This window comes from Methylobacterium sp. J-048 (assembly GCF_022829515.1).
Classification (GTDB): Bacteria; Pseudomonadota; Alphaproteobacteria; order Rhizobiales; family Beijerinckiaceae; genus Methylobacterium.
The window spans coordinates 1-42,221 of record NZ_JAKSYL010000254.1 but is presented as its reverse complement, the minus strand read 5'-3'; the positions used below and the strand labels follow the sequence as shown (position 1 = coordinate 42,221).

The 42,221-nt window shown below is 70.4% G+C and carries 44 protein-coding genes, 1 pseudogene and 1 riboswitch; of the genes and pseudogenes, 16 read left to right on the top strand and 29 right to left on the bottom strand.

Annotation, left to right across the window (positions count from 1 at the left end; translation table 11 throughout):
* Positions 1-434 precede the first annotated feature (434 nt).
* Complete coding sequence (locus MKL09_RS25935) at positions 435-1,712, bottom strand: polyhydroxyalkanoate depolymerase (protein ID WP_279606130.1); 1,278 nt, start codon at positions 1,710-1,712, stop codon at positions 435-437.
* Positions 1,713-1,979: 267 nt separating this feature from the next.
* On the opposite strand from MKL09_RS25935, the gene MKL09_RS25930 reads away from it, so the two are divergent.
* From MKL09_RS25930 to purQ, 5 genes are all read left to right on the top strand, one after another.
* On the top strand, positions 1,980-3,365 hold the full coding sequence (locus MKL09_RS25930; RefSeq protein ID WP_244024892.1) for an ActS/PrrB/RegB family redox-sensitive histidine kinase: 1,386 nt from the start codon (positions 1,980-1,982) through the stop codon (positions 3,363-3,365).
* Positions 3,366-3,423: 58 nt separating this feature from the next.
* Complete coding sequence (locus MKL09_RS25925; RefSeq protein ID WP_244024891.1) at positions 3,424-4,023, top strand: ActR/PrrA/RegA family redox response regulator transcription factor; 600 nt, start codon at positions 3,424-3,426, stop codon at positions 4,021-4,023.
* A 119-nt stretch (positions 4,024-4,142) separates the two neighbouring features.
* Positions 4,143-4,376: a hypothetical protein gene (locus MKL09_RS25920; protein ID WP_244024890.1), complete on the top strand. Its 234-nt coding sequence runs from the start codon at positions 4,143-4,145 to the stop codon at positions 4,374-4,376.
* Between the two features lie 127 nt (positions 4,377-4,503).
* Complete coding sequence (purS, locus tag MKL09_RS25915; protein ID WP_092040087.1) at positions 4,504-4,743, top strand: phosphoribosylformylglycinamidine synthase subunit PurS; 240 nt, start codon at positions 4,504-4,506, stop codon at positions 4,741-4,743.
* Complete coding sequence (purQ, locus tag MKL09_RS25910) at positions 4,743-5,423, top strand: phosphoribosylformylglycinamidine synthase subunit PurQ (protein WP_244024889.1); 681 nt, start codon at positions 4,743-4,745, stop codon at positions 5,421-5,423. Before purS ends, purQ begins: the two co-directional genes overlap by 1 nt.
* Before the next feature lie 333 nt (positions 5,424-5,756).
* Here the strand turns inward: purQ and MKL09_RS25905 are convergent, their stop codons facing one another.
* From MKL09_RS25905 to MKL09_RS25875, 7 genes are all read right to left on the bottom strand, one after another.
* Positions 5,757-8,183 carry a penicillin-binding protein 1A gene (locus MKL09_RS25905; protein WP_244024888.1) on the bottom strand — a complete coding sequence of 809 codons (2,427 nt, stop codon included), beginning with the start codon at positions 8,181-8,183 and terminating at the stop codon, positions 5,757-5,759.
* Positions 8,184-8,352: 169 nt separating this feature from the next.
* Complete coding sequence (locus MKL09_RS25900; RefSeq protein WP_244024887.1) at positions 8,353-9,621, bottom strand: N-acetylmuramoyl-L-alanine amidase; 1,269 nt, start codon at positions 9,619-9,621, stop codon at positions 8,353-8,355.
* A 176-nt stretch (positions 9,622-9,797) separates the two neighbouring features.
* On the bottom strand, positions 9,798-10,289 hold the full coding sequence (locus tag MKL09_RS25895) for a PIN domain-containing protein (RefSeq protein ID WP_244024886.1): 492 nt from the start codon (positions 10,287-10,289) through the stop codon (positions 9,798-9,800).
* A 19-nt stretch (positions 10,290-10,308) separates the two neighbouring features.
* Positions 10,309-10,548 (bottom strand): type II toxin-antitoxin system Phd/YefM family antitoxin, encoded by a 240-nt coding sequence (locus MKL09_RS25890; protein ID WP_244024885.1) that lies wholly within the window; start codon positions 10,546-10,548, stop codon positions 10,309-10,311.
* Positions 10,549-10,641: 93 nt separating this feature from the next.
* A complete protein-coding gene (locus MKL09_RS25885) occupies positions 10,642-11,163 on the bottom strand; it encodes a phasin family protein (RefSeq protein WP_244024884.1) in 522 nt (173 codons plus the stop codon).
* Positions 11,164-11,312: 149 nt separating this feature from the next.
* The gene (locus MKL09_RS25880; RefSeq protein WP_244024894.1) at positions 11,313-11,669 is read right to left on the bottom strand and encodes a phasin; all 357 of its coding nucleotides are present in this window, start codon (positions 11,667-11,669) and stop codon (positions 11,313-11,315) included.
* A gap of 316 nt (positions 11,670-11,985) precedes the next feature.
* Positions 11,986-13,260 (bottom strand): glycosyltransferase, encoded by a 1,275-nt coding sequence (locus tag MKL09_RS25875; RefSeq protein WP_244024883.1) that lies wholly within the window; start codon positions 13,258-13,260, stop codon positions 11,986-11,988.
* A gap of 112 nt (positions 13,261-13,372) precedes the next feature.
* Between MKL09_RS25875 and MKL09_RS25870 the strand changes: the two genes are divergently transcribed.
* Together MKL09_RS25870 and MKL09_RS25865 are read left to right on the top strand one after the other, a co-directional pair.
* Positions 13,373-14,641 carry a glycosyltransferase family 4 protein gene (locus tag MKL09_RS25870; RefSeq protein WP_244024882.1) on the top strand — a complete coding sequence of 423 codons (1,269 nt, stop codon included), beginning with the start codon at positions 13,373-13,375 and terminating at the stop codon, positions 14,639-14,641.
* Between the two features lie 100 nt (positions 14,642-14,741).
* Positions 14,742-14,921: a hypothetical protein gene (locus tag MKL09_RS25865; RefSeq protein ID WP_244024881.1), complete on the top strand. Its 180-nt coding sequence runs from the start codon at positions 14,742-14,744 to the stop codon at positions 14,919-14,921.
* Between the two features lie 73 nt (positions 14,922-14,994).
* Here MKL09_RS25865 and MKL09_RS25860 read toward each other — a convergent pair whose 3' ends face one another.
* The 3 genes from MKL09_RS25860 to MKL09_RS25850 all read right to left on the bottom strand — a co-directional run bounded on the left by MKL09_RS25860 (position 14,995) and on the right by MKL09_RS25850 (position 18,056).
* The gene (locus MKL09_RS25860) at positions 14,995-16,677 is read right to left on the bottom strand and encodes an acyl-CoA dehydrogenase family protein (protein ID WP_244024880.1); all 1,683 of its coding nucleotides are present in this window, start codon (positions 16,675-16,677) and stop codon (positions 14,995-14,997) included.
* 168 nt (positions 16,678-16,845) lie between these two features.
* Positions 16,846-17,052, bottom strand: coding sequence for a hypothetical protein (locus MKL09_RS25855; protein WP_244024879.1), 207 nt, complete (start codon positions 17,050-17,052; stop codon positions 16,846-16,848).
* Between the two features lie 113 nt (positions 17,053-17,165).
* The gene (locus tag MKL09_RS25850; protein WP_244024878.1) at positions 17,166-18,056 is read right to left on the bottom strand and encodes a DMT family transporter; all 891 of its coding nucleotides are present in this window, start codon (positions 18,054-18,056) and stop codon (positions 17,166-17,168) included.
* A gap of 183 nt (positions 18,057-18,239) precedes the next feature.
* Here MKL09_RS25850 and MKL09_RS25845 point away from each other — a divergent pair, with 183 nt between their 5' ends.
* Positions 18,240-19,142 carry a YihY/virulence factor BrkB family protein gene (locus tag MKL09_RS25845; RefSeq protein WP_244024877.1) on the top strand — a complete coding sequence of 301 codons (903 nt, stop codon included), beginning with the start codon at positions 18,240-18,242 and terminating at the stop codon, positions 19,140-19,142.
* Positions 19,121-19,993, top strand: a complete 873-nt coding sequence (locus tag MKL09_RS25840) for an alpha/beta fold hydrolase (RefSeq protein ID WP_244024876.1) — start codon at positions 19,121-19,123, stop codon at positions 19,991-19,993. The genes MKL09_RS25845 and MKL09_RS25840 overlap by 22 nt, the downstream gene beginning before the upstream one ends.
* Positions 19,994-20,001: 8 nt before the next feature.
* Here MKL09_RS25840 and MKL09_RS25835 read toward each other — a convergent pair whose 3' ends face one another.
* The 6 genes from MKL09_RS25835 to rho all read right to left on the bottom strand — a co-directional run bounded on the left by MKL09_RS25835 (position 20,002) and on the right by rho (position 25,121).
* Positions 20,002-20,232 carry a hypothetical protein gene (locus MKL09_RS25835; RefSeq protein ID WP_244024875.1) on the bottom strand — a complete coding sequence of 77 codons (231 nt, stop codon included), beginning with the start codon at positions 20,230-20,232 and terminating at the stop codon, positions 20,002-20,004.
* 57 nt (positions 20,233-20,289) lie between these two features.
* On the bottom strand, positions 20,290-20,931 hold the full coding sequence (gene coaE / locus MKL09_RS25830; RefSeq protein WP_244024874.1) for a dephospho-CoA kinase: 642 nt from the start codon (positions 20,929-20,931) through the stop codon (positions 20,290-20,292).
* On the bottom strand, positions 20,928-21,779 hold the full coding sequence (locus MKL09_RS25825; protein WP_244024873.1) for a shikimate dehydrogenase: 852 nt from the start codon (positions 21,777-21,779) through the stop codon (positions 20,928-20,930). Before MKL09_RS25825 ends, coaE begins: the two co-directional genes overlap by 4 nt.
* Positions 21,776-22,744, bottom strand: coding sequence for a cation diffusion facilitator family transporter (locus MKL09_RS25820; RefSeq protein WP_244024872.1), 969 nt, complete (start codon positions 22,742-22,744; stop codon positions 21,776-21,778). Before MKL09_RS25820 ends, MKL09_RS25825 begins: the two co-directional genes overlap by 4 nt.
* 128 nt (positions 22,745-22,872) lie before the next feature.
* A complete protein-coding gene (locus MKL09_RS25815; RefSeq protein WP_244024871.1) occupies positions 22,873-23,484 on the bottom strand; it encodes a Maf family protein in 612 nt (203 codons plus the stop codon).
* A gap of 248 nt (positions 23,485-23,732) precedes the next feature.
* Positions 23,733-25,121: a transcription termination factor Rho gene (gene rho / locus MKL09_RS25810; RefSeq protein WP_244024870.1), complete on the bottom strand. Its 1,389-nt coding sequence runs from the start codon at positions 25,119-25,121 to the stop codon at positions 23,733-23,735.
* A gap of 558 nt (positions 25,122-25,679) precedes the next feature.
* On the opposite strand from rho, the gene MKL09_RS25805 reads away from it, so the two are divergent.
* The 6 genes from MKL09_RS25805 to MKL09_RS25780 all read left to right on the top strand — a co-directional run bounded on the left by MKL09_RS25805 (position 25,680) and on the right by MKL09_RS25780 (position 31,305).
* On the top strand, positions 25,680-26,183 hold the full coding sequence (locus MKL09_RS25805) for a DUF3429 domain-containing protein (protein ID WP_244024869.1): 504 nt from the start codon (positions 25,680-25,682) through the stop codon (positions 26,181-26,183).
* 423 nt (positions 26,184-26,606) lie between these two features.
* Entirely contained in the window at positions 26,607-28,157 is a 1,551-nt protein-coding gene (hisS, locus tag MKL09_RS25800) for a histidine--tRNA ligase (RefSeq protein ID WP_244024868.1), read from the top strand.
* Positions 28,158-28,329: 172 nt separating this feature from the next.
* Positions 28,330-29,472 (top strand): ATP phosphoribosyltransferase regulatory subunit, encoded by a 1,143-nt coding sequence (locus tag MKL09_RS25795; protein WP_244024867.1) that lies wholly within the window; start codon positions 28,330-28,332, stop codon positions 29,470-29,472.
* Entirely contained in the window at positions 29,469-30,452 is a 984-nt protein-coding gene (hisG, locus tag MKL09_RS25790) for an ATP phosphoribosyltransferase (protein ID WP_244024866.1), read from the top strand. The genes MKL09_RS25795 and hisG overlap by 4 nt, the downstream gene beginning before the upstream one ends.
* A 153-nt stretch (positions 30,453-30,605) precedes the next feature.
* Positions 30,606-30,893 (top strand): type II toxin-antitoxin system HigB family toxin, encoded by a 288-nt coding sequence (locus tag MKL09_RS25785; RefSeq protein WP_244024865.1) that lies wholly within the window; start codon positions 30,606-30,608, stop codon positions 30,891-30,893.
* A gap of 4 nt (positions 30,894-30,897) precedes the next feature.
* Positions 30,898-31,305 carry a type II toxin-antitoxin system HigA family antitoxin gene (locus MKL09_RS25780; RefSeq protein ID WP_244024864.1) on the top strand — a complete coding sequence of 136 codons (408 nt, stop codon included), beginning with the start codon at positions 30,898-30,900 and terminating at the stop codon, positions 31,303-31,305.
* A 19-nt stretch (positions 31,306-31,324) separates the two neighbouring features.
* Here the strand turns inward: MKL09_RS25780 and MKL09_RS25775 are convergent, their stop codons facing one another.
* From MKL09_RS25775 to MKL09_RS25765, 3 genes are all read right to left on the bottom strand, one after another.
* Positions 31,325-31,669, bottom strand: coding sequence for a lysozyme inhibitor LprI family protein (locus MKL09_RS25775; RefSeq protein WP_244024863.1), 345 nt, complete (start codon positions 31,667-31,669; stop codon positions 31,325-31,327).
* Positions 31,670-31,752: 83 nt separating this feature from the next.
* Positions 31,753-32,184, bottom strand: a complete 432-nt coding sequence (gene hemJ, locus MKL09_RS25770) for a protoporphyrinogen oxidase HemJ (RefSeq protein ID WP_244024862.1) — start codon at positions 32,182-32,184, stop codon at positions 31,753-31,755.
* A 3-nt stretch (positions 32,185-32,187) separates the two neighbouring features.
* Entirely contained in the window at positions 32,188-33,333 is a 1,146-nt protein-coding gene (locus MKL09_RS25765) for a uroporphyrinogen decarboxylase (protein WP_244024861.1), read from the bottom strand.
* Between the two features lie 454 nt (positions 33,334-33,787).
* Between MKL09_RS25765 and MKL09_RS25760 the strand changes: the two genes are divergently transcribed.
* Positions 33,788-34,618: a pyruvate, water dikinase regulatory protein gene (locus MKL09_RS25760; protein ID WP_244024860.1), complete on the top strand. Its 831-nt coding sequence runs from the start codon at positions 33,788-33,790 to the stop codon at positions 34,616-34,618.
* 122 nt (positions 34,619-34,740) lie between these two features.
* Here the strand turns inward: MKL09_RS25760 and crcB are convergent, their stop codons facing one another.
* The 9 genes and pseudogenes from crcB to MKL09_RS25715 form a co-directional block, all read right to left on the bottom strand.
* Positions 34,741-35,115: a fluoride efflux transporter CrcB gene (gene crcB, locus MKL09_RS25755; RefSeq protein ID WP_244024859.1), complete on the bottom strand. Its 375-nt coding sequence runs from the start codon at positions 35,113-35,115 to the stop codon at positions 34,741-34,743.
* A gap of 78 nt (positions 35,116-35,193) precedes the next feature.
* A riboswitch (Fluoride riboswitch) is annotated at positions 35,194-35,265 on the bottom strand.
* Positions 35,266-35,329: 64 nt separating this feature from the next.
* Positions 35,330-35,839 (bottom strand): hypothetical protein, encoded by a 510-nt coding sequence (locus MKL09_RS25750; protein WP_244024858.1) that lies wholly within the window; start codon positions 35,837-35,839, stop codon positions 35,330-35,332.
* Positions 35,840-36,185: 346 nt separating this feature from the next.
* Positions 36,186-36,626 carry an EF-hand domain-containing protein gene (locus MKL09_RS25745; protein ID WP_244024857.1) on the bottom strand — a complete coding sequence of 147 codons (441 nt, stop codon included), beginning with the start codon at positions 36,624-36,626 and terminating at the stop codon, positions 36,186-36,188.
* 194 nt (positions 36,627-36,820) lie between these two features.
* Entirely contained in the window at positions 36,821-38,101 is a 1,281-nt protein-coding gene (locus MKL09_RS25740) for a hypothetical protein (protein WP_409566989.1), read from the bottom strand.
* A 302-nt stretch (positions 38,102-38,403) separates the two neighbouring features.
* The gene (locus MKL09_RS25735; RefSeq protein WP_244024856.1) at positions 38,404-39,324 is read right to left on the bottom strand and encodes a tetratricopeptide repeat protein; all 921 of its coding nucleotides are present in this window, start codon (positions 39,322-39,324) and stop codon (positions 38,404-38,406) included.
* Entirely contained in the window at positions 39,324-40,253 is a 930-nt protein-coding gene (locus tag MKL09_RS25730) for a VWA domain-containing protein (RefSeq protein ID WP_244024855.1), read from the bottom strand. Before MKL09_RS25730 ends, MKL09_RS25735 begins: the two co-directional genes overlap by 1 nt.
* A gap of 166 nt (positions 40,254-40,419) precedes the next feature.
* Positions 40,420-41,448 (bottom strand): VWA domain-containing protein, encoded by a 1,029-nt coding sequence (locus MKL09_RS25725; RefSeq protein ID WP_244024854.1) that lies wholly within the window; start codon positions 41,446-41,448, stop codon positions 40,420-40,422.
* Entirely contained in the window at positions 41,445-41,909 is a 465-nt protein-coding gene (locus tag MKL09_RS25720; RefSeq protein ID WP_244024853.1) for a DUF4381 family protein, read from the bottom strand. Before MKL09_RS25720 ends, MKL09_RS25725 begins: the two co-directional genes overlap by 4 nt.
* Positions 41,910-41,945: 36 nt before the next feature.
* Positions 41,946-42,221: pseudogene (locus MKL09_RS25715) on the bottom strand (DUF58 domain-containing protein); the annotation flags it as partial.

The following is a 42,221-nucleotide window of genomic DNA, read 5'->3' as shown; positions in this document are numbered from 1 at the left end:
GCGGCGGCAGCCCAGAGTCCGAAGGCGCACTGCGCCTTTCGCTCGACGAGCTGCGGTTTCATAAATCGCATTCCGGATCAGGGCACAGCCGGCCACGGGCGTCTCTCCCTCCCCCCCCTCTGCGGGCTATGCGCTATACAGGTTTCGGTCAGAGCCGTGGTCCTGCCGCTGGCGGCGGAGGGGCAGGTCCCCTCTCCCGTGCGGGAGCGAGACAGGCTGAGGGTTGCGACATCTCCCGAAAGTCTTGGCCCCTCACCCAACCCTCTCCCGCACGGGAGAGGGGGCGCGTCGCGGCCTGCAACAGCGCCGGTGCCTCAAAACTGTGTAGGCCGTAGCTCTACGGAGGAGGGAAACGCGCTTGGGGTTAGCCTTGGCTCACATCCGGCAGCGATGTGTGAACGTCGTAGCCCGCACGGGAGAGGGCGTCTCCGGCTTCAGCCCACCTGCCGCAGATGCGAGCCGCGCGCTCCGGCTTCCGCCTGCTGGGCGCGGATGAAGGCGGCGATCCGGGGGGCGATGACCGTGCGGTAGCGGGAGCCGTTGAACACGCCGTAATGCCCGACGCCCGCCTGGAGATGGTAGGCCTTACGGGATTCGGGCAGGTTCGGCGTCAGGTCGAGGGCCGCCTTGGTCTGGCCGACGCCGGAGATGTCGTCGTTCTCGCCCTCCACCGCCAGGATGGCGCAGCGACGGATCGACCCCAGATCGACCGGGGTTCCGCGGTGGCGCATCCGGCCCTTGGGCAGGTCGTGATCGACGAACACCGTCTGCACGGTCTGGAGGTAGTACTCCGCGGTCAGGTCCATCACCGCCAGGTACTCGTCGTAGAACTCCCGATGCTTTTCGGCCGAGTCGCCGTCGCCCTTCACCAGATGGTCGAACATGTCCGAATGGGCGGTGACGTGGCGGTCGAGGTTCATCGCCATGAAGCCAGAGAGCTGCATGAAACCCGGATAGACCCGCCGCCAGGCCCCCGGGAACACGGGAGGCACCAGGCTGATCGTGTTGCGCTCGAACCAGGTCTGCCCGCGCTCCTGGGCGAGGCAGTTCACCGCTGTTGGCGAGCGGCGCGTGTCGATCGGGCCGCCCATCAGGGTCATCGAGGCCGGCACCACGGGGGCGCCCTTGGCTTCCAGGAGCGCCACCGCCGCCAGCACCGGCACCGCCGGCTGGCACACGGCCATGATGTGCAGGTCCGGCCCGAGGATTGCGAAGATTTCCTGAAGATAGTCGATATAGCTGTCGAGGTCGAAGCGCCCCTCCGCCAGGGGCACCATCCGGGCATCGGTCCAGTCGGTGACGTAGACCCGGTGGTTCGGCAGCATCGCCTCCACCGTGCCGCGCAGGAGCGTGGCGTAGTGCCCCGACATCGGAGCCACGATCAGCAGCTTCGGCTCCGGCTCGGCCGGCGGCGTGAGGAAGGCGCGCTCGAACGCGACCAGGCGGCAGAACGGCCGCTCCCAAACGACGCGCTCGCTCACCGGGACCGCTGTCCCGTCGACGATCGTCTCGGTGAACCCGAAGGCGGGCTTGCCGTAGCGGCGGGTGGCGCGCTCGAACATCTCGCAGCCGGCGCTGATCGCCCGGGCGTAGGGCCCGTAGGCCAGGGGGTTGCCGGGCATCTGGAGGGCGTGGCGGGTCAGGTCGGCGGCGACCCGGGCCGGCGCCATCAGGGCACGGGCGCTCTCGTACATCGCGTAAGCCAGGAGCATCGCAACCTCGCGGTCTCGGGGGCTGCCGGCACCGGCCCGACAGGCTCGAAACCTGCGGCAACCCGAGGGGCCAGCATAAGGTTCCCCCCTGAACGATCGCGGAACATCCCCGGCTGCCGGTGACTTGCTCTGGCGACCTGCCGTGGCAAATCCCGTGACGACGTGCCGTGACGACGTGCCCGTGATCACGGCGCCGGGTCCGCTGCCACGGCATCCGCCAAGAAATTCGCGCCGGCGAGGCTCCTCCGGCGCCGCACCGATGCACGCATGCCCGACAGCGATCTCAACGGCCTCGTCCGCAACGCCCGCCACCTCCGGCTCGACACCTTCGTCCGCCTGCGCTGGCTGGCCATCACCGGCCAGAGCGCCGCCGTGGTCGGGGCGCAGTTCGGCCTCGGCCTGGCGCTGCCGTTCGGCTGGTGCTTCCTGGTGATCGCCACCTCATCCTGGCTGAACCTGGCTCTGCGGATCCGCTTCCCCGCGAGCTACCGGCTGAGCGACGATTCCGCGGCCTTGCTGCTCGCCTTCGACATCGTGCAGCTCGCGGCGCTCCTGTTCCTCACCGGCGGCCTGCAGAACCCGTTCTCGCTGCTGTTCCTCGCCCCCGTGCTGATCTCGGCGACCGCACTGCCGCCCGAGCGGACCCTGGCGCTCGGCCTGCTGGCCGTGGGGCTCGCGACCCTGCTCGCCCTGGTGCACCGGCCGCTGCCGTGGTTCTCGGACGGGCGGATCGAACTGCCGTTCCTGTATGTCTCAGGCGTCTGGACCGCGATCCTGCTCGGGACCGCCTTCACCGGCGTCTACGCCTGGCGGGTCGCCGAGGAGACCCGGCTCCTCGCCCAGGCGCTGGCGGCCACGGAACTGGTGCTCGCCCGGGAGCAGCACCTGTCGCAGCTCGACGGTCTCGCGGCGGCGGCGGCCCACGAATTGGGCACGCCGCTGGGCACCATCATGCTGGTGACCAAGGAGCTGATCCGCCAGCTCGGGCCGACCGCCTCGCCGGCGGTGGCCGACGACCTGAACCTGCTGCGCGAGCAGGTCGACCGCTGCCGGGGCATCCTGGGCAAGCTCACGTCGCTCGACGGCGACGGGGTCGGCTTCCTGGAAACGGTCACGTTCAGCCATCTGGTGGAGGAGCTGGTGGCCCCCCAGCGTGCCCTCGGCGCGGTCCTGGACATCTCCAGCCAGGGCGACGGCCCGGAGCCCGCCTGCCGCCGCAACCCCGGGGTGATGTTCGGGCTGGCCAATATCCTCGACAACGCCGTCGACTTCGCCGAGTCCCGCGTCACCGTGGAAGCGCGCTGGACCCAGGAGCGGGTCTGGCTGGAGATCCGCGACGACGGCCCGGGCTTCGCCGGCGAGGTCCTGCTGCGGGCGGGCGAGCCCTACGTAACCACCCGCAGCGCCGACCGGCCGCAAACCGGCGGGACCGTAGGGGCCGGCCTCGGCCTGGGTCTGTTCATCGCCAAGACCCTGATCGAGCGCTCGGGCGCCCAGATCGCGCTGATGAACGTCTCCGCGCCGGAAGCCCACGGGGCGATCGTGCGCGTCTCCTGGGCCCGCCACATCTTCGAACGAGGTGCAGCCCCGCGTCATTCGCCGGAACTCAATATCCGCGCGCCCCTGCCCCCGGGCGATGTCGTCCCTATATGAGGATCAGACCAAGAACTGACTTAGTAATTCCCTTACAAAAACTCGAAAGGAGTGCCGGATGCTGACGCAGCCCGGGACCACGGCAACGATCGATCCCGCCGTGATCAATGAAGCCGATCCGCTCGCCGCCTTCACCGACCGCAGCCTGCTGATCGTGGACGACGACAAGCCCTTCTCGACCCGGCTCGCCCGCGCCATGGAAAGCCGCGGCTACCATGTCCAGGTCGCCGACAGCGTCGCCGAGGGCGTCTCCGCGGTCGAGGCCCGGCCGCCCGCTTTCGCCGTGATCGACATGCGGCTCGGCGATGGCAACGGCCTCGACGTGATCGCCCGCCTGAAGGAGCGCCGCCCCGAGGCACGGGGCGTGATCCTGACCGGCTACGGCAACATCGCCACCGCCGTCACCGCAGTGAAGCTCGGCGCGTTCGACTATCTCGCCAAGCCCGCCGACGCCGACGAGATCCACGGCACGTTGATGGCGCAGCCCGGCGAGCGGGCCGACCCGCCGGAAAACCCGATGTCGGCGGACCGGGTCCGCTGGGAGCATATCCAGCGGGTCTACGAGCTGTGCAGCCGCAATGTCAGCGAGACCGCCCGGCGCCTGAACATGCACCGGCGGACGCTGCAGCGGATCCTGGCCAAGCGCGCGCCGCGCTGAAGGCGGGACACCACCGATCCCGGGTCCCGCGGTTGCATCCCCCCTCCCCGGTGGGCTAGCTGCGCGGGTCCCGGGCGGGTTTCGTCCGGGGCCTCGCAATCGACCGGGGGACGAGTCTCGTGAACGGGCGCAACGCCATCACCATCGTGAGCATGATGGTCCTCGTCGGCACCGAGGTGTTCGCCGTCGCCATCGCGGCCGGTTGGGCCCTGGCCGGCCTGTTCGATCTGGGCGACCGGGTCGGCCACGTCCTGATGGGCGTCTCCAGCCTGTTCGCGGCCTGGATCATGCTGCAGCTCTGGCGCCGGGCGACCAGCATCGAGCCGATCCGGGCGCGGACCGCGTCCCGGTAGCCGTCCCCCGTCCGACACGGCGTTCGACAGGCCGGCGGCCTTCCTGCTAGGAACGCGCGACGGCCGCCCGCGTAACGACGCCGCGGGTCGCGCCCTGGTTCCGGCTGCGCGTGAGACCTGAAGATCCATGAAAGCCCGTATCATCGTTACCCTGAAGACCGGTGTACTGGACCCGCAGGGCAAGGCGATCGAGGCCGCGCTCCGGTCGCTGGGCATCGAGGGCATCGACAGCGTCCGCCAGGGCAAGGTGTTCGACCTCGAAGTCTCGGCCGGTGACGGCCCGGCCGCCGAGGCCACCCTGCGCACGGCCTGCGAGAAGCTCTTGGCCAACACCGTCGTCGAGAATTACGCGATCGAGATCCTCTGATGCACGCTGCGGTCGTCGTCTTTCCGGGCTCGAATCGCGAGAGCGACGTCGCCCGGGCCCTGCGCCGGTCGGGGGCGCGGGTCAGCATGGTCTGGCACGCCGATCACGACCTGCCGGCCGGGACCGACCTCGCCGTCCTGCCGGGTGGCTTCTCCTACGGCGATTACCTGCGCTGCGGCGCCATCGCCGGGCGGGCGGCCGCCATGGATGCGGTGCGGGCGCATGCGGCCCGAGGCGGCCTGGTGCTCGGCATCTGCAACGGCTTCCAGATCCTGTGCGAATCGGGTCTCCTGCCGGGCGTCCTGATGCGCAACGTCAACCGGCGCTTCATCTGCCACCGGCAGACGCTCCGGGTCGAGCGCACCGACACCCGCTTCACCAGCGCCTACCAGAAGGGGCAGGTCATCGACGTCTGCGTCGCGCACGGCGAGGGCAATTACTTCGCCGATCCCGAGATGCTGGCACGGATCGAGGGCGAAGGCCGCGTGGCGTTCCGGTACTGCGACGCCGCCGGGACGATCACGGTCGAGGCCAACCGCAACGGCTCCCTCAACGCGATCGCGGGGGTCTACTCGGAGGGCGGCAACGTCCTCGGGATGATGCCGCACCCCGAAAATTTCGTCGAAGGCCTGATCGGCGGCACCGACGGGCGCGGATTGTTCGACAGTCTCGCCGCGTGAGTTTTTGTCCGAAGACTTGTTTTTAATCGACCCTTAACGATCGTATCGTACGAAGAGGGCGTCCAGAACGTTCTGGATATCGAGTGGGACCTTCTCGTCCGGCTCTGTTTGATGCCTCCCTTGACTCATCCAAGCCGCCCCCAATCGGGCGGCTTTTTTCTGTCTGTGGGCGTTTCGCAACCACCCCATCACCCGCCTCGTCATCCCGGGGCCGGGAAGCGGAACCCGGGATCCATACCGACAGGTCAAGACCTCGCACCGTCGGCGGTTATGGGTTCCGGGCTCGCCTGCGGCGCCCCGGAATGACAGGGTGGTTCATCCCGCGGCCGTTCCTCAATACAGCCCGCCCGCCTGTGCCGCGCGATCCGGGTCCACCGGCACCGCCGCGGGGGCGGCACTCTGGCCGGAGGAGGCCGGGGCGGAGTAGGAATCGGGCGGTGCGGTGCCGGGCTTGAACGCCTCCAGGATCGTGCCGGCGCCCTCGCCGGAACCGGCGCGGGTGCCGGAGGCGAGGTTCACGCGGATCAGCTTGATCCCGGGCGGCACCCGGAACGGGGTCGGCGGCTTGTCCTTGAGGGCGACCTTCAGGAACTCGAGGGCGATGGGGGCCGCGAGGCCGCCGCCGGTGGCCCGGTCGCCGAGCGAGCGCGGCTTGTCGAAGCCGATATAGATCCCGACGGCCAGATCCGGCGAGAAGCCCACGAACCACGCGTCCTTGGCGTCGTTGGTGGTGCCGGTCTTGCCGGCCAGCGGCTTGCCGATCTGCTTGAGCAGGGTCGCGGTGCCGCGCTGGACGACGCCCTCCATGATCGAGACCATCTGGTAGGCGGTGAGCGGGTCGAGCACCTGCTCGGAATCGTCGACCAGCTTCGGCTCGTCCTGGCCGGACCACTTCTCGGCGTCGCAGCCGATGCACTTGCGGTTGTCGTGCCGGTAGATCGTCTCGCCGATCCGATCCTGGATCCGGTCGATCAGGGTCGGCCGGATGCGGCGCCCGCCATTGGCGAGCATCGAGTAGGCCGTGACCATGCGCATGACCGTGGTCTCGCCGGCGCCCAGCGACATCGGCAGCACCGGCAGCAGGTCGTCGTACACCCCGAAGCGGCGGGCGTACTCGGCGATCAGCGGCATGCCGACATCCTTGGCGAGCCGGACCGTCATCAGGTTCTTCGAGTGCTCGATCCCGTACCGCAGGGTGTGCGGGCCGCCGGACTTGCCGTCGTAGTTCGAGGGCGTCCACGCCTCCTGGCCGGGACCGGCCTCGATGGTGATCGGCGTGTCCTGCACGATCGAGGCCGGGGTGTAGCCGTTGTCCAGCGCCGCCGAGTAGACGATCGGCTTGAACGACGAGCCGGGCTGGCGCATCGCCTGGGTGGCGCGGTTGAACTCGGATTCGTCGTACGAGAAGCCGCCGACCATCGCGTGGACGCGGCCGGTATTCGGATCCATCGCCACGATGGCGCCGGAGACCTCGGGCTTCTGGCGCAGGCGGAACTGGCCGCGGCCGCCCTCCATCGCCTCGACATAGACCATGTCGCCGGGCTGGAGGTTCGGCCGGCCGGCCCAGCGCATGCCGTCCGGGGTGATCACGCCGGTCTCGCGGTCCTTGGCGACCTGGCCCGACGCCTCGCGCTTGGGCTGGAGGCCGACCTGCACGCCGCCGCCGCCATTGCCCAGCACCACGGCCAGCCGCCAGGGCGCCACGTCGCCCAGCGCCGGGACCTCGGCGGCGGCCATGCCCCAGTCGCGCCCGGTCAGGTCGACCTTGGTGACGGCGCCGCGCCAGCCATGGGCCTGGTCGTAGCGCACGAGGCCATCGACCAGGGCCTTGCGCGCCCAGCCCTGCATCTTCGGATCGAGGGTGGCGCGCACCGAGAGGCCGCCCTCGTAAAGCTTCTTCTCGCCGTAGCGCTCGGAAATCTCGCGCCGGACTTCCTCGGTGAAGTAGTTGGCGTTGGCGGCGTTCGGGAAGGCGACCCGCGGGTTGACCCCGAGCGGCATCTTCTTGGCGGACTCCGCCTCTTCCTTGGTGATGTAGCTGTTCTCCGCCATCAGGCGGATGATCTCGTTGCGGCGGTCCAGCGCCGCCTGGGTCTTGCGGTAGGGGTGGTAGTTGTTCGGCCCCTTCGGCAGCGCGGCGAGATACGCGGCCTCGTTGATGGTCAGTTCGTGGACCGATTTTCCGAAATAATCGAGCGCGGCGGCCGCGACCCCGTGCAGGTTGCGGCCGGGAACGATCGTCCCCAAAAAGATCTCGTTGAGGTAGAGTTCGAGAATCTTGTCCTTGGAGTAGGCCGCCTCGATCCGCAGGGCCAGCAGCGCCTCCCGGATTTTGCGGTCATAGGTCTGCTCGGAGGACAGCAAGAAGTTCTTGGCGACCTGCTGGGTGATGGTCGAGGCGCCCTGGCGCTTGCCCGACTTGGCGTTGGTCAGGAAGGCGCGGACGATCCCCTCGGGGTCGATGCCGCCGTGCTTGTAGAAGTTCTTGTCCTCGGCCGACAGGAAGGCCGCGACCACGATCTTCGGCATCGCCTGGATCGGCAGGTACAGGCGGCGCTCGCGGGCATACTCGGCGAGCAGCGAGCCGTCCGACGCGTGGATGCGGGTCATCACCGGCGGCTCGTAATTGGCGAGCGCGGCGTGGTCGGGCAGGTCCTGGCTGTACTTCCAGTAGAAGTACCCGCCGGCCGCGGCGCCGACCACGAACAGCACCGCGGCGGCGCTGAACAGGATCCCGAAGAAACGAAGGATCAGACGCATCCGGTGTTCCGCTCGTCGCTGGCCCGGCCGCCTGCCGGGTTCGGCTCGTCCGGCACGGGCGTCCATTCTCGACGCGGTCGGCTCCCGGACGCTCCCGTGAAGCCCCCTCGGATTGCCGGTTCAGCGGCGGTGCGACGGGGCGTTCGGACGTCCCGTATCGACACTTACTCTATGGTAAAACTGGGGCGACGGCGGCCGACCGCCGTGTGATCGTCGCGGGCCTGAGTGTCGCGCGATTGCCGAAGAACTGGTCGATCGCCTTGGCCATGGAGCCGGTGACGCCCGCGCGCCACTCCGGCGATTGCAGCATCTCCAGATCGCGCTTGCTCGAGAGATAGCCGAGTTCCACCAGCACGCTCGGCACGTCCGGGGAGCGCAGCACCATGAAGCGCGCCTCCCGGTGGGGCTTGGCACTCATCTCCATCACCGGGGCGAGCTGGCCCATCAGGGTGCGGGCGAAGCCCGACGAGAAGCCGCGGGTCTCGCGCAGGGTCAGTTCCTGCAGGATGTCGACGATGTCCGGGGGCGCCTCGGCGGCGTCGGCGCCGGCGGCGGCGTCGGCCTTGTTCTCGCGCTCGGCGAGCCGGGCGGATTCGATGTCGGTGGCCTTCTCGGCGTTGGTGTAGATCGTGGCGCCGCGGACCTGGGGCGCCGCCGAGATCGAATCCGCGTGGATCGACACGAACAGGTCGGCCCTGGCTTCGCGGGCGAGGCGGACGCGGTCGGCCAGCGGCACGAACACGTCCCGGTCGCGGGTCATCCGGACCCGGTAGCGGCCGCTCGCTTCCAGCTTCTCGACCAGCGCCTGCGCGTAGCCGAACACGATGTCCTTCTCGAACACCCCGCCCACCGCGATCGCTCCGGGATCGGTCCCGCCATGCCCGGCATCGACCATGATCAGCGGGCGCTGGTCGGCGGGCTCGGGCGGGGCGCTGCGGGCCTGGGCGGGGGTCGGATCACTGGCGGCGGCCGCCTTGCGGAAGACCTCGCGCTCGACCCGCTGAAGCGGGATCGTGAGCAGCACCGCCCCGTCCCTGGGACGGGTCACGGTCTCGATCCGCCCGATCGTGGCCGGCGCGGCGAGGTCGATCACCACCCGGGAGCGGCCGGGGGCGAACAGGCCGTAGCGGAAGGATTGCACCACCCCTTCGCGGCGGCGCCCGGCCCCGGAATCGAGCTGGAAGTTGACTTCGGGCAGGTCGATCACCGCCCGGTCGGGCCGCTCCATCACGAAGCCGCGGGCATCGACGGCCCGGGACAGGGTCAGGGTGAGCCGCGTGGTGCCGGCCTGGCTCGCGAGATCCGCCCCGATGGCGATCGCGGGGGCCGGGCTGGCCGGCTTGTCGCCGTTCTGCGCGACGACCGGGGCTCCCGCCAGCGTCAGGGCGAGGCAGAGGCCGTGAACGGCAGAACGGATCAGGTGCGCGCGGCTCGGCATCGGTCCGGATTCATCTCCCGCGCCCATCGATCAGGCATAGGAGGACCATGGTTAATCGTTGGTTGCCCGGTGCGGTTCGATGCGGCCGTGCGTGTCGTGCCTATGCGACAGCCTGAACATGGCGATCATGCGTCGGAGCGAGCCACGTGTGGTGAGGTTTTCTGACGTCCAGCCGATCAACCGCTCCCGGGGCGCGCCACCGCTTCGGAATCGGCGCCCCACCATGTCGCCGGGTCGAAGGGATTCACGAGCGGCACTGGCGAGGCCTTGAAATCCGACAGGTTTCGCGTCGCAATCCCATACCGATGCACGAGCGCCGTGGCGAGGATGGCCTTGTCGCCATCGCGCAGGGAGGGAAACCGGACCGAGACGTCGGCCCAACGCTCGGCGACGTCGGCGTCGATCGCGACGATGCGGTCGGCGAAGCGGGATCTCAGCTGTCCGTACCAAGCCGTCTTGATAGCGAGCACGGCCTGATCGCGCCGTCTGGCGCGCGCGTCTTTCAGGCGCTCGATCCGCACAGTCTCCAAGGCGAGCCCGCGGCGAACCTCCGCGATGGTCACGGCGCTGATCCGGATCAGGTGGGCGTTGCGCCGAATCCAGCGTGACGCCGGTGGATCCGGATCATCCTTCGTCGCCTGCCGCCGTGAGATCACGTTCGTGTCCACGATCCAGGCCGCAGGCGGCTCAGCCACCGGACAGGCTCATGCCGACATCCCTGTCGAAATCCGTCTCATCCAGCGGCGAGGCAAGAAGAAAATTCGCGAACTCGGCATCGGCTTGAGCCTTGAGTCGCTCGTAATGCTCCATCGACAGCACGACACCCACCGGCTCGGCATGCCTGAGCAGCATCTGCGGCCCCTCTCGAGCCGCATCGACCAGCCGGCCGAAATTCTGCTTGGCGTCGGCGGCCTGCCAGGATCGCATGGCGTCGTTCCAGATGAGACAGGTTGGACATTATGTCTGGACTGTCTGCTTCGCAATCCGGGCGGAGCCAGGGCTCAAGCACGTATCCGCAGGTTAACGGAACGCGATGATGCGGCTCGCCTTGCGGATGACGTCGCTCCAGCAGGTCAGCGAGGCGTCGGCCGCGCGCTGGACCTCGCCCATCTGCAGGCGCATCAGCTCGGTTGGCGAGCCGGCTTCCGACAGGGCGCGCAGATGCGCCAGGGCCGCTTCACCCTCGCCGCGCATGTAGTGGGTGATCGTCGAACCGATGCCGACGACGTCGAGGCGATCCGGCATGAAGTCGGATCCGCCGCTGTTGCTGACGGCGGCGGGCGCGGCGGACGAAGCGATGACGGGCGGGATCGTCACGGGCGGGACGAGGGCGGCCACCGGCAGCGAGTCCTCAACCGGATCCGGCTCGGCGGCGTCCGGCCTCGAACCTGCGCCGGCCGCCATGGCCTTGGACACGGCGGCGTCCGGGATGGCCGTGTCGGTGGGTGGCGGGACGGCGCGGAGCGCGGCGCGATCCACACCCGGGGCCGGCTTCGGATTCCAGTGGGGACGGGGCCCCTTCGGTCGATGCAGCTTGCTCATGGCGCGATCCCCTCCTTGTCCGCGTCGGGCTCCCTGACGGAGCGGCGGCCGGAGGGAAGACCGTCTTCGGTTTGCTATGTCTGACGGCGCCCGGCCGCGTCGGGCCGGGCGCCGCCCGATCGATCCGCCGGTGGCGGACAGGTCGGTCTTCAGCGGGCGATGTTCTGCTGCGCGAGGGCGCCGAAATCCTTGGCCTGGGCCTGGAGCGCGGCGAACTGGCTGCGGACGAACTCGGACTGCACCTCGAAGGCCTCGCGCAGGTCCTTGGTGCGCGCCAGCTTCTGGGCGAAGTCGAAGGTCGCGTTGGCGTTGTTCTGGGCGTGCTCGAAACCCTTCGAGACCGCCGCCGTCAGGGTCGACTGGAAGGTCTGGCCCGAAACCTGGGCCTGCTCGGCGGCCTTCATGGCGTTCGCCATCATGGTGCCGACGGCGTTGCGTGCTTGGTCGACGCTCTTCTCGGCGAAGTCGCGCATCTCGGTCGGGATCTCGAAATTCGGGGTCTGCATCGGGGTCTCCAGCACGCTGTCTCGGGTGGGACGCCAATCTGCGTCCGCGGTGACGCGCCTCTATATGTTGCACTGCAACAAGAAGTCAAGTTCCTATTCGGGGGTGGGCACGGGGGTGAAAATCCCGATAAAATGCAGATCGCCGGTATCCAGACAGTCTTCGCACCGCCTTGCGGAGACCGCGTCCGGTCCGGATAAACCTAGGCCGTTTCGCTTGGCATCATGGCGCGTCTCGGCCGCCTCGACGCCTCTCTATATAAATCTTACTCGCTGTCTATAGCCAACACGCTTGGGGCCGAGACTTGCCGATTCGGTGTCAGGCCGACCGCGCGCTCGACTGCTCCGCCCGGGCCGCCAGCCCGGTATGGTGCAGCGCACCAGCGCGGCTCTCCACGAGTCCCGCATAGAGCGAGCGGAGCGCGGCAGCGTGGGTGGCGAGCGTCATCGGCGCGGCCTGGAACCGGATCCGGGCATTCGCCCCGAGGGTTGCCGCACAGGTATCGTCCCGCAGGGCCGAGAACGCCGCCGCCAGGGCCTCGATCTCAGGGGCGACCACGAAGCCGGTCTGCCCGTCCCAGACTTTTTCGGCAGCCCCGGACCGCTCGGAAGCGACCACCGGGATGCCGGCCGCCAGGGCCTCGTAGACCGTGAGCGGCCCGGTCTCGTACCAGCGCGACGGGGCCGCGAGCGCCCGGGCCCGGCGACGCAGCAGGGTCCAGACGGCGTCCGGCGCCTGCCAGCCGATCACCTCGACCCCGGGCCGGGCGCGCAGCTCCGCCTCCAGGGGGCCGGCGCCGATGAACAGGGCCGGGAGCCCGGCGGCGCGGGCGGCGTCCGCAACGAGGTCGGCGCCCTTCTCCCGGGTCAGGCGCCCGACATACGCGATGGCGTCGCCGCGGGCGGGATCGGCCGGCGGCCCATCCGCGACCCGGACGGGGTTGTCGACGCGGTGATGGGTGAGGGCGTAGCCGCCGAGCAGGTCACCGAGCCGCCGCCGGCTGGCATCGCTGACATGGACGACGTGGAGCGGACGCCCGTGCAACGCCTGCCGGAGCGCCCCCGCGCGGGCGACGCGCACGAGCTTGTGAACCCGGCTGCGGGGATCGCAGGGCGCGGCGAGACAGGCCGGCGAGAGCGGCGCCAGCCCGCAGGGCTCGGCCCGGTCGAACCGGTAATAGACCCCGTTCGGACAGGCCAGGGCGTAATCGTGCAGGGTGACGACCACCGGCACGCCGAGCCGGGACAGGACCGGGAAGATCGCCGGCGACAGGGTGCGGGTCCATTGGTGCAGGTGGAGGCAGTCCGGTGCCGCCGGCAGCTGTCGGAGCGCCGCCTCGAGGGCGCGGGCCGCGGCGGCGTGCCAGATCCCGGTGGCCGCCGCCTGGATGCCGCCCAGGGTCCAGATGTCGGGCAGGCCGAGTTCGATCCGCCGGATGTTGCGGTGGTCCAGCAGGGGATCGACCGGGCCCGGGATCGCCTGGATGTAGGTCACCGCCAGGCCGGCCTCGGCGAGCCCGCGGGCCGATTCCAGGGCGACCTTCTCCGCCCCGCCGCTGGCGGTCGCGAACTCGGCGAGGATCACGACGTGCATGGACAATCCCGGCAGAAACCGCCGCGACGATACGTGCAAGCGGGTTTACGGAGGATCAACCGCCGGCTGGTACAGGTTTCTGTCCCAGATCTGAGCGACGGAACTTTTTGACGTGCACGTCGTCCTCGTCGCCGATCACGCCGCGATCAACGGCGGCCAAGCCAAGGTGGCGATCGAATCCGCCCTTGGGCTCGCCGCGCGGGGGTTTCGCGTCAGCCTGTTCGCGGCCGTGGGTCCGGTCGACCCGCGGCTGGAGCCCGCCGGCATCCGGGTGGTCTGCCTCGATCAGGACGACGTCACGACGGCGCGGAGCAAGTTAGCCTTCGCGGCCCAGGCGATCTGGAACGGGAAAGCGGCCCGTGCCCTGGCGGCCGAGCTCGCCGCCTGCGATCCGCGCGACACCCTGGTCCATGTCCACGCCTTCGCCAAGGCGCTGTCGCCGGCCATCGGCCCGGCCCTGCGGGCCTCCGGCCTGCCGTGCCTGTACACGATGCACGAGTTCTTCCTGGTCTGCCCGACCGGGGGGTTCTACGCCTATCCCGAGCAGAAGATCTGTCACCGCACGCCGATGTCGGCCTCCTGCATCCTGGCGAATTGCGACGCGCGCAGCTATCCGCGCAAGGTCGCCCGGATGATCCGCCATGCCGGGCTCGCGCATGTCGCCCGGCTGCCGGAGCTGTTCGCCCACGTCGTCACGATCAGCGACCTGCAGGAGAGCGTGGTCCGGCCGCTGATGCCCTCCGGCACGATGTTCCACCGGGTCGACAACCCGATCGCGGTGGAACAGGCACCGGTCCATGAAGGGCCGCCGGGCGACTTCCTGTTCGTCGGCCGGATCTCCACCGAGAAGGGCGCGCCGATCTTCGCGGAAGCCGCCCGGCGGGCCGGGGTCCGGGCTGTGTTCGTCGGCGACGGCTCGGAGCGGGCCGACCTCGCCGCCCGCTATCCCGAGGCGGTGATGCTCGGCTGGCGCGATCCCGCCGCCGTGCAGGCGCTGATGCGGCAGGCCCGGGCGCTGGTCTTCCCGAGCGTCTGGTACGAGGGCCAGCCGCTCACCGTCTACGAGGCTCTGGCCTGCGGCACGCCGGTGATCGTCAGCGATGCCTGCGCGGGCCGGGAGGCGGTGGTCGATGGCGAGACCGGCTTCTGGTTCCGCTCGGGCGATCCCGACGCGCTCGCCGCCCATCTGCGCCGCCTGTCCGATGACGGCCTCGCCGCCCGGATGGGCCGGGCCGCGCATGCCCGCTACTGGACTGCGCCGCTGACGCCGGCGGTTCATCTCGACCGGCTGACCGGACTCTACGAGATGGTGATGCGCGAAGCCTCTGCGCGCGGCCGGGCGGCGCGGCACGCGGCCGGCGGCGCGGTGGCGACGGCCTGATTGATACGCCTCGCGATCGAAAAAACCGGAAACACCCGGGCTCCGTCGCGTTGACGCGCACAGGCACCGAGCGTGCACCCGTCACGGACGAGCGACAGACATGGCCGACGACCACAAGCCTCAGGACGAGACCAAGCCCGGCTTCCAGCAGGGCAGCGCCAAGCCGGACGACAAGGCCAACCCCGCCAACAAGCAGGAGAAGATGGACGAGCGCCTCGACGACGCCCTCGAGGAGACGTTCCCGTCGAGCGACCCGGTCTCGGTGAAGATCACCAAGTAGCGGGTTCCCAAAGGGCTCAGCCCTTTGGCGGGGTTCGGGGGCAGAGCCCCCGAGCCTTTCAGTTCCCGATCCGTCAGGCGGCTTCGAGCAGCCGCCGGGCGATGACCTGGGCCTGGATCTCGGCGGCGCCTTCGAAGATCGACAGGATGCGGGCGTCGCACAGGATCCGGCTGACCGGGTATTCCAGCGCGAAGCCGTTGCCGCCGTGGATCTGCAGAGCGTTGTCGGCGGCGGCCCAGGCGACCCGGGCACCGAGCAGCTTGGCCATCCCGGCCTCCAGGTCGCAGCGCTTGCCGGCATCCTTCTCGCGGGCCGAGAAGTAGGTGAGCTGGCGGGCGATGTTGATCTCCACCGCCATCATGGCGAGCTTGTCGGCGACCCGCGGGAAGCTGACCAGCGCCTTGCCGAACTGGACCCGCTCCTCGGCGTAGCGCAGGGCCACGTCGAGGGCCGACTGGGCGACGCCGATGGCCCGGGCCGCGGTCTGGATCCGGGCGGACTCGAAGGTCTGCATCAGCTGGGCAAAACCTTTGCCCTCGACCTCGCCGAGCAGGTTGCCGCCGGGCACCTCGAACCCCTCGAAGGCCAGCTCGTATTCCTTCATGCCCCGGTAGCCGAGCACCTCGATCTCGCCGCCCGACAGGCCCTGGACCGGGAACGGCTCTTCGTCCGTGCCCCGGGGCTTCTCGGCGATCAGCATCGAGAGGCCGCGATGGCCCTTCTCCTCGGGCTTGGTCCGCACCAGCACGGTCATGATGTCGGCCCGGACCGGATGGGTGATCCAGGTCTTGTTGCCGGTGATTTTCCAGGTGTCGCCGTCCTTCACCGCCTTTGTGCGGAGCGAGGCGAGATCCGAACCGGTGTTCGGCTCGGTGAACACCGCGGTCGGCAGGATGTCGCCCGAGGCGATCTTGGGCAGGAAGCGGTGCTTCTGCTCCTCGGTACCGCCGCACAGGATCAGCTCGGCGGCGATCTCCGAGCGGGTGCCGAGCGAGCCGACGCCGATATAGGCCCGGGACAGCTCCTCCGAGACCACGCACATCGCGGTCTTGGGCAGGCCCATGCCGCCGTACTCTTCCGGGATGGTGAGGCCGAACACGCCCAGCTCGGCCATCTTGGTGACGACCTCCATGGGGATGTATTCGTTCTTCAGGTGCCACTCATGCGCCTGCTCGACCACCTCGGCCTTGCCGAAGCGGCGCATCTCGGAGCGGATCGCCTCCATGTCCTCGTCGAGGCCCGAGGCGCCGACGGTGGCCGAGCCGCCGCCCTCGCGCATCAGCGCCACCAGGGCGGCGCGGTGCTCCGGGGTGTTGCCCTCGGCGATCAGGGTCTCGACCGCGTCGGTGCGGTACTGCGCGACCTCCTTGGCCGAGAGACCGAGCGAGCCGGTCGGCCGGACCATCTCGCCCTGGCTCATCGGGATGCCGGAGAACAGCTGGTCGAGATACTCGCCGGCGCCGATCCGCACGAGCAGCATCTCGGTCTCGCCGAACCGGCCCTCGGCCTGGAGGCGCTCGGCATAGCCACCGAGCTCGGCCACCGCCTCCGCGTAGGTCGCGAGCCAGGCTAGCCCGTGGGCGGCGTGCTGCTGCGCCTCGAGCTTGCCGGCATCGATCCGCCCGTCCGTGCCGAGGATACGTGTCCGCACGCGCCGGATGGCCTCCGCCACGAGGGCCTTCGCGCTCTCACCGGCGGCCTTGGTGAGGCTGACGACGTCCTGTGGTTCGGTCTGGATGGCGGGGGATGCGGACATGATTTTTGCTCGCGTGGCGTTTTATTGGATCATCTCTTCTAACCCGTCCGACGCCGAGGCCGAAGCAGATTTCATTTGCCGCGTCTTGAACTCAAGTTGAAGGCCGTGGGCTTTCGACGCGCGCGGTGACGCCGAACCGACCTCCCCTTCGGCGCCCGGCGCTCCGGTTCAGTGCTTCTGCTCGCAGCGCGTCTTCACGTAGGCGCCGTTCTCGCCGGTGAAACCGGTATTGGCCGCGAGCACCGGTCCCTGGATCAGGCATTCCTGCAGCGTGTGGGCCGGCCCGGTGATCACGTCGAGGGCGGTCTCCCGCGAGCAGTCCGGAGCCTGGACGTTGGCGGCACAGATGAGCGCGACGACGAGGATCTGGTTCATGGGGCCTCCCGGGGATCTGGTCGATCCGGCCCGGCTCTTCGGCGGCTGGGCGGTATCAAGCGAAAGACCGGGCCTTTCCGGCGGTTCCGGGACTGCGGCGCCAAGACCTCCGGTCAGGCCCGGCTCGCCACCGCGACGCCGAGTGCCGCCACCGCCATCCCGGCGACCTGCACCAGGGTCAGCACCTCGCCGAACAGCAGGTAGCCCAGCACGGCCGCCACCGGCGGCACCAGGAAGAACAGGGCGGCGACGCCCGCCACAGCGCCGCGCCGGATCAGCGCAAGCAGCAGCAGGATCCCGGCCACCGAGTTCACCAGGATCGCCCAGGCGAGCCCGAGCCACAGGGGTGCCACCGGGTCGATCTCGGCATGTCCGAAGGCCAGCGCCAGCGGGATCGCACAGGCCATCCCGCCCACGAATTGCAGCGTCGCGTTGGCCAGGAGGTCGCCGCCGCCGCCGGTGCGCTTCTGCCAGAGGGTGCCCAGCGTCAGGGCCAGGACCGCCACGAGGCTGACAGCCAGGGCCACCGGCGGGATCCCGGACGGGTCGGCGGCGCCGAGCTTGGGGGCGAGCACCAGGCCGGCCCCGGCGAAGCCGAGCAGGATCCCGAGCGCCCGGCGGCCGCTGACGCGCTCGCCGAGCAGCGGTCCCGCCAGGAGCGCCGTCAGCAGCGGCTGGAGGCTGCCGACCAGGGCGGCGATCCCGGCCGGGAGCCCCCGGCTCACCGCCCAGAACACCCCCGACAGGTAGATCCCCTGCATCAGGAAGCCCGCCACGATGGGATCGCGCCAGCCCGCCTGGGTCCCGGGCCAGCGCACCCGGGACGCCGCCGCGATCAGCGCCAACAGCAGGGCGACGCCGGTAAACCGGACCGCCGTGAAGCCCAGCGGGTCGGCGTGCGGGATCACGGCCCGGGCGGAGATGAAGCCGGTCGCCCAGATCGGGACGAACAGGACCGGCAGGGCACTGGCGGCAAGCGATGGACGTGGTGCAGGCGTAAGCATGGCCGTATCTAGAGCGTGTCGGCCCGGCGAGTCGCAACAGGGATCTGGTCGGCGCGGGGGTCCAGTCGGCGTGGCCGCGGCGCTTCACCGGCCAGCGAACGGGACCGGACCGGCTCGGCGGCGTTGACGGGCCGGCCCGGGCGCCCTTCATCGGCGGGCCGGCACGAGGATCGTTGGACACCCGTGAAATCTCTCCGCAACGGATTCCAGGTCGCGGGCCTCGCGGCGCAGCGCTTCGTCGCCCATGACGGCTGGGCGATCGCCAGCCACATCGCGCTCTCGACCCTGACCTCCCTGTTCCCGTTCCTGATCCTGCTGGCGGCTCTGGCCGGCCTGTTCGGCACGCAGTCGCTCGCCGACGAGGCCGGGGTGCTGATCTTCGACGCCTGGCCCCGGGAGATCGCCAAGCCGATCGTCGGCGAGGTCCACCGGGTGCTCACCGAGCAGCGCAGCGGCGTGCTGACGCTGGGCGCCCTGTTCGCCCTGTATTTCTCGTCCTCCGGCGTCGAGAGCCTGCGGGTCGGCCTGAACCGGGCCTACGGGCTGCGGGAGGGCCGACCGTGGTGGCTGACCCGGCTCGAATCGATCGGCTACGTGATCTGCGGCGCCTTCGCGATGTTGGCCTTCGCGCTGCTCGTGGTGCTGGGCCCGCTGATCTGGCGCAACGTCGTGCTGGTCGCGCCGGGGCTGGAGCCCCTGAGCCTCACGGTGGCGATCGGGCGGATCGGCGTCACCGCCCTGCTGCTGGCGGTGGTGCTGATCATCGCCCACAAGTTCGTCGCCGCCGGCCGGCGCTCGATCCTGTCGGTGCTGCCGGGGATCGGGGTGACGCTGGTCCTGTGGTTCTTCGCCGGCCTCGGCTTCGGCTATTATCTCGACCGATTCTCGAACGCCTACGCGTCCACCTACGGGGGCTTGGCCACCGCGATGGTGTTCCTGGTGTTCCTGTACTGGCTGGCCGCCATGTTCCTGTTCGGCGGCGAGATCAACGGCACGGTGATCGCCGCCCGCCGCAGCCGGCTGCAGGCGAAGATGCTGGCCCGGCGGGCCGAGATGGAGGGACGATGGACGGCATCGAGCACCTGACGGTCCGCGTGAACGGCGCGGATCTGCACGTCGCCCGCTGCGGCTCGGGTACGCCGCTGCTGCTGCTCCACGGCTGGCCGGAATTCTGGCTGACCTGGGAGCCGGTGATGGCGCGGCTTTCCGCCCGCCACACCCTGATCGCCCCGGACCTGCGCGGCTTCGGCGACAGCGACAAGCCCGCGGGCGCCTTCGGACCGCCCGAGCAGGCGGCCGACATGGCGGCGCTGCTCGATGCGCTCGGCATCGACCGTGCCGGCATCGTCGGCCACGATGTCGGCGGCGCGGTGATCCAGGCCCTGGCCCGGGCCCGTCCGGAGCTTTGCGCCGGCCTGTTCCTGTTCGACTTCGTCTATCCCGGAATCGGTCCCCGCCTCGGGGAGCCGGATCGGCTCAGCGAGATCTGGTACCAGTCCTTCAACCAGATGGACCTGGCGGTGGCGCTGGTCGGCGCCAGCCGCGACAGTTGCGCCGCCTATATCGGCCACTTCCTGCGCCACTGGTCACACCGCAAGGACGCGTTCGATCCCGTGCTGGACGCCTTCGTGGACACGTTCCAAAAACCCGGAAACCTCGCGGGCGGCTTCGCGCATTACCGGGCGGCCCATGCCGGCCGGATCGCGATGCTCAAGGGCGAGGCCCCGTCCCTGCCGCCGATCACGGTGCCGACCTGCGTGCGCTGGGCCGAGCACGACCCGATCTTCCCCTATGCCTGGACCGACCGCCTGGGCGAGACGTTTTCGGACCTCGACTTGGCCCCGTTCCCGGGCGTCGGCCACTTCCCCCACCGGGAGGATCCCGACCGGGCGGCGGCCGAGATCGCCGGGTTTTTCGGGCGGATCGGGTGGGTCTGAGATAACGGTCAGCGGGACTGGTTGCGATACACGCAGTCGCGCCCGCGATCCTCGTACCCGCCCGGACAGGCGGTGACGCAGGCGCCGGCCGCGAGCTTCTTCGGGGGCGGGCAGGCGCCGGCAACTTGCGCTTGGACTGGGACGGCCATGAGTAGCGGCAGGATCAGCGCCGCGAAGAGGATCCTGGACGCGACGGCGCGGGCAGCCGAGGCCTCACCGATCTGTTCGAGACACCGCATCGTCGTCCATCCCGCCACCGGATCATTGACCGAGAGATATGCCGTCGCGCGGGCGTGTCACCCGTGGGCCGGGTGTTCCGGCGCACCGCGCTCCGTCAGCGCAGCCACGATCCGCGCCACCTCGGCCTCGGCGGCGGGAAAGCCCCGGCTCGTGTCGATCACGAAATCGGCCCGGGCCCGCTTCTCGGCATCCGGCATCTGCTTGGCCAGGATCGCCGCGAAGGCGTCCTCGGTCATGCCGGGACGGGCCAGCACCCGAGCGCGCTGGACGTCCGGGGGGGCGCTGACCACCACGACCGCGTCGCAGCGGCGCCCGCCGCCGGTCTCGTAGAGGAGCGGGATGTCGAGGACGACCAGCGGCGCGTCCGCATGCCGAGCCAGGAACGCCGTGCTGGCCGCCCGGACCAGGGGGTGGACGATGGCCTCGAGCGCCGCCATCCGGTCGGGGTCGCCGAGCACCGCCGCGCGCAGGCAGGTGCGGTCGACGCCGCCCTGCGGGTCGAGCACGCCGGGAAAGGCCGCGCCGATCGCCGAAGCCGCCTCGCCCCCGGGTCCGTAGAGGGCGTGGACGGCGGCGTCGGCATCGTGGACCGGGACGCCGAGCGCCGAAAACATCTTGGCGGTGGCCGACTTGCCCATGCCGATCGAGCCGGTCAGGCCGAGGATGACGGGGCGGCTGACGGGAGGCCCCTTGGTCATCCGGAGAGATCCGCCACGATCCGGTCCCGCAGGCCCGGGGTGACGGCGGGGCGCAGGCCGAACCACGCCTCAAAACCCGGCACCGCCTGGTGCAGCAGCATGCCGAGACCGTCCACCGCCGCGAGCCTCCGGCGGCGCGCCGCCGCGAGCAGGTCCGTTTCCAGCGGGGCGTAGACGATGTCGGCGACCGCGGCGGAAGCCGGCAGCGGGGTGAGGTCGATGTCGAGGGGCGGCTGGCCCTTCATGCCGAGCGAGGTGGTGTTGACCAAGAGCCCTGCCCCGGCGAGCGCATCGGGCAGGTCGTCCCAGGCGCGCGCATCGGCGATCCCCGGCGCCAGGGCTGCCAGGGTCTCGGCCCGGGCGCGGGTGCGGTTAGCGATCAGGATCCGGCGCAGCCCGCGTTCGGCGAGGCCGACCACGATCGCCCGCGCCGCGCCGCCGGCACCCAGCACGACGGCGGTACCGCCGGCCCGCTCCGGCCAGCCGGCGCCGAGGCTGTGGTCGAGATGGGCGCAGAAGCCCGGCGCGTCGGTGTTGTCGCCGCGGATCCGGCCGTCGGGCTCGACCACCAGGGTGTTCACCGCCCCGATCGTTTTCGCCCGCGGCGTCAGGGTGTCGGCGAGCGCGAAGGCCGCCTCCTTGTGGGGGATCGTGACGTTGCCGCCTCGGAAGCCGGAGCCCGGCAGCGCCCGGATGAAACCGGGGAACGCCTCCGGGGCGACGTCCAGGCGCTCGTAGGAGCCCGGGATGCCATGCTCGGCCAGCCAGTAGCCGTGGATCAGCGGCGAGCGTGAATGCGCGATCGGGTGGCCGACCACGAAGGCCCGGGGGATCGCGGTCTCGCTCACGCGGCGCAAGCCTCGGCGAGACGGCAGGCCGGGCCGCCGGCCGCCTCGATCTGCAGGGTCGCGTGGCCGATGCCGAAGCGGGTGCGCAGGCCCTCGGCGGTCTCAGCCAGGAAGCCGTTGCCCGGGTGGTCCTCGGCGATCACCAGATGGACCGTGAGGGCGACGCTGGTGGTGCTCATCGGCCAGATATGCAGGTCGTGCAGATCGACCACCCCGGGCCGGTCGCGCAGGAAGCCGGTCACCGCCTCCGGGGAGATCTCCGCCGGCACCGCGTCGAGGGACATCGCCACGCTGTCGCGCAGGAGCCCCCAGGTCGCCCAGACCACAAGAGCCGCGATGGCGAGGCTGACCGCGGGGTCGAGCCAGCTGAGCCCAGTGAGTTGGATCACCAGGCCGGCGACCACGACGCCCGCCGAGACCGCTGCATCGGCCAGCATGTGCAGGAAAGCGCCGCGGATGTTGATGTCGCCCTTGGCGCCGCTGGCGAACAGCCAGGCGGTGACGCCGTTGACCAGGATCCCGATGGCGGCGACCACCATCACGACGGTCCCGGCCACCGGCTCCGGATGGACCAGCCGGACCAGGGCCTCCCAGATCACCGCCCCCATAGCGATCAGCAGGAACACGGCGTTGAACAGGGCCGCCAGGATCGAGGAGCCGCGATAGCCGTAGGTGAAGCGGGCGCTGGCCCGGCGGCGCACCAGGATCGCGGCGATCCAGGCGGCGGCCAGGCCCAGCACGTCGGAGAGGTTGTGGCCGGCATCGGCCACCAGCGACATCGAGTTGCTCAGATACCCGTAGGCCGCCTCGACCACCACGAAACCGGTGTTGAGCACGATGCCGATCGCGAAGGCCGGCCCGAAATTCTTCGGCGCGTGCACATGGCCGCCATGACCGCCGTGGCTGCCGTGGCTGCCGTGCCCACCGTGAGAATGGGATCCGTGGGAATGATCGTGCCCGGCCAAGACGGTGCTCCGTTCGATCGTGGTTTCAAAAGGTCCGGGACCTTGTGTGGGTTCAGGGCGGAGCCCTGCAAGCCTCCGGGCTCCGCCCCGGAACCCCGCCAAAGGGCCGAACCCTTTGGAAACCCGGTCTAGAAGCCCAGGTAGCCGGCGTCACGCAAGCGTGTGAGCAGCGGCAGCAATGGCAGACCCAGCACCGTGCTGTGGTCCCCGGCGACCGATTCGAACAGGTGGATGCCCGGCCCTTCGAGCTGATAGCCGCCGACGCTGGCGCGCACGCGGTCTTCGCCGGCGCAGTCCACATAGGCGGCGATCGCCCGGGCATCGAGGGGGCGGAGCGTCAGCCGGGCGGTTTCCACGAAGGCGTCGCTGAGGGCGCCGGCCAGCGCCACCGCGGAATGCAGGGCATGGGTGCGGCCGGCGAGGCGGGCAAGCTGGGCTCGCGCCTCGTCGGAATCCCGGGGCTTGTGGAACACCGTGCCGTCGAGTTCGAGCACTTGGTCGGCGCCGATCACGACGCGCCCCGGATGGCGGGCAGCCACCGCCTCCGCCTTGGCGCAGGCGAGGTGCAGGGCGAGGTCGGGCGGCGACAGGTTTTGGCTCGACGCCTCCAGGGCGCGCTCGTCGACGTCAGGGGATGCGGTCTCTACCGGCAGGGCCGCGCTCTGCAGCAGCAGGCGCCGGGTCGGACTGGTGGAAGCGAGGAGGAGCGGATCCGGATGGAGCCAGGGCGAGCGGGGCATCGCGCCAGTGTCACGGATCGGGCGTGCGGTGCAAGGCTGCGACGAGCCCCGCCGCCGGGATGAACCGGCCGGCGGGGCTGTCGCGGAGCCGATACGCAACCTGGCTCCCAGATCGAAGGATGGCAGGCGCGGGTTAGGAGAAGGTCAACGCGGCCCCGGGTTTCCAAAGGGCCGAGCCCTTTGGCAGGGTTCAGGGGCGGAGCCCTTGAGACAGGCCCCGGACCTCGTGGATCCGGGACCTGACCCGATCAGGTGTTCATCGAATCGAAGAAATCGCCGTTGCTCTTGGTCTGGCGCAGCTTGTCCATGAGGAACTCGATCGCGTCGGTGACGCCCATCGGGTTGAGGATGCGGCGCAGCACGTAGGTCTTCTTGAGGGCGTCCGGCGGGACCAGCAGCTCTTCCTTGCGGGTGCCGGAGCGGGTGATGTCGATCGCCGGGAAGATGCGCTTGTCCGAGACCTTGCGGTCCAGGATGATCTCCGAGTTGCCGGTGCCCTTGAACTCCTCGAAGATCACCTCGTCCATGCGCGAGCCGGTGTCGATCAGCGCGGTGGCGATGATCGAGAGCGAGCCGCCCTCCTCAATGTTGCGGGCGGCGCCGAAGAAGCGCTTGGGCCGCTGCAGGGCGTTGGCGTCGACGCCGCCGGTCAGCACCTTGCCGGAGGACGGCACCACGGTGTTGTAGGCGCGGCCGAGCCGGGTGATCGAATCGAGCAGGATGACGACGTCGCGGCCGTGCTCCACCAGGCGCTTGGCCTTCTCGATCACCATCTCGGCGACCTGCACGTGGCGGGTGGCCGGCTCGTCGAAGGTGGAGGCGATGACCTCGCCCTTCACCGAGCGGATCATGTCGGTGACCTCCTCGGGGCGCTCGTCGATGAGCAGCACGATGAGGTAGCATTCCGGGTGGTTGATAGTGATCGACTGCGCGATGTTCTGCATCAGCACGGTCTTGCCGGTGCGCGGCGGCGCCACGATCAGCGCGCGCTGGCCCTTGCCGATCGGGGCGACGATGTCGATGATCCGAGGGCTGAAATCCTTCTTGGGCGGATTGTCCAGTTCGAGCTTGAAGCGCTGGGTCGGGAACAGCGGCGTCAGGTTGTCGAAATGGACCTTGTGCTTGATCTTCTCGGGGTTCTCGAAATTGATCGTGTTGACCTTGAGCAGCGCGAAGTAGCGCTCGCCGTCCTTGGGGCCGCGGATCGGGCCCTCGACGGTGTCGCCGGTGCGCAGGCCGAAGCGCCGGATCTGGGTCGGCGAGATGTAGATGTCGTCCGGGCCGGGCAGGTAGTTCGAGTCGTTCGAGCGCAGGAAGCCGAAGCCGTCCTGCAGCACCTCGACGGTACCGGCACCGATGATCTCGACCTCCTTGGCAGCGAGCTGCTTCAGGATCGCGAACATCAGTTCCTGCTTGCGCATGGTCGAGGCGTTCTCGACCTCGACCTCCTCGGCGAAGGCCGTCAGGTCGGTGGGCGTCTTGGCCTTGAGATCGAACAGCTTGACCTCGCGCACGCCCTCCAGGGCGGCGATCGAGCCGGTCCCCTGACCGGCCCCCTGGGTTGCAGGCGCGTCGGCCGGATCGGCCGTCTCGGGGTCGGCCAGAGGATCGGCGAAGGCGTCGGGATGTGGCGTCATGGGTGTCTTGCAACCGACGAGGAAGGTGGGAGGGCCGGTTCTGAGCCAAGCAACCCGGGGGACGGGCGCTGGAGAGCGGGCCGCGCTGGACAGCGAGGGGCCCGAAAGATCGTCTTGGCTGGACCGTTTTCGGCAGGACCCTCGCGGCTCACGGGCGCGCTGCGGCGCTGACCTTGTGAAGAGGGCTCGAAAGAAATAACGCGTTTTTCCACCGCACTCAAGGGGCAGGCCGATCGAGGGGTGCCGGGGAGGCGCAGGATCGGTGACGATGGACCCGTATCGTCGCCGGATGGCGGCGGCGGAGACCGACACCCGCGCCCTTCCCTCCCCCCCTCTGTGGGGGAGAGGACGCGCCCTGTTCTCAAACCCACCGCGGCCTTCGCAGACGTACGCCCCACCCGCCACGATTCGTTGAACACCCCTCCGCACGCCGGATCTCGCAGATTGGCTGCGGCGGCGCTAAAGCGCTCATCGCGGAACCGGGGTCCCGCGGGACCGTTGCCCGTCCCGGCGCCGCAGCGCAGCAAACCGTCAACCCGAGAGCCCGGCCCCACCGATATGCGCGACGACGCCACCGGACGCACCCTCACCGCGCACGAGCCGCGCCGGATCCCATGGCTCGACATCGTGTTCGGATTCGGCCCGATGGTGCCGATCGCGGTCGGCTCCGCCGCGGCCTGGTGGCTGAACGGCCAGCCCCTCGATTACCTGGTCGCCCTGTTCACCCTGCTCTACGCCGCGTCGATCCTGCTGTTCCTGGCCGGCGTGCGCCGGGGCGTCAGCTTCCGCACCGAGGGCGGCCCGCAGTTGTCGCAGATCGTCACGATGCTGATCCTGTACGGGCTCGGGCTGTTCGCCCTGTTCTCGGCGGTGATGGGCAAGGCAGTGCCCGCCCTGACCATGCTGATCATCGGCTACGCGGCCATCGGGATCCTGGACCCGATCGCGGCGCGGGCCGGCGAAGTGCCGCTCGCGCATGCCCGCCTGCGCCCGCTGCAGATGCCGATCGCCGTGGTGAGCCTCGCGGCTCTGCTGTGGCTCAAGCTGACGGCGCCGTATTGATCGTTTGTCCTGGACCTTACCTCCGACCCTTACTTCGTCCTGAGACGACGGAGCGAAGCGGAGGCCTCGAAGGCGGGCTCCAGGGATCGCAGCGGCCTCTGGAGGGCTCCTTCGAGGCGGCTTCGCCGTACCTCAGGATGAGGATTGGGGTTGGGATTTCCGTGAGGTATCCAACCCACCACCGTCATTGCGAGCGAAGCGAAGCAACCCAGCGTGGCGCGGGGTCTCCGAACGTAGCGCTTCCCTGGGTCGCTTCGCTGCGCTCGCAATGACGGCGTAGGATGGACGGCCAAGTAGGCCCCCCGGAAACCGAATTCCCCTTTCTTCCGTCATGCTCTAGAGCCCGGACCAGGATCTCCGCCGTGCCGGGGACGACTCACACCGGATCCGGGCTCCGGGTCCGCGAGAAGCGAACGCGCTCACATGTCCAAGCCGGAAACCGCGAAGGCCGAAAGCCGGGCCGAAATCTTGAAACCCCGCCTGCCCCGCGGCTTCGTCGACCGCCGTGCCGACGAGATTGCCGCGCAGGGGCGGATGCTGGAGACGATCCGCAAGAGCTTCGAGCTCTACGGCTTCGAGGCCCTGGAGACCCCGTTCGTCGAGTACACCGAGGCGCTCGGCAAGTTCCTGCCCGACCTCGACCGCCCGAACGCCGGCGTGTTCTCGTTCCAGGACGACGACGAGGCCTGGCTCTCCTTGCGCTACGACCTGACCGCGCCGCTGGCCCGGTTCGTGGCCGAGCATTACGACGCCCTGCCCAAGCCCTATCGCAGCTACCGGGCCGGCTACGTGTTCCGCAACGAGAAGCCGGGGCCGGGCCGGTTCCGCCAGTTCATGCAGTTCGATGCCGACATCGTCGGCGCCGGCAGCGTCGCGGCCGATGCCGAGACCTGCATGCTGATGGCCGACACGCTGGACCGGCTCGGGCTCGGCGGCCAGTACGTGGTCAAGGTCAACAACCGCAAGGTGCTGGATGGGGTCATGGAGGCGATCGGTCTCGCAGGCCCCGACAAGGCCGGCCAGCGCCTGACCGTCCTGCGGGCGATCGACAAGCTCGACCGCCTCGGCGTCGACGGCGTGCGCGACCTGCTCGGCCCCGGCCGCAAGGACGAGAGCGGCGACTTCACCAAGGGCGCCGGCCTCGACGCCACGGCGGTGTCGCGGATCCTGGCCTACGTGTCGTTCCAGGCCGATGCCGCGGAGGGCGCCGACAAGATGGCGTTCTGGGAAAAGTTCTTTGCCGGCTGGCACGAGGCGGTGGGCGCGTCCGAGACCGGCCGCGAGGGCATCGCCGAGCTGCACGCGATCATGCGGCTCTGCGCGGCGGCCGGCTACGGCCACGACGTGATCCGGGCCGATCCGAGCGTGGTGCGCGGGCTCGAATACTATACCGGCCCGGTCTACGAGGCCGAGCTGACCTTCCCGGTCACTAACGAGGACGGCCAGACCGTGCGCTTCGGCTCGGTGGCCGGCGGCGGGCGCTACGACGGCTTGGTCGGGCGGTTCCGGGCCGAGCCGGTGCCGGCCACGGGTTTCTCGATCGGCGTCTCGCGGCTGTTCTCGGCGCTCCAGCTGGTGAAGAGCCCCCTGCTCGCCGGCACCGAGACCCCCGGCCCGGTGGTGGTGCTGGTCCTCGACCGTGAGAACATGGCCGATTACCAGCGGTTGGTTGCGCTGCTGCGGGCGGACGGGATCCGGGCCGAGCTCTATCTCGGCGCCGCCGGCATGAAGGCGCAGATGAAATACGCCGACCGCCGCCGCGCCCCGGTGGCGATCATCCAGGGCTCGAACGAGCGCCTGGCCGGCGAGATCCAAATCAAGGACCTGATCGAGGGCGCCCGCGCCGCCGAATCCATCGGCAGCAACGCCGAGTGGAAGGCCGCCCGCCCGGCGCAAGTGTCCTGCCCGGAAGCGGACATGGTCGCCCAGGTCCGCACCGTCCTGGCCCGACATTTCCCGACCACGGCCGGCTGAGTCCCGGTTTCAAAAGGTCTTCGACCTTTCGCGGGTGCGGGCAGAGCCCGCTTTACTCAGGGGCTCCGCCCCCGAACCCCTGCCAAAGGGCTGAGCCCTTTGGAAACCCGTGATCTTCGCGTGTCGCCAAGCGCTGCCGCGATTGCTAGAGAGCGCCCGCGAGGGATATGCGATGACACGACCGGAGGCCGGTGAGACGGGGGCGGGGGACGCGGCGCGGGCGCGGCTGCTCGCGCATCTGAGTGCGGCCGGCTACCGGCCGGTGACGCCCCCGGTGCTGCAGCCGGTGGAGCCGTTCCTGGAATTGTCCGGCGAGGATATCCGACGGCGGATCTTCGTCACCCAGGACGCGGCCGGGGCCGAGCTGTGCCTGCGGCCGGAATTCACGATCCCGGTCTGCCGCCTGCACCGGGCTCAGGCCGACGGCCGGGCGGCCGATTACAGCTATTGTGGCCCGGTCTTCCGGCTGGCCGCCGACGAGCCCGACGAGTTCTTCCAGGCCGGCATCGAATCGATCGGTCGCACCGACACGCCGGCCGCCGATGCCGAGGTGCTCGGGCTGGCGCTCGAGGGCCTCGCTTTGTTCGGCCGGACCGACCCGGCGGTGCGGCTCGGCGACATGGGCCTGACCGTGGCTTTGCTCGACGGGTTGGCGGTGCCGCCGGCGGCCAAGCGCCGGACCCTGCGGACGCTCGCCGCCGGGCGCTCCCTCGACGAGGTCACCAACGGCGGCGCAGACGCGCGGCCCGAGGATCCCCATGCCGGCCTGCTGGCCGCGATCCAGGGCCAGGACCCGCGGGGCGTGCGCGCCTTCGTGGAGGACGTGCTAGCCATCGCCGGCATCTCGGCGGTGGGCGGCCGTAGCGCCGGCGAGATCGCCGAGCGCTTCCTCGGCAAGGCGGCCGCGCAGGCCAATGGCGGGGCCGGGCTCAACCCCGAGAACCGCGCCGTGCTCGACCGCTACCGGGCGATCGCCGGCCATCCCGACGCCTCGGCCCGCGACCTGCGGGGGCTGGTGGCCGAGGCCGGCCTGCGCCACGACGCTCTCTCGGCCGCCCTCGACCTGTTCGAGGAGCGCACCGGTTTCATCGCGGCCCGGGGCCTGCCGATCGAGCGCTTCCGCTTCCAGGGCGGCTTCGCCCGCAACCTCGACTACTACACCGGCTTCATCTTCGAGGTGAACGAGGGGGACGGCCCGATGCTGGTCGGCGGCGGCCGCTACGATGGCCTGCTCGGGCATCTCGGCAGCCCGGCCCCCCTGCCCGCGGTGGGCTGCACCTTCTGGGTCGAGCGCGTGGCAGGAGCCGGACTATGAGCGGTTCCGAGACAAGCCTGATCCTCGCGGTTCCATCCAAGGGCCGCCTCCAGGAGAATGCCAGCGCGTTCTTCGGCCGGGCTGGCCTGCGGCTCGCCCAGGGCGCGGGCGCCCGCGACTATCGCGGCAAGCTCGTCGGCGTGCCGGGGGTCGAGGTGCGCTACCTCTCGGCCTCGGAGATCGCCGCGCAGCTCGCCTCCGGGGCGGCCCATCTCGGGGTGACCGGCGAGGACCTGATCCGCGAGACCCTGCCGGACGTGCGCGGCCAGGTCGAGCTCCTGACCCCGCTCGGCTTCGGCAACGCCACCGTGGTGGTGGCGGTGCCCCAGGCCTGGATCGACGTGCGGGCCATGTCCGATCTCGACGAGGTCGCGGCCCTGATGCGCACCCGCCACGGCCGGCGCCTGCGGGTGGCGACCAAGTACGTCAACTTGACCCGCCGGTTCTTCGCCGAGAAGGGCGTCGCCGATTACCGGATCGTCGAGAGCCTGGGCGCCACCGAGGGCGCGCCGGCGGCGGGCTCGGCCGAGATCGTGGTCGACATCACCACCACGGGCGCGACGCTCAGCGCCAACGCCCTCAAGGTGCTGGACGACGGCATCATCCTGCGCTCCGAAGCCAACCTGGTCGCGTCGCTGAAGGCCCCCTGGGGCGAGGGTCAGCGCGCGGCATTGCGCACGGTGCTCGGCCGGATCGCCGCCGAGGAGCGCGCCCGAACCACCCGGGAGGTCCGGGCGGCCCTGCCGGAGAGCGGCGCCATCGACCTCGCCACGATCGCGGGCCTGCACGAGGCCGAATTGCCCTACGGCGCCCCGCGCGGGAGCGACGGCGAGATCGTGATGCGCTGCCCCGAAGGCGCGGTGTTCGACCTCGCCGGCGCCCTGGTCGAGGCCGGCGCCCGGGCCGTCACGGTCCGGCGGGTCGACTATGCCTTCGCGGCCGAGAACTTGTTGGCGGAGCGGCTACTGGCGCGGCTTTGAGACGCCCAGCAGGTTTCGCAAAAGTGCCCCACGGTCTGCCAAGCCGATGCGGTGATGCGGCCGCTCGTGGCGAGATGGGCGGGTGATATCGCTTATTGCGATACGTGCTGCGTGTCCCTAAAATCGCGGCAGAGTCTCGCGCGATGCTGCCTCATGCACATCATCACCCAGGCCCGGATCTGGGCGGCGAAGAAGCGGTGGCCGCAAGCCGCGAGCGCCCTCGACGCCTGGTACAGGTTGATGAAGGTATCCGAGCCGAGCGACTTCGCCGGCATGAAAGCGCTGTTTCCGGCAACCGACAAGGTCGGCCGTTTTCATGTGTTCGACATCGGCGGCAATAAAATACGACTCATCGCCGTGGTACAATACAAGTTCAAGAAAGTTTATATCCAAGCGATCATGGATCACGCCGATTACGACACGGGCAGATGGAAGGCGTAAGACAATGCGTCCGCTAGTCAAGGAAGCCGCCGAGCATTGGCCCCATGTCGCGCCGTTGCTCACCATGCCGACCAACCAGAAGGATTACGATCGGCTGGTTCAGGCGATGGATCAGATCCTGGCCCTCGTCGGCGAGGATGAGGATCATCCTCTGGCGCTTCTGGCGTCTCGGATGGGCGACTTGATCGAAGCCTATGACGAGGCCCATCGACCCATACCGCAGGTCACGGGCGCGGCGGTGCTCCGCGCCATCATGGATGAGCGGGGTCTCAGCCAGGGCGACCTGCCGGAGGTGGGCACCCAATCCGTGCTCTCCGAGATCCTGAGCGGGAAGCGGCAGATCAATCTCCGCCAAGCCAAGGCGCTGAGTGAGCGCTTCGCCTTCCCGGCTGCAGTGTTTCTCGGGTTGTGATGCGTTTCTGGGAGAACCGTCACTGCGGCCCCTGCTTGGCGAATTCCGACAGCACCCCGCGCAACACCTTGAGCCGGGTCTCGTAGAGGCCGCGCAGGCAGGTCACGTTGGGCCCGCAGGCATGGCGCTCCTTGAGCCAGGTTTCTTGGTCGTCGCGCAGCTTGGTCTGGCCGCCCATGGGCAGGACGTCCTTCAGGATGGCGAAGCGGGTCGCCATCTCGACATCCATGTCGTTGAGGGGAAGGTGGGCGCAGATCGCCGTCTCGTCGGGGGTCTCGGCCTTGTCGCAGGCGAAGCTCGCGGCCCGGGCGGGGGCGGCGGTGAGGAGAGCCAGCGGCAGCAGGAGCGCGAGAAGCTTGGTCATGGCCCCCAACGGCCCGGGTCGGCGAAAGGCTCCGGCGGTGCCGTTGGCGTGGTGAATCGCAGCCGGGTCACAGGATCCCGGGATCAGAGGCCCGGCTTGACCACCGCCAGGATGACGATGCCGATCATCAGGAGCGTCGGTACCTCGTTGAGCACCCGGTAGAACTTGTGCCCGCGGGTGTTCCGGTCGGCCGCGAAATCCTTGACCATCCGGGCGAGCCAGCCGTGGATGCCCGACATCGCCAGCACCAGCAAAAATTTCGCCTGGAGCCAGGGGCTCGCGTAGTAGCCGCTCATCCAGGCCAGCGTCAGCCCGAACGCCCAGGTGGCGATCAGGGCGGGGTTCATGATCGCCTTGAGCAGGCGGCGCTCCATCACCTTGAAGGTCGCGGCCTGCGCCTCGGAGCCCGACGGCAGGCTCGCGTGGTAGACGAACAGCCGGGGCAGGTAGAGCATGCCCGCCATCCAGGCGATCAGGCTGATGACGTGCCCGGCCTTGAGCCAATCGTAGAGCACGGCCTACCTGCGCAGCCGCGCGAGCATGCGCTCGACATGGGCGACCGGCGTCTGCGGGGTGATGCCGTGGCCGAGGTTGAACACGTGCGGCAGGCCCGCGGTCGCCTCCAGCACCGCATCGACCCCGGCATCGAGGGCGTCGCCGCCGGCGATCAGCGTGTCGGGATGCAGGTTGCCCTGGGTCACCATCGAGGCCGGGATCTGCCGGCGCAGGGCCTTCAGGTCCACCGCCCAGTCGACCCCGACCGCGTCGGCCCCGGTCTCCGGCACCACCCGGGCATGGCCATCGAGGCCCGAGCCGCGGGCGAACACGATGATCTTGGCGCCCGGCACCCTTTCCCGGACACCGGCGATCATCCGGGCGATCGGCCTCAGCGACCAGCGGGTCAGCGCGTCGATGGTTGCGCCGTTCGGCAGGGCGCTCTCGGTCACGTCGCCGACCGGCTCGACGACGTCCCCGGAGGCCGGGACGGCCCGCGGCAGGGTGCCGGCATGGGATTCGAAGATCTGCACCGCGTCGGCGCCGGCCTCGAGCTGGCGGACGAGATACGCGGTCTGCACCGTGACGAGGCGGTCGATCAGGCTGTCGACCAGGGCCGTGTCACCCTCGGCGAGCGCCCGGGCGGGGGCGAGGTCCGAAGTGCCGCGGCCGCCGATCATGTAGCTCGCCACCGTCCAGGGCGCGCCGCAGAAGCCGAGCAGGGTGGTCTCGCCCGGCAATTCGGCACGCAACCGCTTCACCGTTTCGAAGACCGGCGCCAGGTGCGAAAAAATCGCCGGATCGCCCGCCTCGCGCAGCCGCTCGAAGGCGTCGCGGCCGTCGAGCGGATCGAGGCGCGGCCCCTCCCCTTCGACGAAGCGCACGTCCTGGCCCAGCGCATGGGGGACGACCAGGATGTCCGAGAACAGGATCGCGGCGTCGAAGCCGAAGCGCCGGATCGGCTGGAGCGTCACCTCGACGGCGAAGTCCGGGTTGTAGCAGAGGTCGAGGAAGGAGCCGGCCTCTGCCCGGCTCGCCCGGTATTCCGGCAGATAGCGGCCGGCCTGGCGCATCATCCAGGCGGGGGGCGGTCCGATCGCCTCGCCCTCGAGGACGCGCAGAACCTTGCGTTCGGACTTGCGCTCCGTCCCCGTCATCGTCGCTCCCATTCCGTCCCCGTCATCCCGCATGCCCGTCGGCGGGCGTCCTGTCGAGTCGAGGCGCGCCGGATCCCCACACAGGCCCCTCTCGAAAAGAAAAGAGAGATTCTAGGACTCTGTTTTTTCTATTGGGGGGCCTCAACACGGTGGTGCAAGCGGGTCCACAGGCCGTCCCCGCCGCCGCGCCGTTAACGAGGCTTTAAAGGATTCGCTCCATGTTGCGAGAACGGCCAAGTCCAACAGCGGCTTGCGAACGCCGAGTCCGGTACGCAACCCTGTTGCGTCCCGGATTCTCCCAGGCGCCCGGATTCCGCGTGCCCGTATGGCGGACCTGTGAACGGCGGAGTCGATAACGCGCGGCTCCTTCGCCCTGGACCTGCCCGAAGCCGCATCCTATCCACACTCATCGACTCCCCTGGCGGCCGGTTGTGGATAACGCGCCCGGCGAGACGAAGGCGACCGGATGGGCCGCAGCTACTTCCACCTCCACCTCGTCTCCGACTCCACCGGCGAGACGCTGATCAATGTCGGGCGGGCGGCGGCCGCGCAGTACGAGGGCGTCTCGGCGATCGAGCACGTCTATCCGCTGGTGCGCTCGGCGGCGCAGCTCGACCGGGTAATCTCGGAGATCCGGGCGGCGCCGGGCCTCGTGCTCTACACCCTGGTGGGCGGCGATCTCGGCGAGCGGCTGGAAGAAGTCGCCCGGGAGACCGGCTCGCCCTGCCTGTCGGTGCTGCGACCGGTCCACGACCTGCTGCGTGCCTATCTCGGCGCCGAGACCACGGCCCGGCCGGGGGCCCAGCACATGCTCAACGCCGAGTATTTCAAGCGCATCGACGCGATGAACTTCACCCTGGCCCATGACGACGGCAACCTGCCCGAGGATCTGGAGCAGGCCGACGTGATCCTGCTCGGGGTCAGCCGGACCTCGAAGACGCCGACCTCGATCTACCTGGCCAATCGCGGGCTCAAGACCACCAACCTGCCGCTGGTGCCGGGCATGCCGCTGCCGCCGGCGATCGAGCGGGCCCGCAAGCCCCTGGTGGTCGGCCTGTTCGCCTCGCCGGAACGGATCGTGCAGATCCGCCAGAACCGGCTGTCGAGCCTCAACGCCGACGAGTCCTCGATGTATGTCGACCGCTCGGCGGTGGCCGACGAGATCACCATGTCCCGCCGGCTGTTCACCAAGAACCGCTGGCCGACCATCGACGTGACCCGCCGCTCGATCGAGGAGACCGCCGCGGCGATCGTCGACCTGTACCGCGACCACCGCCTGAAGTTCATCGCGGACTGAGACAAGTCCGGATCCCAAAGCGCAAGCCCTTTGGCGGGGTTCAGGGGCGGAGCCCCTGAGACACCCCAGGGCTCTGCCCTGGACCCGCAAAAGGTCGACGACCTTTTGAAACCATGACTTTTTCAGAGCGCGCGGATCAGGGCCATGCCGGCGATGAGCCCGAGCAGGCCGCCCGCCACCGAGACCGCCACGTAGAGGGCGGCCATGGCCGGCTCGCCGCGCTGGTACAGGCTGATCGCGTCCAGCGAGAAGGTCGAGAAGGTGGTGAAGCCGCCCAGCACCCCGGTGGTCAGGAACAGCCGCGCCGGATGTCCGGCCGCTCCGCGCAGGGCGAAACTCTCGACCAGCACGCCCATGAGGAACGAGCCGAGCACGTTGATGATCAGCGTGGCGAGGGGAAACCCGAAGCCCGGAAGCAGCCGGGTCACGGCGACGTTGATCCCGTGGCGGATGCCGCCGCCGAGCCCGGCCCCGAGGATGACGATGACGGTGTTCATGCCGGCCCTTCCTGTTCGGTCGGGCGGCCCGGTCGCGGCGTCGGCGCACGGCCCCACCGCGGACATCCGGAGCGCGCCCGTTCGGTAGGAGCCATCAGCCCGGCATGGCGCGCCGGGCGGTTATCGGGGAGCTCCATCCCCATCCCGGGCAGCCTTAGCGCAGGATGGGGATGAGGGGAATCCGGTTTCCCCTGCCTGATCACGCGAGTCGAGGCTATTGCACCGTCGCGAAGTGGCTGCGCTGCTCGATCTGGGCGGCGTAGAAATCCTCCACGACCTCCCGGACGACCTCGGCCAGCTCGGTGCCGCGGTGCTCGTCGAGATGGATGTCGCTGCCGACGCTGCGGCCGCTGGCGGCGCCGGTCGCGCCCGGGACGAGGCGCTCGTTGTAGCGCTGGTTCAGGCCCGAGACCGAGATGTAGTTGCTGCCGCCGAGCTCGGGCCCGTACTTGATCTTGATCTTCTGCTCGGTGTCGGTCCCGCGCAGCTTCGCGCACAGGCTGATGAAGTTGTCCTGGTCGATCTTGGCCTCAAGGCCGGTGATGCTGCCGTGGACGTTGTCCTCCTCGTTGAGGACTTCGGCCATCAGGTTCAGGACCCCGACCACCGGCTCGAGGGCGCGGGTGCCCTCCTCCAAGAGCTTGCGGCGAAAATCGTTGCTGCGGGCATCGGCATCCTGCAGCCGGGCGCGGAACCGGTCCTTAATGTCGTTGGCGCGGATCATGACGCTCCTCCCTGATGTTCGTTATGAGGCTTCGTTGTTCAGGGATCGAAGACTACGAAGTGAAATCAGGTGACGCAAGACTGTGCAAAATATTGATGCCTGATGAGAACTTGAGCCGTTGCACAGGAATAGTACGTGCCCAGACACTGTGCAGCGGCATGGAATCATCGTCCCGAAAGGGGGGCTTCCGGGAACAGAGGATGCGTCGTCGAAGATCGCGCGTGCGTCCCGGAACCGATATCCGGGACGCACGCGCGGCCGGACTTAGAGCACCTCACAAAACTCCCGGTTCCCGGGAGTCCTCCCTCTGCACGCGATGGTGCCGCGGGAGTTTGGTGAGAGGCTCTTATTTCAGGAGTTGCAGCAGGCTCCGGCCGGCCGGAGTCTTCAGCTCCTTGGCGTCGAGCTTGCCGTCGCCCTCGGGATCAGCGGCCTTGAAGCGGCTCTCGACCAGGGCGAGGTACTCCTTGCGGTCGAGGGTGCCGTCGGAATCGGTGTCGGCGGCCTTCAGGTCCTTCTTGCTGAGCCGGCCCTTCAGCTCCTTGGCGTCGACGCTGCCGTCCTTGTCGGTCTCGGCGGCGTCGAAGACCTTTCCGGCCGCCGCCTGGGCTTCGGCCAGGTCGATGGTCCCGTCATGATCGGTATCGACCGCCTTCAACGTGCGCTCGGTGCCGGAGGCGCGGGCGAAGGCCGGACCCGCCACTGCCGGCAGGACGAGGGCGAGGGCCACCGCGCAGGCGGCCAGACGAGCGGAGTTGTGCCGGGTCGGATACAGGGATCGAAGCATGCGCGAAATCTCCGTCGGAGCATCATCCCGAAAGGCGGGCGCCGGCTTTCGGGACACGATGATGCAAAACCAGGGACCGGGCGCCGCGCCGCGGATCCGGGACGCGGCGCGCGATCGGCGCCGGCAGCCCAAACCGCCGCGAAGCCGCCCGTTCCCGGGAAGCCGTTCACAAGGTGCCGAACGGCGATGACGGATCAGCGCGCCGGGCCGTCGAGCGGGGCCAACCGATCCGGCCCGGGCGCGGCGGCGACGAATTCGAACCGCGACAGGGCGTGGGCCAGGGCCGGCAGGTCCGGAACGGGGGCGCCGGTGGTGCCGAACACCGCCCGGTCGAGGGCGGCGAGCGGGGCGGCGAGATCGGGGCGCGCCTGCCAGGTCCGCGCGAGCTCCGGTGCCTCTCGGCGGGCCGCCTCCAAGACGGCGCGGAACCCGGCCGGATCGCCCGCACGGGCGGCCCGCTTCAGGGCCCGGCGGCTGGCGGCGGACAGGCGCAGGCGCGGTCGGCCCGTGCCGTAGCCGATCAGCGCCAGCCCCAGCCCGAAAGCCGCGAGCGCCGCGGCGGCGGCCACCAGCGGCGACGGGACCGGGGGCGGCGCGCGGTCGCCCTCGCGGTCGGGCAGGCCGCCGCCGATCTGCCGGGCCGGGATCTCGGCCTCGCGCATGGTGCGGGTGTTGGTGTCGAACCACGGGATCGCGATGGCGTCGAGGGGGATCACCTCGGGCACGCCGGGCTTCACGTCCCACTGGTAGGTCGCCCGGGCCACGGGACCCGAGGGCGTCAGCAGGGTCTCGCGGGTGACCGGGCCGGCGAAGGTGAGGATGCCGCGGGTGCGCATCACCGGCCGGGGCGGCAGGCCCTCGGCGACCATGCCCTGGACCTCCAGGGTGACGATCCGCCGTGTGGTCTCGCCGAGCTTCACGGTCTCGGGGTCGGGGCTCCAGGAATCGGTGACCGCCACGTCGCCGGCCGGCAGCCACCAGGGTTCCTTGACGTCCGGGCCGCCGCCGGAGGCGGTCCAGGCCGCCACCGGGAACGGGATCGGCTTCGAACGGACCTCGACCACCCGCCGCTCGCCGACATCGTTGACCGTAAGCCTATGGGTGAAGGGCTCGATGACGAACTCGCCCGCATGGTGCGGGAACACCGCCACGGTGCGGTCGAACGCGATGGCGCTCTGGCCGTCCGGGAGCTTGGTCTTGCTCCAATGATCCCGGCCGAGCTGCGTCCAGGAAAAGTTCGCGAGCGAGGGCTGGACGACCTCCTCCAGCAGGATCGGCTGCTTGTAGACTCCGCGAATCTTCAGCAGCACCATCTCGCGGGCGAAGGGTGCGCTGTTGCCGTTGAACTCCGCGGTGACCGTGAGGGTCAGGTCGCCGGGTTCGATCTCGGCCCGGGCCGGGAGGGGCGCGAGGAGCGCGAGGGCCAGGAGCAGGATGTGCCTGTCTCGTCCCAGACTGCCGGCGACGATGGTCACACCACGCGTGGCGCAGGCCGCGACGCGCCCCCTCTCCCGTGCGGGAGAGGGTTGGGGTGAGGGACCAGGTTTCTCCGGAGAGGTCGCATCCCTCACCCTGTCCCTCTCCCGCACGGGAGAGGGGACCCGCGCTTCGTCCGAAGACGCATGCGTCCGGTGGTTGCGACGGAGAGAAGCGTCATATCCGAAATGGTCGCGCTGCCCCTCTCCCCCCCTGCTGCGCAGGGTACCCTCCCCCGCAGAGGGGGGAGGGAGGACGCGCGTCGGGCCTGCAAAGACGTGCCCCAAAGTCCCAAAGAAAATCACCACGGATTGCTCCCGGCCGGGATGGCGGTGCCGGCCTCGACCCGGCGGGTCTGCTCGGCGCGCAGGCGCAGCTTGAGGAAACGGCCGGGATCGTCCGGCAGGGTCTGGAGCCAGAGCCGGTCCGGGCGGATCTCGTGGGCCTCGAAGCTCTTGGTCACCCGGCGGACCTCGCGCTCGGGGGCCTCCGCGACCATGGCGGCGCCCCCGCCGGTGCGGCCGCGCCCGGCGGCGTCGCCGGCGGAGCCCCGGGCCTGGCCCTTGCCGGCATCGATCGATTGTTGCTCGGCCTTGCCCCGGCGGGCGACCTTGCTGTTGCCGGGCAGCGACGCGCTGGCGTTGGATTCCTTGTTGCCGGCCAGGCCCTCGCCACTGGAGGCGGCGTTGATGTCGTTGTTCTGGTCCTGGTTGCTTGTGTTGTTGTAGCGGGCGCCATACTGCGCCGTGCCGTTGGCGATGCCGCCGCCGGGGCCGCGGTCGATCACCTCGGCCTGCATTCGGGCGACCAGCGAGCGGTTGGCCTGCGCGTCGGCGTCGCGCGGGTCGAAGCGCAGGGCCTCGTCGTAGGCGGCGAGCGCGCCGTCGAGGTCGCCCGCGCGAGCCAGGGCGTTGCCGAGATTGTAGCTCGCCCGCCGCCCGCCGGTGCGGAACAGCGCGATCGCCGCGTCGTAGCGGCCGGCCTGGTACAGGGCGGCGGCGCGCCAGGCCGGATCGACGATCAGGTCGGCGGCGAGCCCGGGCAGGCCGAGCGCCATCAGCAGCCGCCCGAGCCCGGTGCGGGGCTGCGAGACGGCGAGCAGGGCCACGAGGCCGAGCCCGGCCAGCGCCAGCCCGGCCATTCGGGCCAACCGCCGCCAGCCGGGGGGCAGGCCGGCGCGGATCGGGACAGCGAGGCCGACCTTCGGAAGGAACCGCTCCATCACGCGCTCCTGCGGAACAGGGCCAGGGCCGGCAAAGCCGCGAGCAGCAGCAGCCAGCGGCCGAGATCCGCGTAGGCCAGCACGCCGTAGCCGCCGGCGGCGAGGTGCTGAGCGGTGCCGGTCCCGACCGCATCGAGCACCGGGCCGGGCTCGGCGATATCGGCGACGCGGCCGCCGCCGGCCCGCACCAGGGCGTCGAGGGCGGCCCGGTCGGGCTTCGGCGCGCCCGGCGGCAGCGGCTTGTCGGCCGGGACGAACAGGGCCTGGAGGCGCCAGCCGCGGTCGGCGAGCGCCCGGGCTTCCCGCTCGGCCGCCGCGCCGATGCCGTCGCCGTCGGTGATCAGCACCACGTCGGCCGCGACCACGTCGGCCTCCGCGAGGGTGCGGCGGGCCAGCGCCAGGCCGCGCTCGGGATGGCTGCCGCGATCCGGCACGGTGTCGGCGTCGAGGGCGAACAGGGTTGTGCCAAAACTGTCCCGGTCGGTGGTCGGCGAGGCGGCGAGGTAGGCGTCGCCGGCATAGACGACGAGGGACACCGACCGGGTGCCGGCGGCCTCGGCGATCGCGGCGGCGGCCTGCCGGACGCCCTGGAGGTTGCCGCCCTCCGTGACCGAACGGGACAGGTCCAGGACGATCACGGTCTCGTCGAGGTTGCGGAAGGTTGCAGTATCCTGGCGCTCCAAAGCGGGTCCGGTCAGCGCCAGCGCGATCGCCCCGGCGGCCAGGGCGGCGGCCCGGTTCGCCTGGCGCCGTCCGCCGAGCACGGCGCCGGTGCGGGCGAGATGGGCCATCAGCGCCGGATCGACCGCCCGCTCCCAATTGCCGAGCGGCGCCGCACGCCAGGCGGCGCGGAGCGCCAGCAGGGCCACGACCGGGATCGCCAGGAACCACCAGGGGCGTAGGATCGCGAAGGCGTCGAGGGCGCTCATGCGGGCTGTCCTCCCGCCCGCATCCTCATCCTGAGGTGCCGGTGCGCAGCGGAGGCCTCGAAGGAGGTCTCCAGGGATCGCGCGGCCGGCTGGAGCGCTCCTTCGAGGCCGCTGACGCGGCACCTCAGGATGAGGGTGTGGGTTGGGGAGGCCGCGTTCGGACGCATCACGCCCCCCTCCGGGTCGCCAGCAGGGCCGCGGCGGCGGCCAGCGCCAGGGCGGCGGGCCAGGGCCAGAGATCCCGGCGCAGCGGCAGCGGTGGGGCCAGGGCACGGCCGCCCTCCAGGCGGTCGATGGCGTCGGCGACCCGGACGAGGTCCTCGGAGGTGCGGACCCGGAACGCCTCGCCGCCGCTGGCCTGGGCCATGTCGCGCAGGGTCTCGGTGTCGACCACGTCCTGCTCGCCGTCGGCATCGGCCATGTCCCGGGGACCGAGGGCGATCGTGTAGACCTTGATGCCGAGCTCCTTGGCCAGGGCGGCCACGTCCTTGGGGGCGGTCTGGCCGGCATTGTTGGCGCCGTCCGAGAGCAGGATCACCGCCTTCGCCCAGGGCGCCGCTGCGCCGTCGGTGCGCGTCTCGGGGTCCTTCGGGTCGAGCCGGCGCAGGGCCAAGCCGAGCCCGTCGCCGATGCCGGTCGAGCGGCCGCTGATGCCGATGGTCGCCTCGTCGAGGGCGCGGGCGACCGCGGCGGTGTCGAAGCTCGGGGCGGCAGCCACGTAGGCCTGGTCGGCGAAGATCACCAGCCCGATCCGGTCCCCGGCCCGGCGCCGGATGAAGTCGGTGCCGAGGCGCTTGACCGCGGTGAGGCGATTCACGGTCTCGCCGTCCAGCGAAAAATCGCGCCGCTCCATCGAGCCGGACAGGTCCATGGCGATCATGATCTCGCGCCCGGAAGCCGGCAGCGCGGCTGCCGGCATCACCAGGCGGGGGCCGGACAGGGCGATCACGAGCGCCCCCCACAGGGTCCAGACCAGGGCGGCGCGGCGGCGGCCCCGGGCGGCGAGGTCGGCGCCGGAGCGCGCGGTGCCGACCAGGGTCCCGGGCACCAGCAGGGCGCCGCTGCCCCCCTCCCGCTCGGCCGGCAACAGGCGCGCCGCAAGCAGCGGCAGCGGCAAAGCGAGCAGGAGCCAGGGCGCCGCGAGGTCGAAGGCCGAGAGCTGCGCCGTGAGCCAGGCGGGGAGGAGGCCGCTCATGTCCGCAACCGTCCGATCAGGCGGCCGAGCTCGGCGTCGAGCCCGTCGAGGTCGGGCGTCTGGCGCCGGTAGAGCCCGTCGGCCAGGACCCGGCCGGGTCCGCGCGTGAAGACATCGGTGGCCAGGAGCGTGTCGAGGCGGGTCGCCCAGGCCGCGCCGGTCTCCCGGGCGGCGGCGTCCCCCGCGAGCGTCCGGGCGAGACGGCGCAGCAGGCGGGCCTGGGCCACGAGCCGCGCCTCCGGGGCGAGGCTCCGCGTCCCGGCGAGTTCGGCGAGCGCGGCCCGGCGCAGGCTCGCCCGCGCCCGGCCACGCCAATAGCGGACGAGCCCGACCAGCAGGGCGGCGCAGAAGCCCAGGGCGGCCGCCGCGACGATCTCGCCCTGCACCGCCCCGGCGGCGCCCCCGGGCAGGTGCAGGCCGCGGAGCTGGTCGAGGGTCGGGGCGACCTCAGCGGGGTTCATTGCGCCGCGTCCGGACGATGGGGACGTGGTCCGGCCTCACAGCACCGCATCGAGGCGCTCCATCAGCGGCGCGTAGGCCTCGGGGCCGGCCTCGACGTCGAGGCGCACTCCGGCGATGCCCCGGCGGGCATAGTCGGCAAGCCGGGCCTCGGCGGTCTCGCCCGGCAGCGCTGCGGGAAGCGCGGTCCCGCGCCGGCCATCCGCCAGGGCGAAGGGATAGAAGCCCGGCGGCCGGGTGCGCTCGAAGGCATCGCTCACCAGGATCAGCCGGATCGCGACCCGCTCGGCCAGCAGGGTCAGCGTCTCGTCGAA

What these genes read in the sequence shown, in the direction of transcription:
- MKL09_RS25875 (WP_244024883.1), bottom strand. Translation starts at nt 13,260, where the DNA reads ATGCACGTCGTGATCCTCGCCGAGTTCGCGACCGCCAGCGGCGGGGCG.
- MKL09_RS25745 (WP_244024857.1), bottom strand. Translation starts at nt 36,626, where the DNA reads ATGCTTCGATCCCTGTATCCGACCCGGCACAACTCCGCTCGTCTGGCC.
- MKL09_RS25775 (WP_244024863.1), bottom strand. Translation starts at nt 31,669, where the DNA reads ATGACCAAGCTTCTCGCGCTCCTGCTGCCGCTGGCTCTCCTCACCGCC.
- coaE (WP_244024874.1), bottom strand. Translation starts at nt 20,931, where the DNA reads ATGACCAAGGGGCCTCCCGTCAGCCGCCCCGTCATCCTCGGCCTGACC.
- MKL09_RS25785 (WP_244024865.1), top strand. Translation starts at nt 30,606, where the DNA reads ATGCACATCATCACCCAGGCCCGGATCTGGGCGGCGAAGAAGCGGTGG.
- MKL09_RS25885 (WP_244024884.1), bottom strand. Translation starts at nt 11,163, where the DNA reads ATGAGCAAGCTGCATCGACCGAAGGGGCCCCGTCCCCACTGGAATCCG.
- MKL09_RS25935 (WP_279606130.1), bottom strand. Translation starts at nt 1,712, where the DNA reads ATGCTCCTGGCTTACGCGATGTACGAGAGCGCCCGTGCCCTGATGGCG.
- MKL09_RS25925 (WP_244024891.1), top strand. Translation starts at nt 3,424, where the DNA reads ATGCTGACGCAGCCCGGGACCACGGCAACGATCGATCCCGCCGTGATC.
- MKL09_RS25735 (WP_244024856.1), bottom strand. Translation starts at nt 39,324, where the DNA reads ATGGAGCGGTTCCTTCCGAAGGTCGGCCTCGCTGTCCCGATCCGCGCC.
- hisG (WP_244024866.1), top strand. Translation starts at nt 29,469, where the DNA reads ATGAGCGGTTCCGAGACAAGCCTGATCCTCGCGGTTCCATCCAAGGGC.
- rho (WP_244024870.1), bottom strand. Translation starts at nt 25,121, where the DNA reads ATGACGCCACATCCCGACGCCTTCGCCGATCCTCTGGCCGACCCCGAG.
- MKL09_RS25835 (WP_244024875.1), bottom strand. Translation starts at nt 20,232, where the DNA reads ATGCGGTGTCTCGAACAGATCGGTGAGGCCTCGGCTGCCCGCGCCGTC.
- MKL09_RS25725 (WP_244024854.1), bottom strand. Translation starts at nt 41,448, where the DNA reads ATGAGCGGCCTCCTCCCCGCCTGGCTCACGGCGCAGCTCTCGGCCTTC.
- MKL09_RS25805 (WP_244024869.1), top strand. Translation starts at nt 25,680, where the DNA reads ATGCGCGACGACGCCACCGGACGCACCCTCACCGCGCACGAGCCGCGC.
- crcB (WP_244024859.1), bottom strand. Translation starts at nt 35,115, where the DNA reads ATGAACACCGTCATCGTCATCCTCGGGGCCGGGCTCGGCGGCGGCATC.
- MKL09_RS25730 (WP_244024855.1), bottom strand. Translation starts at nt 40,253, where the DNA reads ATGAGCGCCCTCGACGCCTTCGCGATCCTACGCCCCTGGTGGTTCCTG.
- MKL09_RS25780 (WP_244024864.1), top strand. Translation starts at nt 30,898, where the DNA reads ATGCGTCCGCTAGTCAAGGAAGCCGCCGAGCATTGGCCCCATGTCGCG.
- MKL09_RS25930 (WP_244024892.1), top strand. Translation starts at nt 1,980, where the DNA reads ATGCCCGACAGCGATCTCAACGGCCTCGTCCGCAACGCCCGCCACCTC.
- MKL09_RS25890 (WP_244024885.1), bottom strand. Translation starts at nt 10,548, where the DNA reads ATGCGATCCTGGCAGGCCGCCGACGCCAAGCAGAATTTCGGCCGGCTG.
- MKL09_RS25795 (WP_244024867.1), top strand. Translation starts at nt 28,330, where the DNA reads ATGACACGACCGGAGGCCGGTGAGACGGGGGCGGGGGACGCGGCGCGG.
- MKL09_RS25815 (WP_244024871.1), bottom strand. Translation starts at nt 23,484, where the DNA reads ATGCCCCGCTCGCCCTGGCTCCATCCGGATCCGCTCCTCCTCGCTTCC.
- hisS (WP_244024868.1), top strand. Translation starts at nt 26,607, where the DNA reads ATGTCCAAGCCGGAAACCGCGAAGGCCGAAAGCCGGGCCGAAATCTTG.
- MKL09_RS25750 (WP_244024858.1), bottom strand. Translation starts at nt 35,839, where the DNA reads ATGATCCGCGCCAACGACATTAAGGACCGGTTCCGCGCCCGGCTGCAG.
- MKL09_RS25850 (WP_244024878.1), bottom strand. Translation starts at nt 18,056, where the DNA reads ATGCTTACGCCTGCACCACGTCCATCGCTTGCCGCCAGTGCCCTGCCG.
- MKL09_RS25880 (WP_244024894.1), bottom strand. Translation starts at nt 11,669, where the DNA reads ATGCAGACCCCGAATTTCGAGATCCCGACCGAGATGCGCGACTTCGCC.
- MKL09_RS25860 (WP_244024880.1), bottom strand. Translation starts at nt 16,677, where the DNA reads ATGTCCGCATCCCCCGCCATCCAGACCGAACCACAGGACGTCGTCAGC.
- purS (WP_092040087.1), top strand. Translation starts at nt 4,504, where the DNA reads ATGAAAGCCCGTATCATCGTTACCCTGAAGACCGGTGTACTGGACCCG.
- purQ (WP_244024889.1), top strand. Translation starts at nt 4,743, where the DNA reads ATGCACGCTGCGGTCGTCGTCTTTCCGGGCTCGAATCGCGAGAGCGAC.
- MKL09_RS25905 (WP_244024888.1), bottom strand. Translation starts at nt 8,183, where the DNA reads ATGCGTCTGATCCTTCGTTTCTTCGGGATCCTGTTCAGCGCCGCCGCG.
- MKL09_RS25840 (WP_244024876.1), top strand. Translation starts at nt 19,121, where the DNA reads ATGGACGGCATCGAGCACCTGACGGTCCGCGTGAACGGCGCGGATCTG.
- MKL09_RS25760 (WP_244024860.1), top strand. Translation starts at nt 33,788, where the DNA reads ATGGGCCGCAGCTACTTCCACCTCCACCTCGTCTCCGACTCCACCGGC.
- MKL09_RS25855 (WP_244024879.1), bottom strand. Translation starts at nt 17,052, where the DNA reads ATGAACCAGATCCTCGTCGTCGCGCTCATCTGTGCCGCCAACGTCCAG.
- MKL09_RS25865 (WP_244024881.1), top strand. Translation starts at nt 14,742, where the DNA reads ATGGCCGACGACCACAAGCCTCAGGACGAGACCAAGCCCGGCTTCCAG.
- MKL09_RS25765 (WP_244024861.1), bottom strand. Translation starts at nt 33,333, where the DNA reads ATGGGAGCGACGATGACGGGGACGGAGCGCAAGTCCGAACGCAAGGTT.
- MKL09_RS25900 (WP_244024887.1), bottom strand. Translation starts at nt 9,621, where the DNA reads ATGCCGAGCCGCGCGCACCTGATCCGTTCTGCCGTTCACGGCCTCTGC.
- MKL09_RS25720 (WP_244024853.1), bottom strand. Translation starts at nt 41,909, where the DNA reads ATGAACCCCGCTGAGGTCGCCCCGACCCTCGACCAGCTCCGCGGCCTG.